This window comes from Oligoflexus sp. (assembly GCF_035638955.1).
Classification (GTDB): domain Bacteria; phylum Bdellovibrionota_B; class Oligoflexia; order Oligoflexales; family Oligoflexaceae; genus Oligoflexus.
Genome location: NZ_DASQYZ010000522.1, coordinates 1 through 40520, shown reverse-complemented (window position 1 = coordinate 40520; position 40520 = coordinate 1). Strand labels below are relative to the sequence as shown.

37 protein-coding genes are annotated in these 40520 nt (G+C 52.5%); 15 read left to right on the top strand and 22 right to left on the bottom strand.

Annotated features, from left to right (window positions below):
- The first annotated feature begins 272 nt into the window (after positions 1-272).
- Complete coding sequence (locus VE954_RS43645) at positions 273-1301, top strand: aldehyde reductase (protein ID WP_324965147.1); 1029 nt, start codon at positions 273-275, stop codon at positions 1299-1301.
- 41 nt (positions 1302-1342) lie between these two features.
- On the opposite strand, the gene lepA is transcribed toward VE954_RS43645, so the two are convergent.
- The gene (gene lepA, locus VE954_RS43640) at positions 1343-3148 is read right to left on the bottom strand and encodes a translation elongation factor 4 (protein ID WP_324965145.1); all 1806 of its coding nucleotides are present in this window, start codon (positions 3146-3148) and stop codon (positions 1343-1345) included.
- Between the two features lie 86 nt (positions 3149-3234).
- Between lepA and VE954_RS43635 the strand changes: the two genes are divergently transcribed.
- The 5 genes from VE954_RS43635 to dnaJ all read left to right on the top strand — a co-directional run bounded on the left by VE954_RS43635 (position 3235) and on the right by dnaJ (position 9262).
- The gene (locus tag VE954_RS43635) at positions 3235-3576 is read left to right on the top strand and encodes a hypothetical protein (protein ID WP_324965143.1); all 342 of its coding nucleotides are present in this window, start codon (positions 3235-3237) and stop codon (positions 3574-3576) included.
- Positions 3577-3585: 9 nt separating this feature from the next.
- Positions 3586-4401, top strand: a complete 816-nt coding sequence (locus VE954_RS43630; protein ID WP_324965141.1) for a hypothetical protein — start codon at positions 3586-3588, stop codon at positions 4399-4401.
- 154 nt (positions 4402-4555) lie between these two features.
- The gene (gene uvrA / locus VE954_RS43625; RefSeq protein ID WP_324965139.1) at positions 4556-7312 is read left to right on the top strand and encodes an excinuclease ABC subunit UvrA; all 2757 of its coding nucleotides are present in this window, start codon (positions 4556-4558) and stop codon (positions 7310-7312) included.
- Positions 7313-7319: 7 nt separating this feature from the next.
- Positions 7320-8138, top strand: coding sequence for a 3-methyl-2-oxobutanoate hydroxymethyltransferase (gene panB / locus VE954_RS43620; protein ID WP_324965137.1), 819 nt, complete (start codon positions 7320-7322; stop codon positions 8136-8138).
- Between the two features lie 17 nt (positions 8139-8155).
- Positions 8156-9262, top strand: a complete 1107-nt coding sequence (gene dnaJ, locus VE954_RS43615) for a molecular chaperone DnaJ (protein ID WP_324965135.1) — start codon at positions 8156-8158, stop codon at positions 9260-9262.
- 101 nt (positions 9263-9363) lie between these two features.
- Here dnaJ and VE954_RS43610 read toward each other — a convergent pair whose 3' ends face one another.
- The 5 genes from VE954_RS43610 to VE954_RS43590 all read right to left on the bottom strand — a co-directional run bounded on the left by VE954_RS43610 (position 9364) and on the right by VE954_RS43590 (position 14736).
- Complete coding sequence (locus VE954_RS43610) at positions 9364-9975, bottom strand: hypothetical protein (protein ID WP_324965133.1); 612 nt, start codon at positions 9973-9975, stop codon at positions 9364-9366.
- Positions 9976-10168: 193 nt separating this feature from the next.
- Complete coding sequence (locus tag VE954_RS43605) at positions 10169-11419, bottom strand: ABC transporter permease (RefSeq protein WP_324965131.1); 1251 nt, start codon at positions 11417-11419, stop codon at positions 10169-10171.
- Between the two features lies 1 nt (position 11420).
- Positions 11421-12422, bottom strand: coding sequence for a porphobilinogen synthase (gene hemB, locus VE954_RS43600; protein WP_324965129.1), 1002 nt, complete (start codon positions 12420-12422; stop codon positions 11421-11423).
- A gap of 22 nt (positions 12423-12444) precedes the next feature.
- Positions 12445-12990 carry a crossover junction endodeoxyribonuclease RuvC gene (locus tag VE954_RS43595; protein ID WP_324965127.1) on the bottom strand — a complete coding sequence of 182 codons (546 nt, stop codon included), beginning with the start codon at positions 12988-12990 and terminating at the stop codon, positions 12445-12447.
- A 312-nt stretch (positions 12991-13302) separates the two neighbouring features.
- Positions 13303-14736 carry a sigma-54 dependent transcriptional regulator gene (locus VE954_RS43590; RefSeq protein ID WP_324965125.1) on the bottom strand — a complete coding sequence of 478 codons (1434 nt, stop codon included), beginning with the start codon at positions 14734-14736 and terminating at the stop codon, positions 13303-13305.
- Positions 14737-14979: 243 nt separating this feature from the next.
- Here VE954_RS43590 and VE954_RS43585 point away from each other — a divergent pair, with 243 nt between their 5' ends.
- From VE954_RS43585 to VE954_RS43565, 5 genes are all read left to right on the top strand, one after another.
- Positions 14980-17634, top strand: a complete 2655-nt coding sequence (locus tag VE954_RS43585; protein WP_324965123.1) for a hypothetical protein — start codon at positions 14980-14982, stop codon at positions 17632-17634.
- A gap of 102 nt (positions 17635-17736) precedes the next feature.
- Positions 17737-19404: a caspase family protein gene (locus VE954_RS43580; protein ID WP_324965121.1), complete on the top strand. Its 1668-nt coding sequence runs from the start codon at positions 17737-17739 to the stop codon at positions 19402-19404.
- 39 nt (positions 19405-19443) lie between these two features.
- On the top strand, positions 19444-20250 hold the full coding sequence (locus tag VE954_RS43575; protein ID WP_324965119.1) for a hypothetical protein: 807 nt from the start codon (positions 19444-19446) through the stop codon (positions 20248-20250).
- Positions 20247-20825, top strand: a complete 579-nt coding sequence (locus VE954_RS43570; protein ID WP_324965117.1) for a sigma-70 family RNA polymerase sigma factor — start codon at positions 20247-20249, stop codon at positions 20823-20825. The genes VE954_RS43575 and VE954_RS43570 overlap by 4 nt, the downstream gene beginning before the upstream one ends.
- 100 nt (positions 20826-20925) lie before the next feature.
- Complete coding sequence (locus tag VE954_RS43565) at positions 20926-21618, top strand: hypothetical protein (protein ID WP_324965115.1); 693 nt, start codon at positions 20926-20928, stop codon at positions 21616-21618.
- A 3-nt stretch (positions 21619-21621) separates the two neighbouring features.
- Here VE954_RS43565 and VE954_RS43560 read toward each other — a convergent pair whose 3' ends face one another.
- Together VE954_RS43560 and VE954_RS43555 are read right to left on the bottom strand one after the other, a co-directional pair.
- On the bottom strand, positions 21622-21882 hold the full coding sequence (locus VE954_RS43560; protein ID WP_324965113.1) for a hypothetical protein: 261 nt from the start codon (positions 21880-21882) through the stop codon (positions 21622-21624).
- Positions 21869-22249: a hypothetical protein gene (locus tag VE954_RS43555; RefSeq protein ID WP_324965111.1), complete on the bottom strand. Its 381-nt coding sequence runs from the start codon at positions 22247-22249 to the stop codon at positions 21869-21871. The genes VE954_RS43560 and VE954_RS43555 overlap by 14 nt, the downstream gene beginning before the upstream one ends.
- 150 nt (positions 22250-22399) lie before the next feature.
- Here VE954_RS43555 and VE954_RS43550 point away from each other — a divergent pair, with 150 nt between their 5' ends.
- A complete protein-coding gene (locus tag VE954_RS43550; protein ID WP_324965109.1) occupies positions 22400-23143 on the top strand; it encodes a DUF1573 domain-containing protein in 744 nt (247 codons plus the stop codon).
- A 10-nt stretch (positions 23144-23153) separates the two neighbouring features.
- Positions 23154-23294 (top strand): hypothetical protein, encoded by a 141-nt coding sequence (locus VE954_RS43545; RefSeq protein WP_324965107.1) that lies wholly within the window; start codon positions 23154-23156, stop codon positions 23292-23294.
- Between the two features lie 92 nt (positions 23295-23386).
- Here VE954_RS43545 and VE954_RS43540 read toward each other — a convergent pair whose 3' ends face one another.
- The 3 genes from VE954_RS43540 to ffh all read right to left on the bottom strand — a co-directional run bounded on the left by VE954_RS43540 (position 23387) and on the right by ffh (position 26893).
- Positions 23387-23770 (bottom strand): hypothetical protein, encoded by a 384-nt coding sequence (locus VE954_RS43540; RefSeq protein ID WP_324965105.1) that lies wholly within the window; start codon positions 23768-23770, stop codon positions 23387-23389.
- A gap of 196 nt (positions 23771-23966) precedes the next feature.
- Positions 23967-25337, bottom strand: a complete 1371-nt coding sequence (gene miaB / locus VE954_RS43535) for a tRNA (N6-isopentenyl adenosine(37)-C2)-methylthiotransferase MiaB (protein WP_324965103.1) — start codon at positions 25335-25337, stop codon at positions 23967-23969.
- 20 nt (positions 25338-25357) lie between these two features.
- On the bottom strand, positions 25358-26893 hold the full coding sequence (gene ffh / locus VE954_RS43530; protein WP_324965101.1) for a signal recognition particle protein: 1536 nt from the start codon (positions 26891-26893) through the stop codon (positions 25358-25360).
- Positions 26894-27627: 734 nt separating this feature from the next.
- On the opposite strand from ffh, the gene VE954_RS43525 reads away from it, so the two are divergent.
- Both VE954_RS43525 and VE954_RS43520 read left to right on the top strand, forming a co-directional pair.
- Positions 27628-28104, top strand: a complete 477-nt coding sequence (locus tag VE954_RS43525; RefSeq protein WP_324965099.1) for a response regulator — start codon at positions 27628-27630, stop codon at positions 28102-28104.
- Between the two features lie 147 nt (positions 28105-28251).
- The gene (locus VE954_RS43520) at positions 28252-30387 is read left to right on the top strand and encodes an ATP-binding response regulator (RefSeq protein ID WP_324965097.1); all 2136 of its coding nucleotides are present in this window, start codon (positions 28252-28254) and stop codon (positions 30385-30387) included.
- Between the two features lie 40 nt (positions 30388-30427).
- On the opposite strand, the gene VE954_RS43515 is transcribed toward VE954_RS43520, so the two are convergent.
- The 11 genes from VE954_RS43515 to VE954_RS44025 all read right to left on the bottom strand — a co-directional run.
- Positions 30428-31033 carry an NAD(P)H-dependent oxidoreductase gene (locus VE954_RS43515; protein WP_324965095.1) on the bottom strand — a complete coding sequence of 202 codons (606 nt, stop codon included), beginning with the start codon at positions 31031-31033 and terminating at the stop codon, positions 30428-30430.
- 61 nt (positions 31034-31094) lie between these two features.
- A complete protein-coding gene (locus VE954_RS43510; RefSeq protein ID WP_324965093.1) occupies positions 31095-32468 on the bottom strand; it encodes a hypothetical protein in 1374 nt (457 codons plus the stop codon).
- A gap of 30 nt (positions 32469-32498) precedes the next feature.
- Positions 32499-32927, bottom strand: a complete 429-nt coding sequence (locus VE954_RS43505) for a hypothetical protein (RefSeq protein WP_324965091.1) — start codon at positions 32925-32927, stop codon at positions 32499-32501.
- A 225-nt stretch (positions 32928-33152) separates the two neighbouring features.
- On the bottom strand, positions 33153-33536 hold the full coding sequence (locus VE954_RS43500) for a RidA family protein (RefSeq protein WP_324965149.1): 384 nt from the start codon (positions 33534-33536) through the stop codon (positions 33153-33155).
- 15 nt (positions 33537-33551) lie between these two features.
- Positions 33552-34505: a hypothetical protein gene (locus VE954_RS43495; RefSeq protein WP_324965089.1), complete on the bottom strand. Its 954-nt coding sequence runs from the start codon at positions 34503-34505 to the stop codon at positions 33552-33554.
- A 4-nt stretch (positions 34506-34509) separates the two neighbouring features.
- Positions 34510-36315 carry an aspartate--tRNA ligase gene (aspS, locus tag VE954_RS43490; RefSeq protein ID WP_324965087.1) on the bottom strand — a complete coding sequence of 602 codons (1806 nt, stop codon included), beginning with the start codon at positions 36313-36315 and terminating at the stop codon, positions 34510-34512.
- A 212-nt stretch (positions 36316-36527) separates the two neighbouring features.
- Positions 36528-37286, bottom strand: a complete 759-nt coding sequence (gene pstB / locus VE954_RS43485) for a phosphate ABC transporter ATP-binding protein PstB (RefSeq protein ID WP_324965085.1) — start codon at positions 37284-37286, stop codon at positions 36528-36530.
- Positions 37283-38164 (bottom strand): phosphate ABC transporter permease PstA, encoded by an 882-nt coding sequence (pstA, locus tag VE954_RS43480; RefSeq protein ID WP_414699080.1) that lies wholly within the window; start codon positions 38162-38164, stop codon positions 37283-37285. The genes pstB and pstA overlap by 4 nt, the downstream gene beginning before the upstream one ends.
- A gap of 59 nt (positions 38165-38223) precedes the next feature.
- Positions 38224-39135 (bottom strand): phosphate ABC transporter permease subunit PstC, encoded by a 912-nt coding sequence (gene pstC, locus VE954_RS43475; RefSeq protein WP_324965081.1) that lies wholly within the window; start codon positions 39133-39135, stop codon positions 38224-38226.
- Between the two features lie 21 nt (positions 39136-39156).
- Entirely contained in the window at positions 39157-40104 is a 948-nt protein-coding gene (locus VE954_RS43470) for a PstS family phosphate ABC transporter substrate-binding protein (protein ID WP_324965079.1), read from the bottom strand.
- 268 nt (positions 40105-40372) lie between these two features.
- Positions 40373-40520 (bottom strand): ATP-binding protein (locus VE954_RS44025; RefSeq protein ID WP_349263877.1); only part of this gene is annotated, 148 nt, incomplete at its 5' end.

Below are 40520 nucleotides of genomic sequence, written 5' to 3'. Positions count from 1 at the left end.
CACGGAAGTCAAGCTCTTCAGCGGCGATGGTACTGCAGTTTAAACTGTGGGAGAGTAGCTCGGTGCAGCCTTAAAAATAGCAAAACCCCTGGAAGGAAACTTTCAGGGGTTTTGTGCGTCCGGAGGCCAAAACCCCGGCCGCCCCCGCACCGCGGGGTGACACGAAGCTAACCTTATTTTTTTTGGATCGGACTGCTCGAAATGTGAACGGTATTCTCATCGAGAGTGTGATGTTATCAACATAACAGATCACACAACTCGAGGAGAAATCGGTGAGCAAAATTCTGGTAACGGGCGGATCGGGATTCATCGGCAGCCATACCATTCTACAGCTCCTAGTTGCAGGCCATGAGGTACGCACAACCGTCAGAAACCTTAAACGCGAAGCCGATGTCCGCGCGATGCTGAAGCAGGGTGGTGCCGACGCCGGCGATCGTCTGTCCTTTTATGCGGCCGATTTGGAAAAAGACGCGGGCTGGCCCGAAGCTGTGGCTGGATGTGATTATGTTCTTCATGTCGCCTCGCCGTTTCCAGAAAAAATCCCGAAGCATGAGGATGAGCTGATTATTCCCGCACGCGAGGGGGCCCTGCGCGTGCTGCGTGCGTCACGAGATGCAGGTGTCAAACGCTTGGTTCTAACGTCGTCATTTGCAGCGGTTGGTTATGGCCATAAGCAGCAGGTGGCAAAGTTCGACGAATCGAGTTGGACCAATCCGGACGCTGATGACGTCATTCCGTATGTTAAGTCAAAGACGCTGGCTGAACGCGCGGCCTGGGACTTTATTTCCACGGAAGGTGGTTCGCTGGAGCTATCTGTCGTGAATCCCGTCGGAGTCTTTGGTCCGGTTTTAGGGCCTGATTATTCGACGTCCATCCTCGTTGTCCAAAGGCTGATGGATGGAGCGATTCCAGGCTGCCCGAAAATCTATTTCGGTGTCGTAGATGTCCGCGATGTCGCTGACCTCCATATCCGGGCCATGACCCACCCATCGGCCAAAAATGAACGCTTTCTCGCCGTCGCCGGCGATTTCCTGCCGATGATCGAGATCGCGCAGATCCTTAAGAAGCATATGGGCAACTCGGCAAGGAAAGTACCAACACGGCAGCTTCCAAACCTGCTCGTACGCTTTGCATCCATTCTGGACCCAGCCGTGAAGCAGATCATTCCTGAACTCGGCAAAAGAAAGAACGCGACCAACGAAAAAGCCCGGCGCATGTTGGGATGGAAACCGCATTCCAATGAAGAGTCGATTGTGGCCACGGCGGAGAGTTTGGTGAAGCTGGGACTGCTTAAAGTTTAAGGCAGGATAAAAAAAGCGCCGGTTCAACCGGCGCCCTCTTCTTAATCTTCATCCAGGCTAAGAATCGCCAGGAACGCAGTCTGAGGAATCTCAACGTTCCCGATCTGCTTCATGCGCTTCTTGCCTTCCTTTTGCTTCTCGAGCAGTTTCCGCTTACGAGAGATGTCACCACCGTAACACTTCGCGGTCACGTCCTTACGCAACGCAGAAATCGTCTCGCGAGCGATCACCTTGCTTCCAATCGCCGCCTGCAAAGCCACCTGGAACATCTGGCGGGGCAGAAGTTCTTTCAGCTTCTTACAAATCATGCGACCGCGATGATCTGCCGAAGAACGGTGGTTGATACAAGCCAAAGCATCGACCTTATCACCGTTGACCAGGATGTCGACTTTAACGAGATCACCAGGACGATAGTCGATCACTTCATAGTCCATCGACGCATAACCGCGTGAAATGGATTTCAACTTATCATGGAAATCGAAAATCATCTCGTTCATAGGCAGTTCGTAGATGATCTTCACTTTTTTAGCGTTGGTGTATTCGATATCCTTTTGAATCCCACGCTTATCCTGCAGGATCTTCAAGATTCCGCCGATATATTCTTCAGGAGTGTGAATCACCATCTTCACATAAGGTTCCTGAATTTCTTCAATGGACGCCGGTTCAGGCAGTTTCGAAGGGTTTTCGATCTGCATCGCATCACCCTTGGTCGTGGTCACTTTATAAACCACAGTGGGCGCGGTGAAAATCAGATCCAGATTATATTCCCGCTCCAGGCGCTCCTGGATGATATCCATGTGCAAAAGACCGAGGAAACCCACCCGGAAACCAAAGCCCAAAGCCTGCGAGACTTCCGGTTCCGTGGTCAACGAGGAATCATTCATAATCAGCTTTTCCAGGGAATCCTTCAGGTTCAAATATTCCGAAGAATCCACCGGGAAAATCCCGCCAAACACCATCTGCTTGGCTTCCTTGAAACCGGTCAAAGGCTGAACGCAAGGATTCGAAGGATCGGTGATCGTGTCACCCACTTTGGTTTCACGCACGGATTTAATCGAACCAGAAACAATGCCCACCATGCCGCTGGTCAGCTCAGGAACGTCGATACTCTTGGGTGTGAGCTGCGCGACCTTCAAAACTTCAAAGCTATTGCCGGTTGAAATGATCTGCATCTTCTGGCCCTTGCGGATCCCACCCTCCATCACCCGGATCAAAGACACAGCGCCCAGATAAGAATCGAACCAGCTATCGAAAATCAAAGCCTTCAAAGGCTGATTGTTCGCATCCTTGGGAGCTGGAATATATTTCACAATCGCTTCAAGTATTTCAACAATACCAATCCCGGCTTTGGCCGAAGCCTTCACAGCGCGGTCCGTATCAATGCCGAGTTCCTCTTCAATCTGAATCATGACCCCGTCTGGATCCGCACTCGGCAGATCGATTTTATTGATCACGGGAATGACTTCGAGATTGGATTCGATGGCCATATAAACGTTGGCCACCGTCTGAGCTTCCACGCCCTGGGCGGCATCGACGACCAGCAGCGCGCCTTCACAGGCGGCCAGGCTGCGGGACACTTCATAGCTGAAGTCCACGTGGCCGGGGGTGTCGATCAGGTTTAAGAGATAGATGTTCCCATCCTTGGCCTTGTACTTCATCGAGGCCGTTTGGGCCTTGATGGTGATGCCCCGTTCCTTTTCGATATCCATGCTGTCGAGCACCTGGGCGGTCATTTCCCTTAGGGTCAAGCTGCCGGTGGTTTCGATCAATCGATCAGCGAGCGTGGATTTGCCGTGATCAATATGCGCAATAATACAGAAATTTCTAATAAATTTGGGATCTTGCATGTTGCTCTGAAACTCTTCTTCGGCGAAAGGGTTAACCTGCAGCAGGTTTGTGACGATCCAAGCAATGGGACTTTGGAGGATTCATCATGCGTTTCTATGCCCTATGGCTCATCATATCTATCTTAGGGGCCTCTTGTGCCTCAACCGAAAAAAACCTCAGTCCCGATGGCAAGCCTCTGCCCACCCATTTTACTTTAGAGTCGGGCGCCGTGGAGAAAAAAGCGGATCCCTTGCCCGATTATATTCCCATCTTCGTGAACTCCTTTGCCGGTGAGCAGCTCCTTGAGCGTCATCTTGGCTATAAAGGCTGGGATTTCAATAAAGATGGCATCATTGATATGCTCGAAGTTCTGGATGCCAAGGGCAAAGTCCTGAGGCGCGCTTTCGACTGGAACCGGGATGGAACTGTGGACGAAGTGCGGAACTGAGGAGTCGGAATGGCCAGTCATCTGTCGAGTATAGGCTTTCCGGTTCAAAATGAACAGGATCTCTATTCTCTTGCGGAAAAGGTTACGCAAAAAGCCAAGCCCATCGAAATTAACCAGGGCTTTTACCTCTATTATCAAGATCCATCGGGAGCTGCGATCTGGCTCCACGCCGATCAGCAGCAGCAAATCTCGGGCATGAATCCACACTTCGTGGGACCGTCCATCATGACGGTCAAGATTGTGCGTTCATTGCATAAGGAAAAGGACCATCCCTTCGAGGGTTCGTTCTTTGCCTGGGTCGCGCCTGAAGAGGAACGTGATCATCAGGAAGGTGCCTATCCCTTCCTGTTTGATGCGCCTGATTTTCTGCGACACAGTCACGCCTCATATCCTGCGACCCTCCAGGTTCAGGTCGCCGCGTTTGCCCATGAAATCGATGTTTATCCTACTGAAGAAGCGTTTGCGCAGAAACGCAAAGTGGGCGACGGCCCGGAGATGGCTCCCGAGTCCTTCATTCCCGCTGGGCTTTTTCCAGCCGATGCCGAGGAAACCTCATCGCCCACCGCTCACGCGCTCATCAGCGGTCACGTGCTCGATGCTCAAAAACGCACCAATCAGCTCACCGGCAAAAGCTTCTGGTGGCTGCAGATCCAAACCTATGCAGCTGTGTACGATGCCGTCGTGGACCCTGTTCTGCTTCGCACTGAGCCTAAACCAGGCTTCCTCGTGAAAGGATCATTTTGGCTTTCCGGGATGATTATGGATCAGGCTTCTGAACCCCCACGAACAGGATTTTTACGTCTTCTCCGCAAGGGACGCTCTTGATCCCCTTTTTTATATTCTCTTTGACATAGCTTAATCAACTTCGCGGACGTGCCTCTCTAGCGGCATGATTGTCGCAGGGGATTCTCCGCGCATCGCGGGCTTGTGCTCGCTGGTGAACTTTGCCATTGTTTTTCCAATAACGCGCGGAGGGGCTATGAACAGCCAGGACGAGGCTATCGAATTGCGGGGTGTTCGAACTCACAATTTGCAAAATATCAATTTGAATCTTCCCTTGGGCAAACTCACGGTGGTCACAGGAGTGTCCGGGTCCGGAAAAAGTTCCCTGGTCTTCGATACTCTTTACGGTGAATCCTATCGGCGTTATGTGGAAAGTCTGTCCAGTTATGCAAGACAGTATCTGAAGCAATTGCCGAAACCTCAGATCGATGACGTTCAGAATCTGCCACCCGCGATTGCTGTCAAACAGGCAAAATCTGGTTTGAACCAGCGTTCCACCGTGGGAACCATGACGGAACTGAATGACATTTTGCGCATCCTCTTTGGTCATCTTTCCAAGATTATCTGTCACGGCGAGGTTGTGGAAAAGGCCGATGGCCGTACGATCACACACGATGCTTTTGAGCGCTGGACGGGGCAGAGAGTGCTCATGCTCGCCTCCATGGAAGCCTGGAATAAGTTGAAGGCTACGGATTTAAAGCAGCAGCTGGAAACCCAGGGTTTCACGCGCTGCTATGTTGATGGTGAAGTGAAACGCATCGATGACACCAAGGCCAATGATCTGAAACGCAGCAAGATCGTGGTTGATCGGGTTCTGCTGGATGATGATAATCGCGCCCGCTGCCGGGAAGCGGCGGAACTTACGCTGCGTTTGGGTCGAGGTGAAGCCACTCTGGTTCCAGAAAAAGGCGAGGCGCGAACCTACTATAAGGCTTTGAAGTGCCGGCACTGCCTTACGGAATATCAGGAACCTTCGCCGACACTCTTCAATTACAATCATCCGCTGGGCGCTTGTGAAGTGTGTCAGGGGTTTGGCCGCGTGGCGGTCAAGGACCGCAGCAAAATGATTCCCGATATGGAAAGTTCGATCCTGGAAAGCGGGGTCGCACCCTGGAATTTCGGTGATCACGATGCCATGTATAAACTCGCTCGAAAAAGCGCCGATGCGCGGGGCATGGATCCTGGTAAACCCTTTAAGAAGTACAGCGTTGCCGACTGGCAGTGGATCTATGAAGGTGACGCCAAAGGTCGCTTTGATGGTATCAACGGTTATTTCGCATGGCTGGATACTAAAAAATACAAGGCGCATTATCGGATTCACTCAGCACGTTTTCATACTTATATCGGTTGTGATGCGTGTGAAGGTTTCCGGCTGAATAAAAAAGCCCTGGCCTGTTCACTGTTAGGTAAAAATTTTGCAGATTTAAGCCGCCTGACCATGCTCGAACTGGATGAGTGGTTTACGCACTTGGTGTCCTTGCATGACAACCTCGAAGGGCAACGCCGAGCCGCGGCCCAGGAAGCAGTTCAAGAGGGTCAGCAACGTTTGTCCTATCTCTTGAAAATGGGCCTGGGCTACCTCAATATGGGCCGCAGTGCCCGCACGTTGTCCGGTGGCGAGGTGCAGCGCATCAATATGTCCCGGAGTCTCGGCAGTGCTTTGACGGGCACTCTCTTTTGCCTGGATGAACCCAGTGTGGGTTTGCATGCGCGCGACAGCAAAAACCTGCTGAGTGTCATTCATGAACTGCGTGATCAGGGTAACACCATCGTGGTGGTGGAACATGAAAAGACGCTGGTGCAGGGCGCCGAATATCTGGTGGAAATCGGTCCCGGTGCTGGCCACCAGGGCGGACAGCTGGTGTTCAGTGGTGAACCGCAAAACTATCACAAGACACCCATTGCCTGGCCCAAAGGTCGTGTGGTGGATGTTAAAGATCAGTTCATCGAACTGACCAATGCCCGCACTCACAACCTCAAAGGTGTGGACGCCCGCTTTCTGCTACGCGGACTGAATGTTGTTTGCGGCGTGAGCGGAAGCGGTAAAACCAGTCTGGTGCGACACACGCTTTACCCCATGCTGGCAGCCGTCCTGGGTGATGATGACAGCGGTGATGACAAGGAAGGGACGGCGGTTCTTGCCGATGGCCTGGGCCCTGTGGCTGCCATCAAAACTCTTTCAGCCGTCCATTTTGTATCGCAGGAGGGGATCGGGCGTTCCAGTCGGTCCACCATTGCCACCTATCTTGGTCTCTATGATGAAATCCGTAAGCTCCTGGCCGACACACCCGAAGCCAAGGCCAAGGGACTCAAGCCCGGTTTCTTTAGCTTTAACGTGCCGGGCGGACGCTGTGAACATTGCAAGGGTCTTGGCTACGTCATAGAGGATTTATCATTTCTAGGTGAAATGCCCGTGACCTGCGCCGTCTGCCAAGGGCGCCAGTTTACGGATGAGGCCTTGAGTATTACGTTCCGCGAGCGCTCGCTCCTTGACATTCTCCGTTTGACCATTACACAAGCTAGGGAAGCCTTTTTTGATCAGACCAAGCTGAAGAACGCTTTGGATCAGGTCATTGGGATGGGGCTGGGTTATGTGACGCTCGGTCAAAATACGTCCTCGTTTTCCGGAGGCGAAGCGCAGCGGTTGAAACTGCTTCGCATGATGCTGGATGCTGTGGATCGTAAACCTGGGATCTTGATTTTCGATGAACCCTCGACCGGTCTCAGTGATTCCGATGTCCACCAGCTGCTGATGCAGTTGATACGCCTGCGCGATCTTGGGCACACGATCGTTGTCGTGGAACATCATATGGGCTTTTTGCAGTCCTCGGACTGGTTGATTGAAATCGGTCCGGAAGCCGCCGGTGCCGGTGGAAGCATAGTTTATCAAGGGCCACCGCTTGGGCTGAAAGATGTGCCCGAATCACGGACTGCGCCCTATCTTTATTCATGAGGTTCCAGTGAGCAAGCACAGCAGTGAAGCCCCCGCCCAGGTTACCATCAAAACCCTGCAGAAGAGAAAGCAGGAGCGGCACAAGATCTCGATGGTCACCTGCTACGATGCAGCGTTCGGGGCTTTGATCGATCAGACCGGCATTGATATGATTTTGGTCGGTGATAGTGCCGGTAATGTGGTGCTTGGTTTCAAGGACACGATTCCTGTGACGATGGATCACATGGTGCAGCTTACGGCATCAGTGGGACGCGTTGTTAAACGGGCCATGCTGGTGGCCGACATGCCTTTTCTCTCGTATAACCTTTCGGTCGAGCAGGCTCTGCGTAATGCCGGCCGTCTGATTCAGGAAGGTGGCGCCGCAGCCGTTAAGGTGGAAGGCGGAGCGGCCATCGTGCCGCAAGTGAAAGCCATCGTGCAGGCGGGTATCCCGGTGGTTGGGCACTTGGGTTTGACGCCACAAAGTGTCCATCAACTCGGCGGCTATCGCGTGCAGGGTAAAGGCGATCAGGCCAAAATTATCATCGAAGATGCCATCAAGCTGGCCGAGGCCGGGGCCTGCTCCCTCGTTCTTGAGCTGGTGCCCGCCGCCCTTGCCGAGGAAATCAGCAAGAAAATTCCTATTCCTACGATCGGGATTGGAGCCGGCGTGGGGACCGATGGCCAGGTGCTTGTGCTCCATGACTTGCTTGGTTTTAACAGCGATTTTAGCCCAAAGTTTTTGAAGAAATATGCTAATTTAGGTGAGGTGATTTCACAGGCCTTGAATCAATACGACAAGGATGTGAAAGGTGGCCAATTTCCGGGTCCGGAACACAGCTTTTAAGGACGGATTAAGAATACATGGAAAAACGTGATTACTACGAAGTTTTAGCCTTATCGCGTGGGGCGTCGGATGCTGATATTAAACGTGCCTATCGACAGATGGCCATGCAGTATCACCCCGATCGCAATCCTGGCAATAAAGAAGCCGAGGACAAATTCAAGGAATGCGCGGAAGCTTACGAAGTCCTGGCTGATGCTGAAAAACGTAAAGTCTATGATGCTTATGGTCATGCCGGGCTTTCAGGACAAGGGTTCTCAGGCTTCTCGGATGTCAACGATATTTTCTCCTCCTTTGGTTCCATCTTCGAAGATTTTTTTGGCTTCTCGGCTGGCGGTGGCCAGGGTGGAAAGAAGCGGCCTCGTAAAGGGGCGGATCTTCGATATGATTTGGTTATGGAATTTGAAGAAGCCGCCTTTGGTGTTGAAAAACACGTGGAATACGATCGTGAAGTCAGCTGCGGAACCTGTAAGGGTGAACGCGCCGAGGCCGGTGGTAAAAGAGTTTGCACAAGCTGCGGCGGCAGCGGACAGATTCGCCGCAACCAAGGGTTTTTTGCAGTCGCCAGTGCCTGCCCGACCTGCCAGGGCGAGGGCGAGATGATCACATCCCCTTGCAAGCCTTGTAAGGGTCGCGGTCGCGTGAAGGAAAGCAAGAAGGTGAGCGTGAAGATTCCTCCTGGTGTCGATCAGGGTGTGCGTCTGCGCGTGAGCGGGGAAGGTCAAGGTGGGGCTTACGGTGGCCCGGCTGGGGACCTTTATGTGTTCCTGCAGGTAAAGGATAGCCCTCACTTTGAACGCGATGGATCGGATCTGATTTACGGCGCGGAAATTTCCATGGTGCAGGCTGCTCTGGGGAGCAAGTTGACTGTGCCGACGCTGGGAGATAATAAGATTGAGGTTGATATCCAGCCCGGTAGCCAGCATGGGCAAAGGCTTACAGTGACTGGGGAAGGGATTCCTCGGTTACGTGGTGTGGGTCGTGGGGATTTGATTGTGGAACTGGCGGTGGCGATTCCTACCAAGCTGACCAAAGAGCAGCGGGAAATTTTGCTGAAATTTGCCGAGGTTTCTGGGGAGAAGGTGAATACCGGGAACGGATTCTTTTCGAAGCTGTTCGGTGAGTGAGGGACGAAAGTTGTTTGGAGCCCCGCTGCGCGGGGTGACAAACACGAGGCCTGAAAAGAGCCCCGCTGTGCAGGGTGACGAACGAGGGAACTGGGGCTTGGTTAGGGTTGAATCTGCAGCAAACGGGCCTGAATCTTCTTCACGGAATCCAAATTGAAGATATCCAGGTTCTTGACGTTGTAATGAAACTTGTCGAAGCGCCCTTCCTCTTTCCCGTTTTCCAGTTTGCCCTTCTGAGCCACTTTCAGGTTGTCCACCTGAGGTACGAGGTCGTTGCTGATATAGAGCGACATCGTTCCACCTTCAAAGTGATGCGACATCTGCAGAACGTTATAGAATTTCCGATCCACTTCGCAGTCGCGGCAGAACTTCCATTTGTGACGTTCCAAACCCTCTTCCGTATTCTTCTTCGTGCAGTTCGCACAGAAATTGATAACGCGAAAGTTTTTCGACACGAGATAACGGAAAGCCAACTTACGACGATTGGGTTTATTATTGGCAATGCTGAAGTAGATCTGGTTCTTCAAATCGAAGAGCTTTTTGCGTTCCGCCACATTTTGAATTTTCTTGGCGTGACTGGTTAAAATCAGAGCAATGAGGAACTTGTAGTTCATCAGTCGCTCTTCACGTTCCATATTGGCAAAAACCTCCAGGATCGCCTCGTAACGACGGAAGATCTGGCTGTACTCTCGATTGGTGGATCGAGCAAGCACCAGGTCTCCTGCCATTAGCATCGGGATGGACCCTGCAGGGATTTTCTTTTTCTTTGCTGTTGCCTCGTCGGTGCTCAACATTGACCCCATATGTGCTTTTAGCGCGAAACACCGCCTATCTTAGCCACGGCAGGTGTCTTTTTACAACAGGTTTTCCGGGCCCCGAAATCGGCTAAATCCAGACCCTGGTCGCTTACAGTGCCTGGCCCGTACCCGCGATGCCTTCCGTCGGGACCACGCGAGACGCGACGTAGGCAGGATACAGTCCGGCCAGAAGGCAGACAATACTGGCTGCTCCAGCCACTCCGAGATAAACCTGAGCGCTGTAATGGACCGGCAAACTTTTTAGAAAATACGGTTCCGGCAAATCAATAAACGGATAATGCTCCAAAACATACGAAATTCCGCCAGCCAGAATTGCGCCTACAATACTTCCACCAATGCCTATGCAAAGACTCTGGACCAAAAACAGACCCATGATCTGTCGATTGCGTGCCCCCAAAGCCTTGAGGATGGAGATGTCCCGCTGTTTTTGCGAGACTGATACAAAGACAGTCGTGAGTATATTAAAGCCCGCAACAATCACCACCATGGCGACAATCAGAGCAATCACGGTGCGCTCTCTTTCCATCGCCTCAAAGAGGGGGCGGTTGTAGGACTGCCATTCACGGAAGGAAAGGTTGTATTTTTCTTCCATCAATCTGGCGACCTTGGGGCTGCGATCCGCATCATGGAGGCCTATCTCAAGGCCTGTTACAACTTCACCCATATGAAAAAAGGACTTGGCTGCGGTCAAGCTCATCGCCACCAGACGGTTGTCATAATGTTTCAAACCGGAGTTGTAGGTTCCAACAACTTTGAAGCGTTTCATATCCGAGAATCGATTTTCAGTAGGCGCAATGAGGTGGATTGTTTCCCCCACTTTGACATTCAGGATTCCCAGTAAACCCGAGCCGACGATGATCCCTGGCGTTTCCGGTTCCGGTTTGCCCGCGTCGGCGTCATCGATTTCCTGTTGGATCTGATCCATAGCTTCCTGGGGCTGGATCAGGCTGCGCATGCTCTGGACGGCTTCGCGCTGTTTCGGAGCAATGCCGCGGACCAGAACGCCCTGCATGATGGCTCCGCTTTTGGCCATTGTCTCGTAATGGATGAAGGGCGAGGTGCCGCGAACTTCATCGGCGAAATCTTTCTCGATGATCTTCGACCATTTTTCAGGATTCGACATCCCTGCCGGATAGCGGTAGGCCATGATATGCGCGTTGGCCTGAAGAAAGCGGTTGCGCAGTTCATATTCAAAGCCATTGATCACCGACAGCACCACGATCAAAGCCGCGACACCGATGGCCAGGCCAAATAGAGAAAGAAATGTGATCCAGGAAAAAAACCGACTTTCCCGACTCGATTTCAGGTAGCGTAAAGCAGTCCAAGTGGCAAACGACATATCAGCTCCGCAACCATTCCGAGGCTTCTATCGCAAAATAAGTCAGGATAGCGTCCGCGCCCGCACGTTTAAAGGCCAACAGGGATTCCAAAACACAGGCTTGGTAATTGATCCAACCGTTTTGTCCCGCCGCCTTGAGCATCGCATACTCTCCCGACACCTGATACACCAGAGTCGGCATCTTGAAGGATTCTTTCACACGGTAGATGATATCCAGGTAAGGAAGGCCGGGCTTGACCATCACCATATCCGCACCTTCACGGATGTCGAGGGCGACTTCATGCAGGGCCTCGTTGCCATTGCCGGGGTCCATTTGATACGTTTCCTTCGAACCCTTGCCCAGCGAGCCTGCGGATCCAACCGCATCGCGGAATGGCCCGTAGAATGATGATGCATATTTGGCGGAATAAGCCAGGATTTGAACGAGTGGGAAGGCGCTGTGATCGAGGGCGTTGCGAATATGACCGATACGACCGTCCATCATGTCTGACGGTGAAACAATGTCAACGCCGGCCTGGGCATGACACACGGCCTGCTTGCAGAGAATCTCGATCGTCTTATCATTGATGACATAACCTGTTTCATCGATGATGCCATCCTGTCCGTGGATGGTGTACGGATCCAAGGCGATATCGGTGATCACGCCTAATTCAGGAAAGCGTTCCTTGAGGGCACTGACCGCGCGTGGCACAAGGCCATCGGGGTTATAGGCTTCCTGAGCCATTTTGCTTTTTTTATCGACATCAATCGCGGGAAACAAGACGATGGCTGGAATGCCGAGGCTCAGGCATTTTTCAGCCGTGTGCAGAAGATTGTCGACGCTCATCCGGTGCTGGCCGGGCATCGATGCGATTTCGGTTTTGAGGCCTGTGCCTTCGGTGATGAACACGGGATAGATAAAGTCATCCGGGCTCAGGCGATTTTCGCGAACCAGACGGCGGCTGAAATCAGTGGAGCGGAGACGACGCAACCGGGTGGCTGGAAACTGACGAGTCGGGAACATGGGCAGGCACTCCCTTGAAGGTTTAACCTAAGGCATCGTGACGAGGTCGAGGCGATGGCGTTCGGATTCCTAAAGATAAGCCATAGGACAACCCAATGGCAACGGCATCACTGGCATCGTGGGGCAAATCGCCGAGCTCAAACTGCAAAAGATATTTCAACGCGGCGGCAACCTGTTCTTTGGTGGCATGGCCTTGGCCGGTGATGATTTTTTTGACTTCGGTCGGGGTGATTTCAGCGACCTGAATACTTAGACGACGCACGGCGGCAATCACCGCGCCTCGCGTTTCACCCAGGCGCAAGGCCGAGTAGGGGTTGACGCCTGTGAACGCGCGTTCGATCACACAAATCTCGGGTTTGTACTGACCTGCAAGCTGATGCACGGCTTCGTGGAGATAACCCGTTCTTTCGCTGTGAGGGAGAGTGGTTTTCGAGCGAATGACGCCCACTGCCACGATATGCACGCGTTTCAAGTTGATGGCGCCGCGTGGGAGCTCCAGGACGGCGAAACCCGTGATGCGGGAACCCGGGTCAATTCCGATAATGCGAAAAAAGTCAGGGTTCGTCACGGCTGGCTCCTCTGGTTCTCGACATCATAGCAAAGATGGTGAGATTTCATAAGGATTTCGGCAAGTGAGAGATGGCCCCGCGCTGCGCGCGGGGTGACGAGGAGATTGGTGATGTGTGAGCTCACGCTCTACGCCGGATGACGAGGAGATTGGTAATGTATGAGGTCACGCCCTGCGCCGGATGTCGAGGAGATTGGTGATGAATGAGGTCACGTTTTTCGCTGGGTGATGAGGCAACTGGATATGTTCGCAATATGTGCCGGGTGACGAAGAGATGATGGGCATAACGCGCGAATTGCGGCGACGCGACCGTCAGTGCTGAAACTCTTTGGGATTGATGTTGTACTTTTCGAGTTTGCGCAGCAGCGTGACCTTTGTCATCTGCGTTTGCTCTGCGGTTTGATTAATGCGGCCGTTGAAAGCTTTGAGTGCGCGTTTGATGAATTCTTTTTCGAATTGCTCTTTGAGCTCGGGATATTTTAAGGAATTGGCTTCGGTCATCAGCTGTTCGATGGTGCGCAGCTCTTCCTGGAGACGGGTGGTTTCGCCTTCACCTTCGTGGTGCGGTTCGGCAACGACCGGGGCCTGGTTTTGGATGTGCGGGGGTAATGAATCCAGGTGGATCTCATCGGAACCCTCAATGATGAAAGCATGCTCGATCACATTTTCCAGCTCACGAATGTTCCCTGGCCAATCGTAGCCCTGCAGGGCCTGGACGACTTCCGGGGTTAAACAGCGAATTTGTCTCTCGTGCAAACGATTGAATTTTTCAATCATGAAGCCTGACAGATCTTCGATATCCTCCAGCCGCTCGCGCAACGGTTGCAGGTTGATGGGCATCACATTCAGTCGATAGTAAAGGTCAGAGCGAAACTTGCCTTCCTGCATCATCTTTTCCAGGGGCTTGTTGGTCGCTGAGATAATTCGCACGTCGACCGGAATTTCCTGGTTGGAACCAACCGGCGTTATCTTCTTTTCCTGCAAAACGCGCAGAAGTTTAACCTGCATCTGCGGAGACACGTCACCGATCTCATCCAGAAATATCGAGCCGCCGTTGGCAAATTGAAATTTACCGAGCTTTTTCTTATCCGCGCCCGTGAAGGTGCCCTTTTCATAACCAAAGAGCTCAGACTCGATCAAGGTTTCCGGAATGGCCCCGCAGTTGACGGCCACAAAAGGCCCCTGTTTGCGCGCCGAGTTATAATGAAGCGCTTGGGCTACAAGTTCCTTGCCGGTTCCGCTTTCACCGCGAATCAAAACGGAGGTGTCGACCCGAGCCAATTTCTGGATCAAATCATAAATTTTCTTGATGGCTGTCGAACGGCCGATGATGCGCTTGGATTTATTAAATTCCAGCTTCAGATCACCGGTGAGTCGATGGACCGGGCGCTTGTTCAGGTTCTGGAGAATCGCCCGAATACGATCCGGATGGACGGGTTTCGCCAGGTAATCATCGGCGCCGCTCTTCATGGCCTGCAAAGCCTGCTCCCACTGGGGCAGCGAGGTCAGGACATAGCAGCGAAGCGAGGGCTGCAAAGCTTTCAGCTGATCGATTTCTTCCAGACTCCCGGACCGTGGGTGATCCAGGTCGATGAGCACAGCGTCGTATCGATTTTCCTGACACTTCACCACGAGTTCATAGTGATAGCTCGCCGTATGCACAGAGCATTCGAGCTCATCACGCGATTCGCGTTCGATGAGATCGACTATGCTGCCATCCAAATCGAGGGCGAGAAGATGGATCATATGTCATCGTGTCCTGGTAAGCTGCTGAAATTTTTGATCCCGACTGCCGCAGACATATAAAAAGACCGGGGAAAGGTCAAGGCCGTGCTTGCCAGAGCGGCGGGATTTTGCAGTTTGGTTTTGCAATGATCGTTCTCCGCACGCTCGTAAACCGTCGTGAGAAACGACCCCCACAAACTGTGTTAAAATGATATAATGCCCTATTGACACTTCTCTTTGTCATCAGCACATCAGGAGGACAGCATGGAGAAAGATAAAATCCAGTCTGTTGCGCCCACAGTACAAAGTTCAGACGAGTTCTCCCTGCCGCAAAGCGCCCGTCTTTTGCGGATGATAGAGAAGTTGGGCTTGAAACCGGATACCATCGAAGGCCTACGCCGATCGATATTGGTTGATGATACCCAGGCCAAGGACTCCAGGCCAGGAGCTCACGGCAAACCTGCGCCACAGTTCGCAACGGACGAAGTCACGGGCACTATTTCCGTGCCGATCGCGGTGCAACCCGAGCCTCGGCCTACACGTGGGGCCGTGCTGGCTGATCACACGCATTCCACGCAGCCCCTGCCGACCATGGAAAATGCCAAGGCAGCCACAACCCGGCTGGATCATGCTCTCGAAGCCGAGCTGAAACTTCGCCACAAGGTGGAAGCGGAACAGAATTGGGCCGCCTTTCGTCAGGAGGCCTGGCAGCTTTTTGAAGCTTTTCCGCGGCCTGAGATGGCGGCTCGTATTGTGGATCTCGCTCTGCTTTATGGGTCCGTCAGTGATCTGGAAGAAGTGCTGGGCAGTTTCCTGAAACACGATGTTCAATTTTATACTTTGATCGATGGTGATCTGCGTTCCCATCTGGTTGTCAAGCTCTGGCAGGCGGAACGCTGGGCCATTCTCGACGGCTTGATGTTTCGCAAGGATCTGCAACTTCGGCTTTTACCCATCGAAAGACTTTACGCCTGCTGGTCGTTTATTCGGGCCGGTGAAGCGGAAAAGGCCTTTAAATTTTTCCGACGCTACGATCGTGAAATCTGGGCAGCACAAAAGGAATTCGGTGCCCTCCTCAAACGCAGCGAAAGTGAACTCGCCCTTGTCCTGGGCCGCCAGGCTCTGGCTGATGGTGATGAAGCGTTGGCCATTCGTCTGCTGGAATCCATTTCACGCCAGGTTCCTGAATTTCAAAAAGCTCTCGATCTATTACTCGATATTCGTATCGAACGGGATGATTCCGGTCTTTGCCCCTATGGACAGAAACTGCAAAGGGAATTGGATTGGCGAGCGCGCGTGGACCTGCTCGATTCCTTCCTGCTTCGCATGCAGCGTTTCGAAGCCGCCTCGCCCAAGGATCGCGCGGCTTTGAATGAATTGCTGAAGGATCCTCTGCGCTGGGTTCCAGAACAACCTGAAGCATGGCAGGCCATGTCCGAAGTTCTGCTTCAGTATCATCAGCTCGAATACCTGCTGCCGCAAATCAATACGATGTTCCTTCAGAAAGCGGTGCAGTTTCATAAGCCGGCCTTCGATCACGCAATCTGGGCACCCGTGCGTGCCTTTCATTTTCCCGATTCCATCAAAACCTGGTTTTGGCATGCCGTTGCCATGCTGCATGAGTTTGTCTGGAGTCAGGGTCAGCAGGAAAATCTGCTGTGGGACGCGCGCAAATCCTATCGCGAAGCAGCTGACCATAGCGGCAAAGCCTTGCCCTTGACGTGGGTGCATCTGCATCGCCACCTTTTGCAGTGGGTCAGCAAAACCGAACGCCTGCAGGAACCAGCCCGCGTTAAACTCCTCCTGATGGTGCGGTTGGTTGGCGAAGGCAAGGACATCGATGAACAGGACGTGTGTAATTTCCTGGTGCAGGTGGCGCAACCCAGCCGCGAAGTGATCAAAGCCCTGGAAAATCTGGCGCGCGAACGGGAACAGTCGGGTCTTGAATTGTTCATTCTCGATCGCAAAGCGCTCGGCCTTCACTATGTAAACCAGGACCTGGGCCGCGTGTGGCAGCTGGGTGCGAACTTGAAGCGTTATGATCTTTGCTGGCGTGTGGCCACCGTATTAAAGCATCGCACCGTCCTCAACGAGCAGCTCGAACGTCATTGGCAGATTTGCGGCGAACGTCGACGCGATTTTTCCATTCTGGATTTGACGGAAGCGCATGTCCGTAAAGTGGTGCATAGCTTTGATGGTCACGAGCGTAAACTGGTCGAAGGTATTCTTACGGTTGGCCCCTTGATCCCGGAACTCCTCGCCTCGCTGCATCCACAGCTGACGCCAGTGAAAAAACCCAAGGTCCTGAGTGAAGTCGAGGACGACATTCATAATGCTCTGGAAAAAATTTCCTGGATGCCTAAACCTAAAAAAATCTATTCCCCCAATCCCAGCGGACTTTGGCAGCCAAAACCGCCATTTTTCGCGAGCCTTCTGGATTCCAAATGGTCCCTGCTCTTTGTCGCTTTGGCTCAAAGGTTGGGCATTACCGCCTGGGACTGGCAGCTGAGTCTTTTGCATCATCAAATTGAAAGCATCATACCGCGCATGATGCGTGGGGCTGAAACCCCCGCCCAGGGCAAGGTTGGACGCTGGTTGCGCAGCCTGACCCCGGCCCAGAGAAAGGCCTGGTATGAACTTGCGCAGCAGTCGCGACGCTTTGATGATGAAGAGGCCCAAGGGATCATCAGCCGCTTCCTGACACGTCTGACCACGACGCTCCTCCAGGACCATAGCCTGGCGCTGCAAGGTCTAGAGAAGATGCGAGCCCCGTTGCGCCTGCGCTGGGACCTGGAACACTGGATTGTATCCGACGTATACGGGGAGCTGCGGCGCAGTCTGGGACATTTTACCATTGGTCAATTCCCTGAAGAGGTGTATTTGACTCCTGTTTTGGCGCCAGCCAAGGCCCAGACCTGAGAACGAAATCACGGTCCAGTGGGCACTTGACCCCTATAAAATAGAATTGACTTAATATGAATTTATAGGATAAGTTGGCGCGGCTTAAGACCAGGAGTAACCGTGAAAACGATAGCACTATTGAGTTTCGTCTTGTCCCTGTCCTTTGGTTTTGCCATGCGCGTGACTGCTGCTGACGGCGCTGCCGCTGAGAGTTTACGTCCCAAGAAATTTGTACTGTCCATTGGTGTGGGTGAGTTTCAAAGCAATCTTTGGCATCCTTTGCGTTATGCTCGCAAAGATGCCGCAGATATCTATCAGTATTTCAAAGCGCCCGGCCAGGACTTCGATGGCGGCGAGCTTGTGACGGACAAGGATCAGCCCCTGAGTGCGGCTAGCATTATCAAGTCGCTGGAGCGCCTGAAGCAGGATAACCGCAACGAAGAAGATACTGTGGTGGTCTATGTGTCCACGCATGGAACAGTGGCCTATAAAGATGACGGCAAGGTGGGCCGGTATATTATCACCAGCGATACCGATCCGCAGAACACCAAGAAAACGGCGCTGGATTACGATTACCTGATGGAACTCTTCCAGCAGTTGAAATCACGCAAAAAAGTTTTGATTCTGGCCTTTTGTCACTCCGGGGTTGGTAAATCGATTCTGACACCAGAAATGAAACGAGCCCTGGCTCAGCTTAAAGCGCCTTATTTTGAGGAGCCTATTCAGGAGCGATCGGAGGGGTCGATTGTCCTGACAGCCAGTGGTTGGCGTGAACCCGCTATGGAAGATGCGCGCCTTAAAAATGATGTTTACACCCACTTTTTGATCCAAGGGTTCAGCCGCGATCGCAACAGCGACGGTGCTGTATCGATTACGGAAGCGCATGCATTTGCCTCTCAGGCCACTTATGAGTATACCGAAGGCAAGCAAAGACCTTCCGCCATCATGGAGCTTCTGGGGTCCGATCCAGTGATCGTTTCCGGAAGCGTGCGTAAAAAAGACAAAGGCGCCAGTCTCTTTTCCCTCATGGACCGCTTCTCCAAGCTGGTGGTCAGTATCGACGGTAAGGACTATGGTTCGATTTCCAAGGGTCTGACTGTACCGGAAGGCGACGTGCGTTTGACCCTCAAGGACCCGGACAGCCAGAAAGTTTTGGCTGACCGCGTCGTAAACTTCCAGGCCGGACGGGAATATTCCGTAGCCAATTACCTTTTGCCGCGCCTTCCCAACAGCCTCAGTGTGGGTGTCCGCAGTTATCAATTTCTCAATCGGAATGTCAACCAGGGCTATACCCCAAACTCAGCTCAGGGCATGAATTTGCGTTATGTGCGTGAAGAAGCATTTTGGCTCTATGATCTGGTGGCCGAGTTCAGCTATTTCCCCGAACAGGACGAAAAAATCGAAGTCGAAGGCTATCCCAACCAGCGTTTTGATCAAAAACGCAGTATGATGACCGGAATGATTGGTGCGGCCCGACGGATGACCCTGAGTTCACTTTCGAGCACAGACCGATCGGTGCGAACCGAGGCACGCTGGCTGGCTGGAGTCAACTCCCTGCTGCTTAATCGTGTCATTGATGACAGGGATGGCGGGGCTTTTGATCAGCAGGAGAAGCTCGTTGCCACCGGGGGCTTGAGTCTCGGGACGGGACTCGATACGATGTGGGTTTATCATTTGATTCGAGCTGGTGCGGAAGTTCGACTAGATATGGTTCGAAACTTTACGGTCGAAAAGACCAGCGTTTTGATGGCTCCTACGGCTGCGGTTTATGTCGGAACTTTCTGGTAAGAGCCGCGTCTGGTGCCCTAACAAAGGACGTGACAAGTCGTGGCAGATAAAAAGATTACGATCAAACCAAGCGATATGGAACGGCTCCGGGAGCTCATGCGGCAGGAAGAGGAAAAGTTGGATGCCGCCAACCCCTCGGACACTGAGCTCGCTCAATGGGAGCAACGCCTCGACGATTCCGTCCGTAAGTTGGCCCAGAAAACGCCCGACACGCTGCCGTCTCATACTGAAAAAATGGATCGCAATTGGGCTGACCTGCAACACAAACTGAAGCAGGCACCCAAGGCTTCCCAGGAAACTCATAAGGCTGCCGATGTCCTGCCTTTGACAAGACGACCTGCCAAAAATAAAACTCTGCCCTTCCTTGGTCTCATTGCGGCAGCGGCCCTGGTCTTTATCATGGTCCGCCCCCAAACATCGGACGACCACGTGACGATGAACGATCAGAATGTGCAGGTCAAAGGCACATCCGGATCAGCGACTGCGGCTGATTGTGAACTGGATGTGGCGGCTCTGGACGGATCGACTGTATCCCCGGCTGCGAACGGTCAAGGTTTTGTCGGCGCTGTCGGGACCGACGTTGAAATCAGTTTCCGCTGCAGCAGCTCAGGTTTCATGCGTACAGATGTTCAGGGGCCGGAATCACAGACTTTCGTCACACCAGTCATTAACGGTGAACGTCAGAGAATCTTACGCGATGGGCAAATTGCTCGATTTTCGTTGCAATCAGGTAAGCCATGGTCCATTAGTCTAGTTCTTACGGATAAGGAACTAACCAAGGATACTCCGGTGCCTCAAGACCACATCCTATGGCAGGACACGATTTCGGTGGGGGCCCGCGAGTGAATAGGCAAGTGACGAAAGAAAGCCCCCAGTTGGATTTCCAAACCCTCTATAAAAAACACTACCAGGCTGTGCGTGCGGTTGTCTCACGCTTCAAATTTCACGACGCGGCCGCCGACGATTTGATTCAGGATATTTTTGTTCAGGCCTGGCAAAACCTCGAGAACCTGAAAGAACAAGCTGCTTTCAGCGGCTGGCTGATGACCATAGCCCGTAATCGCTGTTTGAATGAGCTGCGCAAGACCAAGCGGACTGTGTCCGTTTCCGGCACGGATGCCATTTCTGAAGAAGATAGTGCGTCGGGTGCAGAAATCATTCTGGTGGCTGATGACGAATATGCTTCGCTGCACTTTGAACAGTCCATTACCCTTCTGAGGCAACTGATTCAAATGCATGAGGGCGAACCGCGTGCCACAGTTGCCCGCTATTTTTATTTGGATCAGAAATCGGTCAAGGAAATCTGCGATGCACTGCAGATGAATCAGAATACCGTACTCTCCCATCTCCGCCGATTTAGGCTGATTGTGAGCCAGGCCATGGTTCAGTTGGCTGAAGAAAAAGGCCTCGAAATCCGCTAGTTACAGAAATTTTAACCAGCTTGCAATATGATGACACCCCCAGTGTTCTTGGAGTTATGGGGCAAAAGCCCTGTGACGAGGATGACAAGGGGGATTGTCCATGGAAGTTCGGAAAATAAAGATAGGCCCGGAGGATGAAAGCAGACTCCGGGAATTGTTGAGGATTCATGAGGCGGCCGTCGATTGCTTGACCGATGAGCAGCTCGATGATGCTGAACAAAAAACTTCCGAGCAGATTCAAAATTTTCTGCAAAACCATGGCGCTTCCCAACCTACCAAATCCGTTTTGCGCTTTCGCCGGCCCCTGAAATCCGGGGCCATGGCCTTTCTTGCAGCAGCCGCGGCGGTCCTTTTTGTGCAAATGAATGTCAGTGAACATAATCCCAATGAACCACAGATCGTCAGCAAAGGCACCGTTCAAGGGCCGGCCTTGTCCTGTGAGTCATCAGTCGTGGAATCCGATGGTACGACTCCGCAATACGATCGCACGCATTATCTGGTGAAAGCCAACAAGAAGAGCTATTTGAAACTGCGCTGCGGTCAGCCTGTGTTTGTGCATGTCGGGTATATGAAAGGCTCCAGATTTTTCCTGGAGGTGAGAAATCTGACTGTGTCGACCACAGAAAGCGTCGTGATGCGCGGCAAGAATCGCGTGGATGTCACGGCCCTTGCGCGAAAGAAAAGCGGATTGATGGTATTGGTTACAGAAAAACCAATCTCAAAAGTTGAACTCTCGGATGCCGATCGCCAGGGTTTCTGGATGGACGACCTGCCTCTTGCCATCAAACCCTGAATATTAACGATCGAAATGCTGCTCAACCTTACGTGATTTACCCTGCCAGGCTTTGTATTCCCATTCCTCAGTAGGCGGAAAAAGGACAAACAGTCCGCCGAACATACAAAGGGGAACTCCAATCGCCCACCAACCGATATGACTTTCCGTGCCTTGAACAATCATGATCGTAAAGGCCGTTGTCGCGAGGCCCATCAGCATCATCAGCGACATTTGCCGCGAACGGAATACGACGAGCCGGCTATCAAAATCAGTTTTTCTCATGGTCCGACTCCTGCTTTTTCTTTTTGGTGGGTTCACCATCGCTGACGATAATCAGTGTGTCGTTGGAGTGAAACCAGCGATAGGACGTCACGCCGACGAAAAATGAAACAAAGGCTATGTGAAATCCGATATCCTCGAACTCCTGGAAGCTGCCTGGTAGGGCGAGAAAGAGAACAATCGCGGTGACCGTGCAATAGAGCGTGTAGCTCATGCCGGCGATGTGATCCCGTCGATCCACCCCATGCAGGGGCATCGAGACCAGAAAAATCCAGAGAATCAGGGCAAAGGGATACTGCAGATCCTTCGTTGATAACTCAGCGAAGATCGCCAGCACATCCTTTTGTATAAACTCCAGCCAATCCCTCATGAATTCTGACCCTCCATGGCTTTCATCGGTGGCAGGCGCGTGCGGCTTGACGGCAGAAATTGCCTGGCTTCAAGGTCCCTCCAGTTCTGAGAAATTTTGTCGATAGGAGGCCAGCTGGAAACTTCGTTTCCATGTGGGGAGGGGATCGGTATGGCCTTTTTGACAAAAATTCGCGGATTTCACTGGGGAAGCCTGATGCTGGCGCTGATGCTTTCCGCCAGTGCTTTTGCCTATGAAAATGAAATCAGTCTGACGGCAGCTGTTCGCGGCGAGGTCGGATCGTTGCGATTCAGTTCTTATAATCAAGATCGAGGCCCGGTGAAGCAGGGCGATCGGCTGGAATTCCGTTTTCCTTTTAGCGAGGAAAAAGGGGCCGCTGTGCGCATTCTGGGGATTCATCAGGAATGTGGTTGCCTATCCCAGTCACTCAAGGCGGGGCAGGACCTGGCTCAAGGCACAAGCAGCGAGTTGGTGGTAAAGGTCGATACCACGCACTTTCTTGGGGATTTCGATAAGGAAGTTGTGATTTTGACCAATGAGGACCGGGACCGGCCGCATGTGTTTCGGATGAAGGCCAAAATTGAGCGCCTGATTACCGTGTCACCGCCCGTCGTGCAGCTGGATGAACGTGCGGTTAAAATTCGCGTGAAAACCGCGTCCAAGCAAACATTGCATATTGAGAAAGTCGTGTACAACGAGGATACTTTGGAGGTTCAGGCTTACCCTGTCCAAGAGGCATGGGAGCTGGTGGTGCGCTGGAAAGGTGAATCGGCGCCTGCTAATATGAACGAGACGATCGAATTGCTGATGGATGGACCCGTCCGGAATGTGAAAATACCGGTGGTTGGCGCGCGCGGCAAGACCTCGCGATTGAGTCTTTCGGCACCCCGCTAAGGATAAGCTGATGTATTCTGCACTTTATGTTGTGACCGGTGTGGCGTTTGTTGTCAGTGTTGCCGCTTATGCTTATTTTTGCATCGAGCTTTCCAAGGATATTAACAGCGGCCTCATCCCCGTCCGGGCTGAGACCGAGACCAAGAAATAGATTGGAAGCACTCTCTTTTTATCCAGCATGAGTTGGAAGAGGGAATGGCTTAGGCCAAGCCTCACCCCAGAGCGGGGTGAGGATGGATCACGTTATTTTTTGGGAGCTTCGGTGGCAGGAGTTGCCTGGACTTCAGGCTGAACGGCTGGGGTGGCTTCGGTCGCTGCAGCTGGTTTGACTTCGGACTTGGCTTCGGTTTTTGCCTGCTGCTTCACTTTACCTTTTACCTTACCGCTTTGAGCTTTGTGATCATGACCTTTGTCATGATCATGAGCGGCTGCCTCCATCCAAGTGAACTTTTCACCCAGCTTTTGACAGTCTTCCTGCGTTTTGGCAGTTGGAACAGCTTTGCCTTGAGCGCCTCCCTCAAAACAGCCTGGAGCACTGGTTTTTGCCTGACCGGCAAGTGCCATCGAGGCGATGGACCAGATACCAACGGCGGCTGTGCGTGCGAGCTTCTTCGAGACGTTTGTCATGGAATCCTCCTTATAAGGCGAAACGCTATGTTTCGTTACAGAGGATAGAGCAAGGGACGGACCATCGCTTTGGCCCCTGTCAGAAAAATCGACAGAAGACCTGCAGGGAGCTGTTTTGCAACTGCTATTCAGGCCTGTTTGAAGACTTCAGGGAATTCTGCCGGACAGAAAGAAGCGTGTACGAAAGGAAACGATGCTAAACAAGACGACCCACCAATGCTGTTTTATTGGCATCAATGATCTCGACGTTGACGATCTTTCCAACCAGATCGTGATCGCTTGCAATTTTTACCAAACGAAATTGCTCGGAGCGTGCGTAGTAAACATTCGCTTCCTTGCGGCTTTGGTAGTGACAGAGCACTTCCCGCGTGCGGCCTATTTCCGCAAGATTTTGTTCGGTTGTGATCCGGTCCTGCAGCACATTTAAAGCAGCCAGACGGCGTGACATCACTTCTTCAGGCACATGCTCGCGGAAACGTGCAGCGGCGGTCCCTTTGCGCGATGAATATTTGAAGGCGAAGATAAACGAGTAACGGACAGCCTCAACCAGCTTCAACGTATCCTCGAACTGCGCATCAGTTTCCCCAGGGAAGCCGACGATCAGGTCCGTGGAAAGTGCCATCTCGGGATCGACTTCACGCAGCCATTGAACACGTTCCCAATACTCAGCAACGGTTACCTTGCGTTTCATGCGTTCCAGGACTTCATCATTGCCGGATTGCACGGGCAGATGAATGTAGCGGCCCATTTTCGGATACCTGCGGAAAAGTTCCGCCAAAGGCCGGGTAAAGTCATGGGGGTTGCTCGTCGTGAAACGAAGGCGATCCAAACCCGGAAGTTGCACCACGTCTTCCAACAGATCCACAAAAGGGCCACGTTCGCTCGAGGCGAGCTTTTGATCCCGGACGAGGTCCTGGCCATAACTGTTTACATTCTGGCCCAGAAGGGTGATTTCGCGCGCGCCATCGGCCAATAAAGTTTTGACCTCAGAAACAATCTCCATCGACGGTCGGGAAATCTCGCGACCGCGGGTGAAGGGGACGACGCAGAATGTGCAAAAATTGTCACAGCCTTGCGCGATATTCACGTAACGGGTGATTTCGGGTTTCCCCGTAACCGTAGGTTTCACGGTGGTCGGCATTTCGAAATGGGGATGCTCTTCGCCTCGGCCTTTTTTGAAACCCAAAGCCGATACCGGTTTGGAAGTGCCCTCGCTACGCGTAAGGAGATCAGGCAGCTGATCAATTTTTCCAGGGCCCAGGAGAATATCGATATTAGTGGCCTTGTCCAAAAGCTTTTCACCTTCGGCCTGGGCCACACAGCCGGCCACGGCTATCTTCATATTGGGATTCAGCTCGGCCACCTGACGCAGAGCGCCGAGGCGGCTCAAAACCTTGTGGGTTGCCTTTTCCCGGATGTGACAGGTGTTGAGCAAAACAAGGTCGGCTTGCTCGACCTGATCGGTTGCCTCATAGTTTTGTGCCTGCAGCATGCTCAGCATGGTCTCGCTATCCGCGACATTCATCTGGCAGCCCCAGGTTTCTACAAACACCTTTTTCTTGCTCATAACCTGTCCTTCATAGCCGACTATTTGCGGTTTCGTTTGCGCGCGTCTTTCGCGGCCTTCCGCATTTTCTTTTGTTTGTCGCGATCAAAAGCGGGCTTGGGTTTGCTGGAGCCTTCGCCACCGAACATACCAGCCATATCACCCATACCGCTCGGCATCTGGCCCATTTGCGAGGCCGCCTTGCGCATATTGTTCATCTGATTCAACGTGCCCATGCCTGGAATCTTGCCCATGAGGCCACCCATGTTCTTACCCAGCATACCCATCATCTTGCGCATGGCGGTGAAGCGCTTGTGCAGCTCTTCCACTTCCTTCACGGGGCGCCCTGAACCTCTGGCAATGCGGGACATGCGTGGACGATCCAGATTATCCTGACCCACGCGTTCGCGCTTGGTCATGGAGTCGATCATGGCCTTGACCTTGGTCAATTCCCGATCGTCGATGTTCGCGCCCTTGGGAATCATGTCCTGCATCGGCATTTTCGCAATCAGATCCTTGAGCGATCCCATCTTTTGAATCATCTCGATCTGTTTGTAAAAGTCGATGTAACTGAATTGGCCCTGCAAAAGTTTGAGAGCCTGGGCTTCCTGATCATCATCCGCAACTTTTTGGAAGTCCTGCATCAGACCGACGATATCGCCGAGGCCCAGGATACGGCTGGCCAGACCTTCGGGTCGGAATTCCTCGAGGCGATCGAGATCCTCGCCCATACCCAAGAACTTAATGGGCTTGCCGGTGACTTCCTTGATGCTGAGGGCGGCGCCGCCACGGGCGTCACCGTCGAGCTTGGTCATGATCACGCCGCTCAAGCTCAAGCGTTCGTCAAAGGACTTGGCGGTGGTGACAGCGTCCTGGCCCATCATGGAATCGCATACGAGCAAAACGTTGTCGGGTTTGGTCGCGCTCTGGATATCAGCCAGTTCCTGCATCAGAGCGGAATCGATCGTAAGGCGGCCGGCGGTATCGAACAGCACGATATCGCAGCCCAGTTCGAAGGCCTTCTGCAGCGATTCCTTACAGATCGTGACCGGGTCCGCGCCTTCCTTATGAAAGACGGGAACACCAATACGCTCGCCCAGTACTTTCAGCTGCTGCACCGCTGCGGGACGATAGATATCCGCAGCCACCAGCAAGGGTTTCTTTTTGTGTTGGGTCACAAGGTATTTGGCCAGCTTGCCGGTACTTGTTGTTTTACCGGAACCTTGCAAGCCCACCATCATGATCGTGGTCGGGCGGTTGACAGCCATGGTCAGCTCGGTATTCACCGGACCCATCAGCTGCTCAAGCTCTTCTTTGCAGATTGCAACGAAGTGATCGGCTGGCGTGACGGCCATGCGGCTATCACCCTTGCCTGCCTTCAACTGGACTTCCTGCCCCAGGGCTTTTTCCTGGACGCGCTGCAGAAAGTTTTTCGTCACAGAGTATTCAACATCGGCCTCGAGCAGACTCTTACGAATCGCATCGATCGCTTCTTTCACGTTCGATTCATTCAGAACAGCTTTGCCTTTAAGCTTCAGTTTGGCTTCTTTAAAGCCTTCGCTGAGAACATCAAGCATATTTGGATCACCTCGACTGCAAGAGGATGGGAAGTGCGGAGTCCTAAGCAAGCTATGCCTATAGCTTATTTTCCGTTCCCTCGTCAAAAGAGAAATGGTCGCAGACCGGCTACTTTGCGGGTTTGGCACGGGTTTTGGGTGCCTGTTTTTACAGGATTTCGGCGCTTATCCTTAATCAAGTCAAAATGGCTTAAAAAGGCTTCACAGAACACCCCTTTTGATTATCCCTAAGTTGTCCAGTTCGATTTTCCTCGTTCTGGCGCTTCGGTAAGTCGGCATGCGTTGCCAATCGTGAGCTTGCAAGGGAGGCATCGAAAGATTGCAGGCGTGACAGCTGTGCTGCGGCGTCGGCTGTTTCTCAAGCACTGCTACCCGATATTTTCCAGGGAATGATACATAAGCAGTTGAAAAGATTTTTAAGGACAAGTAAAAGAATTTCTGCGAAAATCTTTATCCTCCGTTTGTATTTTTCCTTTAAAACTCTTATTTTTAAGTAAGATTTGGCAAACAACATTGCTTCAACACCCGAAGTGATAAATCATCGCGGCAGCATTGCTTTGTTCATGATGATCAAACCCTAGCTGAGCGGTTCCTGGTGAGCCTGAGTTACTCAGCTGCTTCTCCGGTGGATCTTCAACGATCAAATGAAACGAAGATTTTAGCGAACGCTCCATCAAGGCAGCGGCCCTTGTGTAACGAGTTATCAGCAAAATTTCCAGGAAAGGAATAGAGCTATGGTAACACCTAACAAAAACCAAGGCATGGTTCACGAACCAAAGACGCACGCACCTCATGCTGATGGAACCCAACAAGGTCCTAAGATTTTATTGATCGATGATGATCCTGTGTTCATCGCGGTCATGAAACGGTGGGCCATGATGGAGAAAGTCCAGCTGGAATCGTACGTTAGTCTTGACGAAATGGGTTTTATCGGCCTGTTTTCGAACTACGACGTTGCCATTCTCGATTATGATTTAGGCTACACAACGGGAATCGAAATCGCCCGTTGCACGGATGCACTTTTGCATCACATGCCGATCGTCATCGTGAGTGCCAAGGACAGAAGTCAGGAGTGCGCCGACGCCCCCACATGCGTGAAAGCTGTCCTGCAAAAGTCAAAAGGCTATAGCCATATCCTCAATGTGGCCACCAACCTGTGCCGCTCAAATTCCGAAAACAGGTTGCGGGAATTGCGCCGCATGGTCAACTAAACAGTAAAGTATCGTGAGGATTGGACAGAGAGATAGGATGCAAAGAGCCGTCGTCACCCCAAGGGGTGCGACAGTGCATGCAACCCGCCAGCTCGGGAAAAAAATCATTCTCCTGGACAACTTCATCGAGCAGGGGAGTGAAAGAACGTGAAAACATCTGTCGATCATGCGGTGAGCCAGGAAGTGGCCGAGGAGCGTAAGCACGCCGAGTCCATGGTCCTCGTCTTCGTATGGTTGCTTCTTGAATTTGGACAGCAGCAAAGTGGGCCATCCTTACCGCTCTGGAAGGGGTCCTTTACCTTCTTTCTGGCATGGCTGATCCTTACAACCCGCACCACATCCGTACTGCGCTGGTTAGGCCTGCCTATTGTGTCATTCCTTGTGTGGTTTCCCACATCCATCAGTGGAGCTCTAATCCAGGCTACCGTCCTCGGTGGTTTATTTCTGCTGTTCAGCCGCTGGCATGGGCGGGAGTGGAAATTCAACGCACGCAGCCTTGTTAAAATGCTGAGCCTGGCGCTGGGACTTAGTGTCCTGCGCGTCGCGCTGAATCAAATTCTGATTCTGCAGGATCCGCTGATTTTCACCGATGTTTCGCATCTTTTGTGGAATGGTTTGCCGGCTGTGGTTCTGCATGCAGTGGATATGTTCGCCACGGTACCTTTCTATATTATGTGTCTCATTCCTCTTTTGCTGGTGCCCTTCCACGCGGATCAGGAAAAAGTCGCGGACGGATCTGTGCGCGCTGTTTTTTCCTGGAAAGGGGCAGCGCTCGGCGGGGCTGCTTTGATTTTTTGGGGCCTTACGCTGGCACAGCAGCCAATTCCATTTTCTTCACCTTGGCTCTGGATCGCTGGCCTCCTCCTGGCGAGTTGGGCAGGGCTTCCGGGTGTGGTCACGGTCGTGTACGGCGCTTATATCATGAACTTCAGTGATTTCCGTGATGCCCGGGATTTGTATCAGCGGGTTTGGCAACTGATGGGGCTGGCAGCCTTGACGGCAAGCTTTGCGGTGCTGTCGGCGCGCGAGCGGATCCGGGTTAAAAATGAAAACATTCAGCTGGAGACTCAGCGGAAGACACTTCAGGAAAAGCTCTTTACGGAAGAGCGCCAGCATCAGATGTTGGCAAACCGGGTGGATTCCAATCAACGCTTGATCCTGCGATCCATTCAGGAATTGCATGCGCACCTGACACCCGTGGTGCTGTCGTCGAAGTTGCTGAGTCAGCAAGCCAATCCAGAAATGGAAGGCATTGTCCGCATTCTGCAAAGTTCAGCGGACAAGCAAATGCAGGTTCTGCAAAGCCTGCAGGATGCGATTCAAATGCCAGGTCAGGACATGCAGGGACCGCCCGAACGCGTAGTTCTGGAGACACTCTTCAATGAACTCCTCCCACATGTCTCAGAAGTGGCCTCGGCCCGTTCCGTGACCGTGACTCTGGGCAACATTGCTTCGCAGGCGGCCGTGCAGAGCTGGCCCTTTGCACTGCAGGAATCCATGGAACATTTGCTGCGGCATCTGATTCTGTTTGGTGAGCCTGATGCGCAGATCTTAATCCGCGTCTATGCTCAGCCCCAGAAGATCCATCTGCAGTTCCGTCATTCCAATTATACCAACCGTCAGGGGGTGCTCGCGGGCCTTGTGGACGGTAATCTGATGACGAAGGAAGCCCTGGCTCTGGCTGTGAACTTTGATGTCGGACTTTATACGGCCTGCCGTCTTTTGGAAAACATGGGAGGCCAGCTTTCCATTTTTGAGAAAGCTGCCCAGCACAACCTGACATTCGCGATTCAACTGCCGGCCGCGCAGGAAGAGGAAGCGTCAGCTGAAGCCACTGCAGGCGTTGCTGTTCCGGCCTCTGCGGAGGCGATCCTGGCCGAGGGACTTCCAGCCAAGCCTCAGCTCGTGGCCATCGATGGGCGTTTGCCACCGCGGCGTCTGCTGTTGGTCGAAGATGACAAGATGACTCAAAAGCTTTTGGAATCCATTTTGAAAAATACCGGGATCGAAGTTCGCTCGCATGGCAATGCTCAGGAGGCTTATGAGTCCTTCTGTAGTTTCCGACCTGATGTGGTGATTGCGGATCTTGGATTGCCGGATTCGAATGGTTTTGAGCTCATGAAGCGGCTGCGCAGTGTCGCGAAATACGATTTCTATGCCATCGCATTTTCGGCTAACAATCACCGCAATGTCCTCAAAACCGCTTTATCAGCGGGTTTTGATTCCTTTCTTCCCAAGCCTCTGGCGATTCACGATCTCTGTCGAGCCTTGCGCATCGCCTAGCTACAAGGCGAGGATGAGATCCTCGCCGCCTTCCTGCCTTTTACATCCCGTTGGGAAAAGCCTTGTGATCGACAACACCGCTGGCACGGAGCTCATGCATTGAGCGTCCGTAGGCTTGCAGGAGTTTCAGGCAATAATCGAGGCGCAGGCGGAGATATTTATCATCTTCGCTTTCTGGCGTCGCGCCGTTGAACATCTTTTCCACATCGCGCACGATGAGATGTTCGGGGATATAGAGCAAACGCGTATTTTTATAGGACGACATGCGGAGTTCAGCGACTGGATAAGAGCCATTGCGCGAACTGCTGATGGTGACGATCAAGGCTGGTTTGTGACCCAGTTCCTGATGCGAGCAGAGCAGAAAGAAATTCTTCACGGCCGGTGGCACCATACCGCTCCACTCGGGAACGACAAAGATAAAGGCGTCCGAGGTCTGCAGTTCCGCCTTGATCGGGCCCCAGGTTTTGGTCCACATCTCGGCGCTATCCCAGATGCTTTCATCCCACATCGGCAAGGGATTGTTTTCCAGATTCAGATAGTAAGGGGACACGCCGGCCTGCTCGCGCAGCTTCGCGTCGATGAAGCGAGCCACCTTTCCGCTCTGCGATTGCTTGCGGGAACTGCCGTTCAGGATGGTTATTTTCAAGGTCGGTTCCTCCAGGGAGAGAGTCGGTTTGGGGCCGACTATAAACCTTCTCCCAGGGGAATTACCAACTTTTTATGATCAAATGAGGCTTGGCATTCTTCCAGCTGATTTGACCTGAAGACACCGGGGCGACTTCCTCGGGTGATATCAGTTCTTCAGGGAAGGGGCCGTTGTACTGAATTACACTGTACTGGTAATCACCGGTCGGCAGACGCAGTTTCTTGGACTGGCCGTTGGCGATTTGAAATTCCATTTCGCTGGCGACACTGGAGCGCACATAGATGTTCGCATCCCGGTAGGCACTGACCAAACCCGGAGACGCGGTGCATGTGCTCAAACCCTTGTTTTCCACCATTCCCAGCTCGATGGCGATCAGCTGGCTTTCGGTCTGCTCAGAAAACAGAGGATGCCATACGCAAGGCAGCGATTGGTTCGGTTGATCCGACTTGGAAATGTAAGGCGTTTCAATCGGCTGCAGACTGATCAAATATTCCTTGGCCGTGCTTTGGTCCCGAGGAATGTTGAGGGTGAAGAGACCGACCAGGCTTGCGTCTTCGATGCGGCGTGACAGAGCTTGAATTTCCTGCGCCGACTCCTGAAGGGCCATCAAGGCCGCAGCACGATCGCGATTCTTGCCCTGGCAAACCTTGTCCTGCCAGAGTTTGGAGCGGAAGCTGAGAGGCAGTTCATTCGGCAGCGAGAAACGCATGATCCGACAAACCTTATCGAGATCGGTGCGCTTGTCCGGACGCTGGATCGCTTCGAGAAGTTGAGTGGTCAAGGTCAGACGACGAATCAAAAGATAAGGCTGATGATTCCATTTGGTCGTCATGTTCTTTTTGATGGTTTCGAGCGTCGCGTAAACTTCGGAATCCGTGGGATGAGGAAGCTTGCAGACAAGGCCCGTTTCTTCCGTCCATTCAAAGATGCAGTCCGGTGCCAGGAGCTGCAGGGGTTGCAGGATTTCCCGAGCGGCGGCGGAATCCTTGGCGAAGCTCATCGACGATTCCTCGGTCTGCTCGCACAGCAAGGCTGTCGACAGATCGTGCGGAACCTTATCGTATTTCACGGTGTAATTCTGGGGGTGAACTTTGATGTTGAGGTCACGGCTCTTATTATTCAGCAGATTCGTATAGTCGACATCGAAGCGGTGCTGACCGAGCACGGACGTCATGAAAATGGACCAGTGTTGCGGGAAACCATTCTCGCAGCTTTCACGGTCAAATTCGCCAACGTAGACATTGGCGTTCGATGCAGTCTTTAAATAAATTTTAACGCTCGAACTGAAGGCGGTCCTGGGTTCGGGCGCGGCTGTTTCCTGAGTTTCATTCGCGTTGCGCTGGGGATCCAAGAGGTACTGGCAGCCCCAAAGAAGGACTACGAAGCCACCAAGGCCAGTAGCATAGCGCATGCGTGATCGAGAGCGACGGCTCATACGACTCCATGTCTGATTTTAAGGTCTCAATTAGAATGTGGAAACACTCTGAACAGCCAGATCCACAACCTCATTGAAACCACCGAGTGAAGGATTCGAAGATTCAACCAAAAAGGATAGCGGCTGGCAGAGCTGCAGCACCTTGCGTGAAACCACGTAACCTTCTTCATTCTCGGTGATCAGGTGGATATCCTTTGGACCAAATTTTCGACTGGTCTGATTTTTCGCCCAAAGGTAAAGCGAGGGACTGGTTACAAATTCCCTGCTTAGACGAATTTTTTCAAAGCTGGTGTTAGCGGCCAAGGGAAAGCCGTCCCGCGCAAATTTTTCCATTCCTTCAATATTATCAAAGGGGCCAAAGTCTACCCCGTCAATTTCTACATAGGTCGTCAATACAGGTGGTTTAAGAGCCGCCTTGATGGAATTACCCAGCAAGAACATTAGACTCAACGCGCCCATACATACGGCTGCTCTTTTAAGCAGTGTTGCCCTGCGGTCCATTGGACTCCCGGTGCCATAAGATCTGATTTGTTGGATTCACTAACAGCATAGCATAGCACCCTGGAATTTACCTCCCATCTGGCGCATTTTTTGGAAATAAATTCCAAATCTGCGCTTCTGGCAAAAACCAAAGCCCATGAACAGGCTGCTCGCTTTTTTGGCGACTTCAAACCAAGGCAATCGCTATAACTGACAGGCAATCGCATCAATCTCAACACCAACTCCTCGTGGGAGCTTGGCTACCTGGACCGTGGCGCGTGCCGGATAGGGCTTGCTAAGGTAACCTGCGTAGACCTCGTTCACTTTGGCGAAATTTTCCAAATTCTGCAAATAAATAGTCGTACGAATGACTCCGGACCAGCCACTGCCGGCTGCCTGAAGCACAGCCTGCAGATTCAACATAACCCGATGAGTCTGATCTTCAATCGAACCCTCGACCAGTTCGCCGGTCGCGGGATGGATTGGTATCTGTCCTGAACAATACACCAGCCCGCTGTTTATCACAGCCTGGGAATAAGGTCCAATTGCGGCTGGTGCATCTTTCGTTTCTACGGTTTTAAGAGTCATCACGCCATCCTCTTGTCAGTGATGCGCTTGCGATTGTTCGTCATAGACGTTCTGCAAGTCCTGCAGAACATTCGCTGGCATGTCGGGCGATCGAGACGCCTTGCTGATCAGCGTTGCGGCCTCGGCCTCTTTGTTCAAAGCCAGAAATGCCTGGGCTGCATGCGCGTAGAGCTTCCAATGAACTTTCTTCTTTTCAATGTGCTCAATCCGGTAAACCAGTTGCGGGATCTTTTCGAATTGCTGTGCTGCTCCAAGCGCTGCCGTGTACTCAATTAAGAAATCGTCATCGCGTATGCCAGCGTTGAAAGCTTCTTCCAGAAGCTCTGCTTTCAGCAATCGATCGTTCGGATCCATGATCTCGGCCGCCAAAGACAAGCCAGCAAAGGAATTCACTTCCGTCGCTTTCAAGCGCAACCGTTCGCCGGCTGTGCGGGCTTCTTCATGAAGATAAATCGAAGCGATCAATTCCCAAAGCCGGAAATTGTTAGCATCAATACCCAGGCCACTGTCGATAAATTTCAGCGCGTCACTGTCTCTTTCCTGCGAAAAAGCAATGCTCGCCAGGTTCACATACGGAGCCAATTCCATAGGTGCCAAGGCTTTGGCCTGATTCATCACAACGGCAGCTTCATCCAATTCGCTTTCCATCATGAGCGCGGAACCGAGCGCAAGGCAGGCGCGGAAATCAGTATCGATGGCAAACTGGGAATGCTGTTCGGCCATGCTGACGACAACGCTCGACAAACCCATGGAGGTCATCTCTTCCAGGAGATCGACGAATTGATCCTGATCAGAGGCGGGTTTCTCCCGCACGACCTGCACGAGGAAGTCGCGAAAGGCCGCGACAGCTCTTTCATCTGGTCGTGGTGAGTGATCACCCGTGTATTCCTCATCCGTAACGCCCAGGTAATGGCGCAGTTGAGGTCCCATGGGGTAATGATTCCAATGTTCAAGACGAGCGTCGCTCATCGCTTTACTCCAAAGTCAGTTTTTGCACGCGTATGTGCAGATTTCGCAATTCATCAGCCGTGACTTCGCTAGGCGCGTCCGTCATCAGGTCTGTGGCCTTGTTGGTTTTTGGGAACGGAATCACATCGCGAATGGAGTCCGAACCCGTCAAAAGCATAACCAGTCGATCCAGGCCAAAGGCCATCCCACCATGAGGCGGAGCGCCGTAACGCAAAGCTTCCAGGAGAAAGCCAAATTTCGCCTGCGCTTCCTCGGGCGTTAAGCCCAGAAGAGCAAAAATACGCGCTTGTAGATTCTGATCGTGGATACGAATCGATCCACCCGCGACCTCGTTACCATTCAGGACAAGATCGTAAGCCTTGGCCTTCACCTTTTCCGGAGCTGTATCCAGCAGGTGCACATCCTCATCGCGCGGCGAGGTAAAGGGATGGTGACAGGCAATGAGGCGACCGCTTTCCTGATCGCGTTCAAAGGATGGGAAATCCAGAACCCAAAGAAAGTTGAACTGCTTGGGGTTATAGAGCTTCAAACGCTTGCCCAGCTCCAGGCGCAAAGCCGAAAGCGACGCCTTGGTCGTTTTATAATCGCCCGCTGCAATGAGGATCAAGTCCTGGGCCGAGGCCCCCAGCTGTTTGTTGATTGCGTCGACAACATCATCACCCAGGAATTTGGCGATGGGCGACTGCCAGCTTTCCTGACCCTTGCCGTCCTTGACCTTGGCCCAGGCGAGGCCGCCGGAGCCATACTGTTTCACGACTTCCTGGAGTTCATCCAGGTCCTTGCGGCTGAAGGTTTCCGCTTGGCCTTTGAGATGCAAAGCGTTGACGATACCGCCTGTGCTGACGGCATTGATGAAGACCTTGAATTCGGTTTTTTGGACAAGGCTGGTCAGATTTTGCAGTTTGAGTTCAAAACGCGTGTCGGGTTTGTCGTTACCATAATATTCCATGGCATCATCATAGGCCATGCGGGGAAGAGGCGTTGGCACTTTTACGCCCGACACCTTTTCCCAGGCGCGGCTGATGACTTTTTCCATGGTCGCCAGAACCTGCTCGCGATCCACAAATGACATCTCAAGGTCGATCTGTGAAAACTCAGGCTGACGGTCGGCCCGCAAATCTTCGTCACGGAAGCATTTGACGACCTGGAAATACCGATCGAAACCGGAAATCATCAGCACCTGCTTGAACAGCTGGGGACTTTGCGGCAAGGCATAAAATTTTCCGGCATGAACCCGAGACGGTACGAGGAACTCGCGCGCGCCTTCCGGCGTGGACTTATAGAGATACGGCGTCTCGATATCGAGGAAGTTTTCATCTTCCAGCGCCCGGCGCATTTCGCGCACGAAATGAATACGAGTCAGGATGTTGTGTTTGAGCGTTGGACGACGCAAGTCCAGGTAACGATATTTCAGGCGTAGCGTTTCGCTGGCTTCGGTCAGATCCTGAATTTGAAACGGTAGAGGTTCACTGGGGTTGAGGAGCTTGGCTTCATCGACGAGAATCTCGATGGTGCCGGTGGCCACCTTCTGGTTGATCATGCCCTCAGGACGCTTATTGACCACGCCTTTGACGGCCAGCACAAATTCATTGCGCAGCTTCTCGCCAACTTCCAGAATCTTATTGGTACGAGCGGGATCCAGCACAACCTGAGTGAAACCAAAGCGATCGCGCAAATCGATAAAGATGAGATTACCGTGATCACGACGGGTTTGAACCCAACCCATCAAGGTCACCTGCTGTCCATGGTGCTGTGCTGTTAATTCACCCAGATTATGGCTGCGATGCCAACCGTCCAATTGTGTGCTCATGGTCCACTCTCAATGCTTTAGGGGGAGTCAATTCGGCTTGCGGTGGGTTGGGCGCCCGAAGACCTTCACAGCCGTTCGCTGTAAGGACTTCCAAAGCCAAACAAAGTGCTAATGTAGCATCGGCTGGCAAGGTCCACCATAAGATAAAGAACAGTGTGTCCTCAGGTTTTAAACCGGGGAGGGGCTCCCCGGACCTGATTTACAGAGGAGAATCAGCCAAAGCGGCCGACGATGTAATCGCGGGTGAGCTTTTCTTCCGGATGCGAGAAAATTTTGGACGTTACGTCGAATTCGATGAGGTCACCGTTATACATAAATGCCGTGTATTCCGAGACGCGGGCGGCCTGCTGCATGTTGTGAGTCACGATCACGATGGTGTAATTTTTCTTGAGCTCGGAAATAAGGTCTTCAATGGCCAGCGTCGACGCTGGATCCAAGGCGGAGCAGGGCTCATCCATCAAGATCACTTCGGGATCCATAGCGATGGCGCGGGCGATGCAGAGGCGCTGCTGCTGACCGCCGGAAAGCGCCAGACCGCTGTCATTCAGCTTGTCTTTCACCTCGTCCCAAAGCGCGGCTTTGCGGAGACTGTTTTCCACCAGCTCATTGAAGTCGCCCTGGTAGCCGTTGATCTGCGGGCCCCAAGTGATATTTTTGGCAATGGAACTTGTGAACGGATTGGGCTTTTGAAAGACCATGCCCACACGGCGACGGAATTCGGTGACTTCCATGTGCGAGTTGTAGATATCCGAGCCTTCGAACAGAACTTCGCCTTCAAGGCGAAAGATATCGATGAAATCATTCATGCGATTGAACGTCCGGAGGATCGTGCTTTTGCCGCAACCCGACGGACCGATCAAGGCGGTGACGGTTTTCTTCGGTATTTTAAGGCTCACGTTACGTACGACTTTTTTCTGGCCGTAGTAGACGTTTAAATTCTTAGTTTCGAGTATCGGACTGCCGAAGCTCATTTCTTGGATCCCCACTTATAACGAATGAAGATGGCTGCTGAGTTACAGATCAGCAGGAACACGAGAAGGACGATGATGCCGGCCGCGGCCAATTCATGGAACGCCTGTTGCGGGCGCGAGGTCCAGTTGTAGATCTGAATGGGCAACGCGGTGAAACCATCGAAAATACCTTCGGGGACGAACGCCACATATGTCAAAGCTCCGAGAAGGATCAAAGGAGCGGCTTCGCCCATGGCACGGGCCATCGCCAGAATCACGCCGGTGGCAATGCCTGGGACAGCAGCAGGCAGGACGTGGTCGCGAACCGTTTGCCAGCGGCTGGCACCCAAGGCAAAAGCCGCCATGCGAATGGAATCCGGCACACTTTTCAACGCTTCCCGTGAGGCAATGATAATGACGGGCATCACCAGAAGGCTCATGGTCAAGGCGCCGGCAAGCACCGAACGACCGAGAGCCATGAAACGGACAAACACGCCAAGGCCAAGCATGCCATAGATAATCGAGGGCACACCGGCCAGGGTTGAGATGGACAGTTCAATCACCTGGTTCAAACGGTTCTTGTTGGCAAGTTCCTGTAGATAAACCGCCGCGCCAACCCCAAACAGCACCGAGAAAATCAGGGTCAAGCCCCCGAGCCACATGCTGCCGAAAATTGCGGACTTGATGCCAGCCTTCGCCGCAAAGCGCGAAGGAAAGCTGCTGAGGAAGTCCCAGCTGAGTCGATTGCCCCCATCGATCACCACACTGGTAATCAAATAAACGAGAACAAGCAAAGCCATGAGAGTCGCTATCAGGATGACGCTTGTAAAAATGCGTTCTTTAAGGCGTCTCCGCTCCGAGTTGACCTTAAAGACGCTGCGATTTTCTCGATCGGGCATGAGACGATCCTGTCCAGGCATGACTTGATTTTTGACGCTCATAGCGCTTGGCATCTCAGTCATTCATACTTCCTTGCATAGCGTTTGACAATGTATTGCGACAAAAGATTCATAACCAGGGTCATCAAAAAGAGTACCAGGCCGACCGCAAAGATCGAACGATACTCGATCGTGCCATGGGCAACGTCGCCAAGACTCACCTGAGCGATGTAGGCCGTCATGGCCTGAACGCCTTCAAAGGGATTCAAGGTCATGTTTGGTGTGCCGCCGGCGGCCAGCGTTACGGCCATGGTTTCACCAATGGCCCGGGAGAAAGCCAGAATGAATGAGGCCAGAATCCCACTCAGGGCCGACGGGACCACGATGCTGATGATGACCTCAGATTTACGAGCTCCCAGCGCATAGGCGCCGTCCTTGACCGTTTTAGGAACAGCACGCAGCGAATCATCGCAGATTGAAGCAATCGTCGGGAGCACCATGATAGCGATGACAATCGAAGCACTGGCTGCGTTAAAAACTTCAACATCATCCAATAGGAACTGGAGCATGGGTGTGACGCGGGTGATAGCAAAGTAGCCGTAAACCACTGAGGGTATACCGGCAAGAATTTCGAGGACGGGTTTAAGAATTTTCTGCCACCAGCCCTGCGCATATTGCGAGGTGTAAACGGCGATACCAAGACCGATAGGAAGGGCGAAGATCAGTGCTCCGAAGGCAATCAGAAGGGTGCCACTGATGAGTGGCAAAACCCCGAAACTGCGTGGCTCGAAGAGCGGAGCCCATTCCGTTGAACCCAGGAACTCAAATACAGAAACATGCTGAAAGAATTGGAGAGATTCTTCCAGGAGAATGAAGATGATTCCCAGTGTCGTCAGAACTGAGATAGAAGCGCAGACAAGTAGCGACTTGACGACGAGATTCTCACGGAACTTCTGAAAGGTACTGATTTTGGCCCATTGGCGACTCGTCACGCTGCACTCCCCGCGATAAAATTAATGCGTCTGCTTTGCTGGACCGCCGGTCGCCGCCTCAAACTTCTTTAGGGTGTCGGTATAAACAGCTTCCTTGAGTGGGATATAACCAACTTCCTTGGACAGCTTCGCTGCATTTTTCAAAAGGAAGCTGACGAACAGTTTCAACTCAGGGCGTTGTTGTGCGGCCTTGGTGTTGACATAAACGACAAGTGGGCGGGACAGAGGATACGAGCCGTCTTCAATCGACTTGGGACTGGGTGCGACGGCATCCTTGCCCTTGGCCAGAGCGACGAGATTCATGGACTGCTGATTTTCCTCATAATAGGCGTAACCAAAGTAGGCCATTGCATTCTTGTCCTTGGAAACACCTGTCACAAGAACATTGTCATCTTCACTTGCTACGTAATCGTTGCGCGAAAGACGCGCGGTTCCCATCACCTGTTCGGTGAAAAAGTCGAAGGTCCCGGAATCCGCGCCAGGGCCATAGAGTTTAATTTTTTCGTTGGGCCAGGCTGGATTTATATCCTTCCAGGTTGCAATGCGACTGCCGGGTTGCCAGATTTCTTTCAGCTGAGCCAGGGTAAGCTGGTTAGCCCACTTGTTGGCTGGGTGGACCACCACGGAAATACCGTCCGTCGCCAGTGGTAGTTCGGAGAATTCCACCTTGGCATCCTGCGCTTTCTTGATTTCCTCAGGCTTCATCTTGCGGGACGCCGTCGCGATATCGATCTCGCCAACGCTGAACTTCTTAAAGCCACCGCCCGTGCCTGACATGCCAACTGTGACTCGCACGCGTGGATAAAGTTTTTGAAACTCTTCAGCAGCAGCCTCGGCGATAGGAAAGACGGTGCTGGATCCGTCCAGCCTGACTTCACCCTTCAGGTTTTTGTCGCCTTTGTCCGAGGCAAATCCGTGACAACCCATAGTAAAAACAGCCAAACTTAACAAAAGGTTGTGTGCTTTCATGCTCGACTCCAGGTTTTGGTGGAGCTGCTACTTGCAGCGTCTTCTTACAAAAAAAGTGTAAATTCTCGATAAAGGCGCAAAAAACTGTCTTGATTGTCGGCTAAGGCAATCCGGTCAGTTCAGTCCCCCCTTATCTGTAGCTGTGGCAGCATGACAGATGATGTTTAGCGGTTGGCGGTTTTATACCTACAATGGCTGAAATCTTAAAGAGAAAAATGGTCAAAGCGCTGATAGGTAGACCATGGAGGCGGAAACACAGTCGCAGTCTTCAGATTTCTGGCAGGCGAACCGTAAACGTTGAGCCCAGTCCAATGTCACTCTCGACCGAGATGGTTCCTTGAATCTGTATAACCAGGTGCTTGACGATGGCAAGCCCTAGCCCGGTTCCACCTTCATTGCGCGACCGTGCTGTATCG

Bases quoted from the DNA above. Each gene is read 5' to 3' on its own strand.
- lepA (WP_324965145.1), bottom strand. From the start codon at position 3,148: ATGCAAGATCCCAAATTTATTAGAAATTTCTGTATTATTGCGCATATT.
- VE954_RS43635 (WP_324965143.1), top strand. From the start codon at position 3,235: ATGCGTTTCTATGCCCTATGGCTCATCATATCTATCTTAGGGGCCTCT.
- VE954_RS43630 (WP_324965141.1), top strand. From the start codon at position 3,586: ATGGCCAGTCATCTGTCGAGTATAGGCTTTCCGGTTCAAAATGAACAG.
- uvrA (WP_324965139.1), top strand. From the start codon at position 4,556: ATGAACAGCCAGGACGAGGCTATCGAATTGCGGGGTGTTCGAACTCAC.
- dnaJ (WP_324965135.1), top strand. From the start codon at position 8,156: ATGGAAAAACGTGATTACTACGAAGTTTTAGCCTTATCGCGTGGGGCG.
- VE954_RS43605 (WP_324965131.1), bottom strand. From the start codon at position 11,419: ATGTCGTTTGCCACTTGGACTGCTTTACGCTACCTGAAATCGAGTCGG.
- hemB (WP_324965129.1), bottom strand. From the start codon at position 12,422: ATGTTCCCGACTCGTCAGTTTCCAGCCACCCGGTTGCGTCGTCTCCGC.
- VE954_RS43590 (WP_324965125.1), bottom strand. From the start codon at position 14,736: ATGATCCATCTTCTCGCCCTCGATTTGGATGGCAGCATAGTCGATCTC.
- VE954_RS43585 (WP_324965123.1), top strand. From the start codon at position 14,980: ATGGAGAAAGATAAAATCCAGTCTGTTGCGCCCACAGTACAAAGTTCA.
- VE954_RS43565 (WP_324965115.1), top strand. From the start codon at position 20,926: ATGGAAGTTCGGAAAATAAAGATAGGCCCGGAGGATGAAAGCAGACTC.
- VE954_RS43560 (WP_324965113.1), bottom strand. From the start codon at position 21,882: ATGAGAAAAACTGATTTTGATAGCCGGCTCGTCGTATTCCGTTCGCGG.
- VE954_RS43555 (WP_324965111.1), bottom strand. From the start codon at position 22,249: ATGAGGGATTGGCTGGAGTTTATACAAAAGGATGTGCTGGCGATCTTC.
- VE954_RS43550 (WP_324965109.1), top strand. From the start codon at position 22,400: ATGGCCTTTTTGACAAAAATTCGCGGATTTCACTGGGGAAGCCTGATG.
- VE954_RS43545 (WP_324965107.1), top strand. From the start codon at position 23,154: ATGTATTCTGCACTTTATGTTGTGACCGGTGTGGCGTTTGTTGTCAGT.
- VE954_RS43540 (WP_324965105.1), bottom strand. From the start codon at position 23,770: ATGACAAACGTCTCGAAGAAGCTCGCACGCACAGCCGCCGTTGGTATC.
- miaB (WP_324965103.1), bottom strand. From the start codon at position 25,337: ATGAGCAAGAAAAAGGTGTTTGTAGAAACCTGGGGCTGCCAGATGAAT.
- ffh (WP_324965101.1), bottom strand. From the start codon at position 26,893: ATGCTTGATGTTCTCAGCGAAGGCTTTAAAGAAGCCAAACTGAAGCTT.
- VE954_RS43525 (WP_324965099.1), top strand. From the start codon at position 27,628: ATGGTAACACCTAACAAAAACCAAGGCATGGTTCACGAACCAAAGACG.
- VE954_RS43510 (WP_324965093.1), bottom strand. From the start codon at position 32,468: ATGAGCCGTCGCTCTCGATCACGCATGCGCTATGCTACTGGCCTTGGT.
- VE954_RS43505 (WP_324965091.1), bottom strand. From the start codon at position 32,927: ATGGGCGCGTTGAGTCTAATGTTCTTGCTGGGTAATTCCATCAAGGCG.
- VE954_RS43500 (WP_324965149.1), bottom strand. From the start codon at position 33,536: ATGACTCTTAAAACCGTAGAAACGAAAGATGCACCAGCCGCAATTGGA.
- VE954_RS43495 (WP_324965089.1), bottom strand. From the start codon at position 34,505: ATGAGCGACGCTCGTCTTGAACATTGGAATCATTACCCCATGGGACCT.
- aspS (WP_324965087.1), bottom strand. From the start codon at position 36,315: ATGAGCACACAATTGGACGGTTGGCATCGCAGCCATAATCTGGGTGAA.
- pstB (WP_324965085.1), bottom strand. From the start codon at position 37,286: ATGAGCTTCGGCAGTCCGATACTCGAAACTAAGAATTTAAACGTCTAC.
- pstA (WP_414699080.1), bottom strand. From the start codon at position 38,164: ATGCCCGATCGAGAAAATCGCAGCGTCTTTAAGGTCAACTCGGAGCGG.
- VE954_RS43470 (WP_324965079.1), bottom strand. From the start codon at position 40,104: ATGAAAGCACACAACCTTTTGTTAAGTTTGGCTGTTTTTACTATGGGT.